Annotated in this window: 57 protein-coding genes and 2 tRNA genes (1 of these 59 running past the window's edge); 32 read left to right on the forward strand and 27 right to left on the reverse strand. The window is 69.4% G+C overall.

Annotation, left to right across the window (positions count from 1 at the left end):
- Window positions 1–22 precede the first annotated feature (22 nt).
- The 6 genes from coxB to LI336_RS12895 all read left to right on the forward strand — a co-directional run bounded on the left by coxB (window position 23) and on the right by LI336_RS12895 (window position 4,719).
- The gene (gene coxB, locus LI336_RS12870) at window positions 23–955 is read left to right on the forward strand and encodes a cytochrome c oxidase subunit II (RefSeq protein ID WP_227133538.1); all 933 of its coding nucleotides are present in this window, start codon (window positions 23–25) and stop codon (window positions 953–955) included.
- A gap of 1 nt (window position 956) precedes the next feature.
- Window positions 957–3,614 carry a cbb3-type cytochrome c oxidase subunit I gene (locus tag LI336_RS12875; protein WP_368408377.1) on the forward strand — a complete coding sequence of 886 codons (2,658 nt, stop codon included), beginning with the start codon at window positions 957–959 and terminating at the stop codon, window positions 3,612–3,614.
- 4 nt (window positions 3,615–3,618) lie between these two features.
- Entirely contained in the window at window positions 3,619–3,882 is a 264-nt protein-coding gene (locus LI336_RS12880) for a cytochrome C oxidase subunit IV family protein (protein WP_227133539.1), read from the forward strand.
- Complete coding sequence (locus tag LI336_RS12885; protein WP_227133540.1) at window positions 3,879–4,205, forward strand: hypothetical protein; 327 nt, start codon at window positions 3,879–3,881, stop codon at window positions 4,203–4,205. Before LI336_RS12880 ends, LI336_RS12885 begins: the two co-directional genes overlap by 4 nt.
- A complete protein-coding gene (locus tag LI336_RS12890) occupies window positions 4,202–4,417 on the forward strand; it encodes a hypothetical protein (RefSeq protein WP_227133541.1) in 216 nt (71 codons plus the stop codon). The genes LI336_RS12885 and LI336_RS12890 overlap by 4 nt, the downstream gene beginning before the upstream one ends.
- Before the next feature lie 107 nt (window positions 4,418–4,524).
- The gene (locus tag LI336_RS12895; protein WP_227133542.1) at window positions 4,525–4,719 is read left to right on the forward strand and encodes a hypothetical protein; all 195 of its coding nucleotides are present in this window, start codon (window positions 4,525–4,527) and stop codon (window positions 4,717–4,719) included.
- Between the two features lie 71 nt (window positions 4,720–4,790).
- Here the strand turns inward: LI336_RS12895 and LI336_RS12900 are convergent, their stop codons facing one another.
- Genes LI336_RS12900 through LI336_RS12915 form a run of 4 tightly spaced genes read right to left on the reverse strand, consistent with a single transcriptional unit; the run spans window position 4,791 to window position 7,850 of the window.
- Window positions 4,791–5,219, reverse strand: coding sequence for a DUF7410 domain-containing protein (locus LI336_RS12900; protein WP_227133543.1), 429 nt, complete (start codon window positions 5,217–5,219; stop codon window positions 4,791–4,793).
- Complete coding sequence (locus LI336_RS12905) at window positions 5,216–6,721, reverse strand: hypothetical protein (RefSeq protein WP_227133544.1); 1,506 nt, start codon at window positions 6,719–6,721, stop codon at window positions 5,216–5,218. Before LI336_RS12905 ends, LI336_RS12900 begins: the two co-directional genes overlap by 4 nt.
- Before the next feature lie 7 nt (window positions 6,722–6,728).
- A complete protein-coding gene (locus tag LI336_RS12910) occupies window positions 6,729–7,430 on the reverse strand; it encodes a DUF7546 family protein (protein WP_227133545.1) in 702 nt (233 codons plus the stop codon).
- Window positions 7,431–7,436: 6 nt separating this feature from the next.
- A complete protein-coding gene (locus tag LI336_RS12915) occupies window positions 7,437–7,850 on the reverse strand; it encodes a hypothetical protein (protein WP_227133546.1) in 414 nt (137 codons plus the stop codon).
- 155 nt (window positions 7,851–8,005) lie between these two features.
- Between LI336_RS12915 and LI336_RS12920 the strand changes: the two genes are divergently transcribed.
- Window positions 8,006–9,268, forward strand: coding sequence for a carboxylate--amine ligase (locus LI336_RS12920; RefSeq protein WP_227133547.1), 1,263 nt, complete (start codon window positions 8,006–8,008; stop codon window positions 9,266–9,268).
- Between the two features lie 211 nt (window positions 9,269–9,479).
- Here the strand turns inward: LI336_RS12920 and LI336_RS12925 are convergent.
- A tRNA-Val gene (locus tag LI336_RS12925) sits at window positions 9,480–9,553 on the reverse strand.
- Window positions 9,554–9,639: 86 nt separating this feature from the next.
- Window positions 9,640–10,359, reverse strand: a complete 720-nt coding sequence (locus tag LI336_RS12930; protein ID WP_227133548.1) for a PKD domain-containing protein — start codon at window positions 10,357–10,359, stop codon at window positions 9,640–9,642.
- Window positions 10,360–10,566: 207 nt separating this feature from the next.
- Here LI336_RS12930 and trpD point away from each other — a divergent pair, with 207 nt between their 5' ends.
- From trpD to trpG, 4 genes are read left to right on the forward strand one after another with little or no spacing between them, the layout of a single operon-like run.
- Complete coding sequence (gene trpD, locus LI336_RS12935; RefSeq protein WP_227133549.1) at window positions 10,567–11,598, forward strand: anthranilate phosphoribosyltransferase; 1,032 nt, start codon at window positions 10,567–10,569, stop codon at window positions 11,596–11,598.
- Between the two features lie 2 nt (window positions 11,599–11,600).
- Complete coding sequence (locus tag LI336_RS12940) at window positions 11,601–12,281, forward strand: phosphoribosylanthranilate isomerase (protein WP_227133550.1); 681 nt, start codon at window positions 11,601–11,603, stop codon at window positions 12,279–12,281.
- Window positions 12,278–13,978 (forward strand): anthranilate synthase component I, encoded by a 1,701-nt coding sequence (gene trpE / locus LI336_RS12945; protein WP_227133551.1) that lies wholly within the window; start codon window positions 12,278–12,280, stop codon window positions 13,976–13,978. The genes LI336_RS12940 and trpE overlap by 4 nt, the downstream gene beginning before the upstream one ends.
- Window positions 13,975–14,649, forward strand: coding sequence for an anthranilate synthase component II (trpG, locus tag LI336_RS12950; protein WP_227133552.1), 675 nt, complete (start codon window positions 13,975–13,977; stop codon window positions 14,647–14,649). The genes trpE and trpG overlap by 4 nt, the downstream gene beginning before the upstream one ends.
- A gap of 51 nt (window positions 14,650–14,700) precedes the next feature.
- On the opposite strand, the gene LI336_RS12955 is transcribed toward trpG, so the two are convergent.
- Window positions 14,701–14,937, reverse strand: coding sequence for a DUF8029 family protein (locus tag LI336_RS12955; protein ID WP_227133553.1), 237 nt, complete (start codon window positions 14,935–14,937; stop codon window positions 14,701–14,703).
- Window positions 14,938–15,299: 362 nt separating this feature from the next.
- Here LI336_RS12955 and LI336_RS12960 point away from each other — a divergent pair, with 362 nt between their 5' ends.
- Both LI336_RS12960 and LI336_RS12965 read left to right on the forward strand, forming a co-directional pair.
- Window positions 15,300–18,452, forward strand: a complete 3,153-nt coding sequence (locus LI336_RS12960) for an adenosylcobalamin-dependent ribonucleoside-diphosphate reductase (RefSeq protein ID WP_227133554.1) — start codon at window positions 15,300–15,302, stop codon at window positions 18,450–18,452.
- 51 nt (window positions 18,453–18,503) lie between these two features.
- Window positions 18,504–19,541 carry a zinc-dependent alcohol dehydrogenase family protein gene (locus LI336_RS12965; RefSeq protein ID WP_227133555.1) on the forward strand — a complete coding sequence of 346 codons (1,038 nt, stop codon included), beginning with the start codon at window positions 18,504–18,506 and terminating at the stop codon, window positions 19,539–19,541.
- A gap of 36 nt (window positions 19,542–19,577) precedes the next feature.
- On the opposite strand, the gene LI336_RS12970 is transcribed toward LI336_RS12965, so the two are convergent.
- On the reverse strand, window positions 19,578–20,609 hold the full coding sequence (locus tag LI336_RS12970) for a hypothetical protein (RefSeq protein WP_227133556.1): 1,032 nt from the start codon (window positions 20,607–20,609) through the stop codon (window positions 19,578–19,580).
- A 183-nt stretch (window positions 20,610–20,792) separates the two neighbouring features.
- Between LI336_RS12970 and LI336_RS12975 the strand changes: the two genes are divergently transcribed.
- Both LI336_RS12975 and LI336_RS12980 read left to right on the forward strand, forming a co-directional pair.
- Window positions 20,793–21,188: a hypothetical protein gene (locus tag LI336_RS12975; RefSeq protein WP_227133557.1), complete on the forward strand. Its 396-nt coding sequence runs from the start codon at window positions 20,793–20,795 to the stop codon at window positions 21,186–21,188.
- 26 nt (window positions 21,189–21,214) lie between these two features.
- Window positions 21,215–21,364: an HVO_2523 family zinc finger protein gene (locus LI336_RS12980; RefSeq protein WP_227133558.1), complete on the forward strand. Its 150-nt coding sequence runs from the start codon at window positions 21,215–21,217 to the stop codon at window positions 21,362–21,364.
- Between the two features lie 66 nt (window positions 21,365–21,430).
- On the opposite strand, the gene LI336_RS12985 is transcribed toward LI336_RS12980, so the two are convergent.
- Window positions 21,431–22,093, reverse strand: a complete 663-nt coding sequence (locus tag LI336_RS12985; RefSeq protein ID WP_227133559.1) for a TVP38/TMEM64 family protein — start codon at window positions 22,091–22,093, stop codon at window positions 21,431–21,433.
- Window positions 22,094–22,228: 135 nt separating this feature from the next.
- Between LI336_RS12985 and LI336_RS12990 the strand changes: the two genes are divergently transcribed.
- A complete protein-coding gene (locus tag LI336_RS12990; protein WP_227133560.1) occupies window positions 22,229–22,633 on the forward strand; it encodes a DUF5830 family protein in 405 nt (134 codons plus the stop codon).
- 42 nt (window positions 22,634–22,675) lie between these two features.
- Here LI336_RS12990 and LI336_RS12995 read toward each other — a convergent pair whose 3' ends face one another.
- The gene (locus tag LI336_RS12995; RefSeq protein ID WP_227133561.1) at window positions 22,676–24,049 is read right to left on the reverse strand and encodes a DUF7115 domain-containing protein; all 1,374 of its coding nucleotides are present in this window, start codon (window positions 24,047–24,049) and stop codon (window positions 22,676–22,678) included.
- Window positions 24,050–24,186: 137 nt separating this feature from the next.
- Here LI336_RS12995 and LI336_RS13000 point away from each other — a divergent pair.
- A tRNA-Met gene (locus tag LI336_RS13000) sits at window positions 24,187–24,343 on the forward strand.
- Between the two features lie 381 nt (window positions 24,344–24,724).
- On the opposite strand, the gene LI336_RS13005 is transcribed toward LI336_RS13000, so the two are convergent.
- Window positions 24,725–25,639, reverse strand: coding sequence for a DUF8528 domain-containing protein (locus tag LI336_RS13005; RefSeq protein ID WP_227133562.1), 915 nt, complete (start codon window positions 25,637–25,639; stop codon window positions 24,725–24,727).
- Window positions 25,640–25,752: 113 nt separating this feature from the next.
- Here LI336_RS13005 and LI336_RS13010 point away from each other — a divergent pair, with 113 nt between their 5' ends.
- A complete protein-coding gene (locus tag LI336_RS13010) occupies window positions 25,753–26,292 on the forward strand; it encodes a hypothetical protein (protein ID WP_227133563.1) in 540 nt (179 codons plus the stop codon).
- 103 nt (window positions 26,293–26,395) lie between these two features.
- Here LI336_RS13010 and phoU read toward each other — a convergent pair whose 3' ends face one another.
- A complete protein-coding gene (phoU, locus tag LI336_RS13015) occupies window positions 26,396–27,067 on the reverse strand; it encodes a phosphate signaling complex protein PhoU (RefSeq protein ID WP_227133564.1) in 672 nt (223 codons plus the stop codon).
- A 279-nt stretch (window positions 27,068–27,346) separates the two neighbouring features.
- On the opposite strand from phoU, the gene LI336_RS13020 reads away from it, so the two are divergent.
- From LI336_RS13020 to LI336_RS13035, 4 genes are all read left to right on the forward strand, one after another.
- The gene (locus tag LI336_RS13020; RefSeq protein ID WP_227133565.1) at window positions 27,347–28,342 is read left to right on the forward strand and encodes a phosphate signaling complex PhoU family protein; all 996 of its coding nucleotides are present in this window, start codon (window positions 27,347–27,349) and stop codon (window positions 28,340–28,342) included.
- A gap of 100 nt (window positions 28,343–28,442) precedes the next feature.
- Complete coding sequence (locus LI336_RS13025; RefSeq protein ID WP_227133566.1) at window positions 28,443–29,423, forward strand: ribose 1,5-bisphosphate isomerase; 981 nt, start codon at window positions 28,443–28,445, stop codon at window positions 29,421–29,423.
- Window positions 29,424–29,527: 104 nt separating this feature from the next.
- Window positions 29,528–30,391, forward strand: a complete 864-nt coding sequence (locus LI336_RS13030) for a DUF63 family protein (protein WP_227133567.1) — start codon at window positions 29,528–29,530, stop codon at window positions 30,389–30,391.
- Window positions 30,384–31,268, forward strand: coding sequence for an ATP-dependent ribose-1-phosphate kinase (locus LI336_RS13035; protein WP_368408378.1), 885 nt, complete (start codon window positions 30,384–30,386; stop codon window positions 31,266–31,268). Before LI336_RS13030 ends, LI336_RS13035 begins: the two co-directional genes overlap by 8 nt.
- A 57-nt stretch (window positions 31,269–31,325) precedes the next feature.
- Here the strand turns inward: LI336_RS13035 and LI336_RS13040 are convergent, their stop codons facing one another.
- A complete protein-coding gene (locus LI336_RS13040) occupies window positions 31,326–31,499 on the reverse strand; it encodes a hypothetical protein (protein WP_227133569.1) in 174 nt (57 codons plus the stop codon).
- An 85-nt stretch (window positions 31,500–31,584) separates the two neighbouring features.
- Window positions 31,585–32,406, reverse strand: a complete 822-nt coding sequence (gene pyrF, locus LI336_RS13045) for an orotidine-5'-phosphate decarboxylase (protein ID WP_227133570.1) — start codon at window positions 32,404–32,406, stop codon at window positions 31,585–31,587.
- Window positions 32,407–32,544: 138 nt separating this feature from the next.
- Between pyrF and LI336_RS13050 the strand changes: the two genes are divergently transcribed.
- Both LI336_RS13050 and LI336_RS13055 read left to right on the forward strand, forming a co-directional pair.
- Window positions 32,545–33,027 (forward strand): cation:proton antiporter regulatory subunit, encoded by a 483-nt coding sequence (locus LI336_RS13050; RefSeq protein ID WP_227133571.1) that lies wholly within the window; start codon window positions 32,545–32,547, stop codon window positions 33,025–33,027.
- Between the two features lie 2 nt (window positions 33,028–33,029).
- Complete coding sequence (locus LI336_RS13055; RefSeq protein WP_227133572.1) at window positions 33,030–34,205, forward strand: cation:proton antiporter; 1,176 nt, start codon at window positions 33,030–33,032, stop codon at window positions 34,203–34,205.
- A gap of 27 nt (window positions 34,206–34,232) precedes the next feature.
- Here LI336_RS13055 and radB read toward each other — a convergent pair whose 3' ends face one another.
- The 3 genes from radB to LI336_RS13070 all read right to left on the reverse strand — a co-directional run bounded on the left by radB (window position 34,233) and on the right by LI336_RS13070 (window position 36,215).
- Window positions 34,233–34,940, reverse strand: coding sequence for a DNA repair and recombination protein RadB (gene radB / locus LI336_RS13060; protein ID WP_227133573.1), 708 nt, complete (start codon window positions 34,938–34,940; stop codon window positions 34,233–34,235).
- 90 nt (window positions 34,941–35,030) lie between these two features.
- Window positions 35,031–35,315: a DUF3892 domain-containing protein gene (locus LI336_RS13065; protein WP_227133574.1), complete on the reverse strand. Its 285-nt coding sequence runs from the start codon at window positions 35,313–35,315 to the stop codon at window positions 35,031–35,033.
- A 93-nt stretch (window positions 35,316–35,408) separates the two neighbouring features.
- Complete coding sequence (locus LI336_RS13070; protein WP_227133575.1) at window positions 35,409–36,215, reverse strand: hypothetical protein; 807 nt, start codon at window positions 36,213–36,215, stop codon at window positions 35,409–35,411.
- A 169-nt stretch (window positions 36,216–36,384) separates the two neighbouring features.
- On the opposite strand from LI336_RS13070, the gene LI336_RS13075 reads away from it, so the two are divergent.
- Together LI336_RS13075 and LI336_RS13080 are read left to right on the forward strand one after the other, a co-directional pair.
- The gene (locus LI336_RS13075) at window positions 36,385–36,906 is read left to right on the forward strand and encodes a DUF7994 family protein (RefSeq protein WP_227133576.1); all 522 of its coding nucleotides are present in this window, start codon (window positions 36,385–36,387) and stop codon (window positions 36,904–36,906) included.
- A 69-nt stretch (window positions 36,907–36,975) separates the two neighbouring features.
- Window positions 36,976–37,776, forward strand: a complete 801-nt coding sequence (locus LI336_RS13080) for a hypothetical protein (protein WP_227133577.1) — start codon at window positions 36,976–36,978, stop codon at window positions 37,774–37,776.
- 192 nt (window positions 37,777–37,968) lie between these two features.
- Here the strand turns inward: LI336_RS13080 and LI336_RS13085 are convergent, their stop codons facing one another.
- The 3 genes from LI336_RS13085 to LI336_RS13095 form a co-directional block, all read right to left on the reverse strand.
- Window positions 37,969–38,190: a hypothetical protein gene (locus tag LI336_RS13085; protein WP_227133578.1), complete on the reverse strand. Its 222-nt coding sequence runs from the start codon at window positions 38,188–38,190 to the stop codon at window positions 37,969–37,971.
- A gap of 144 nt (window positions 38,191–38,334) precedes the next feature.
- Entirely contained in the window at window positions 38,335–39,648 is a 1,314-nt protein-coding gene (gene larC, locus LI336_RS13090; protein WP_227133579.1) for a nickel pincer cofactor biosynthesis protein LarC, read from the reverse strand.
- Between the two features lie 99 nt (window positions 39,649–39,747).
- On the reverse strand, window positions 39,748–40,947 hold the full coding sequence (locus LI336_RS13095; protein WP_227133580.1) for an outer membrane protein assembly factor BamB family protein: 1,200 nt from the start codon (window positions 40,945–40,947) through the stop codon (window positions 39,748–39,750).
- 105 nt (window positions 40,948–41,052) lie between these two features.
- On the opposite strand from LI336_RS13095, the gene LI336_RS13100 reads away from it, so the two are divergent.
- The 4 genes from LI336_RS13100 to LI336_RS13115 all read left to right on the forward strand — a co-directional run bounded on the left by LI336_RS13100 (window position 41,053) and on the right by LI336_RS13115 (window position 46,032).
- Complete coding sequence (locus LI336_RS13100) at window positions 41,053–41,355, forward strand: hypothetical protein (RefSeq protein WP_227133581.1); 303 nt, start codon at window positions 41,053–41,055, stop codon at window positions 41,353–41,355.
- Window positions 41,356–41,529: 174 nt separating this feature from the next.
- Window positions 41,530–43,752, forward strand: a complete 2,223-nt coding sequence (locus LI336_RS13105; protein ID WP_227133582.1) for a CDC48 family AAA ATPase — start codon at window positions 41,530–41,532, stop codon at window positions 43,750–43,752.
- Between the two features lie 174 nt (window positions 43,753–43,926).
- Entirely contained in the window at window positions 43,927–45,504 is a 1,578-nt protein-coding gene (locus LI336_RS13110) for a hypothetical protein (RefSeq protein ID WP_227133583.1), read from the forward strand.
- Between the two features lie 294 nt (window positions 45,505–45,798).
- Window positions 45,799–46,032, forward strand: coding sequence for a DUF8028 family protein (locus tag LI336_RS13115; RefSeq protein ID WP_227133584.1), 234 nt, complete (start codon window positions 45,799–45,801; stop codon window positions 46,030–46,032).
- A gap of 152 nt (window positions 46,033–46,184) precedes the next feature.
- On the opposite strand, the gene LI336_RS13120 is transcribed toward LI336_RS13115, so the two are convergent.
- Entirely contained in the window at window positions 46,185–47,114 is a 930-nt protein-coding gene (locus tag LI336_RS13120; RefSeq protein ID WP_227133585.1) for a DMT family transporter, read from the reverse strand.
- A gap of 140 nt (window positions 47,115–47,254) precedes the next feature.
- Between LI336_RS13120 and LI336_RS13125 the strand changes: the two genes are divergently transcribed.
- Window positions 47,255–47,878 (forward strand): reverse transcriptase-like protein, encoded by a 624-nt coding sequence (locus LI336_RS13125; protein WP_227133586.1) that lies wholly within the window; start codon window positions 47,255–47,257, stop codon window positions 47,876–47,878.
- 85 nt (window positions 47,879–47,963) lie between these two features.
- On the opposite strand, the gene LI336_RS13130 is transcribed toward LI336_RS13125, so the two are convergent.
- The 3 genes from LI336_RS13130 to LI336_RS13140 all read right to left on the reverse strand — a co-directional run bounded on the left by LI336_RS13130 (window position 47,964) and on the right by LI336_RS13140 (window position 52,067).
- Window positions 47,964–48,419, reverse strand: coding sequence for a hypothetical protein (locus LI336_RS13130; RefSeq protein ID WP_227133587.1), 456 nt, complete (start codon window positions 48,417–48,419; stop codon window positions 47,964–47,966).
- 142 nt (window positions 48,420–48,561) lie between these two features.
- On the reverse strand, window positions 48,562–50,826 hold the full coding sequence (locus LI336_RS13135; RefSeq protein WP_227133588.1) for an NADP-dependent malic enzyme: 2,265 nt from the start codon (window positions 50,824–50,826) through the stop codon (window positions 48,562–48,564).
- Window positions 50,827–50,990: 164 nt separating this feature from the next.
- Window positions 50,991–52,067 (reverse strand): M24 family metallopeptidase, encoded by a 1,077-nt coding sequence (locus LI336_RS13140; RefSeq protein WP_227133589.1) that lies wholly within the window; start codon window positions 52,065–52,067, stop codon window positions 50,991–50,993.
- Between the two features lie 168 nt (window positions 52,068–52,235).
- On the opposite strand from LI336_RS13140, the gene LI336_RS13145 reads away from it, so the two are divergent.
- The gene (locus tag LI336_RS13145) at window positions 52,236–52,859 is read left to right on the forward strand and encodes a DUF7978 family protein (RefSeq protein ID WP_227133590.1); all 624 of its coding nucleotides are present in this window, start codon (window positions 52,236–52,238) and stop codon (window positions 52,857–52,859) included.
- A gap of 37 nt (window positions 52,860–52,896) precedes the next feature.
- Here the strand turns inward: LI336_RS13145 and LI336_RS13150 are convergent, their stop codons facing one another.
- The 3 genes from LI336_RS13150 to LI336_RS13160 form a co-directional block, all read right to left on the reverse strand.
- Entirely contained in the window at window positions 52,897–53,406 is a 510-nt protein-coding gene (locus LI336_RS13150; RefSeq protein ID WP_227133591.1) for a GNAT family N-acetyltransferase, read from the reverse strand.
- Window positions 53,407–53,489: 83 nt separating this feature from the next.
- Complete coding sequence (locus LI336_RS13155) at window positions 53,490–54,140, reverse strand: metal-dependent hydrolase (protein ID WP_227133592.1); 651 nt, start codon at window positions 54,138–54,140, stop codon at window positions 53,490–53,492.
- Window positions 54,141–54,260: 120 nt separating this feature from the next.
- On the reverse strand, window positions 54,261–55,049 hold the 3' portion of the coding sequence (locus tag LI336_RS13160; protein ID WP_227133593.1) for a cation diffusion facilitator family transporter. 135 nt of this gene lie beyond the right edge of the window; only the last 789 of its 924 coding nucleotides appear in the window; the start codon falls outside the window, past its right edge; its stop codon occupies window positions 54,261–54,263.

The following is a 55,049-nucleotide window of genomic DNA, read 5'->3' on the forward strand; positions in this document are numbered from 1 at the left end:
AAAATCGGTGTGGGAACGTCCCATGGTAACACTCGACACTTTCGTCGGGGCGGTGGTCGGCCCCGCACAGCTCGTTCCGGAAGGGTCGCGCGCGGTCGTCTTCAGGCGCATCTACGAGGTGTTCCTCGTCCTCGGGACGGCCGTCGGCGTGATCGTCATCGCGTACATGCTCTGGAAGGCCTGGAAGTACCGCGCCAGCGCCGACCACGGCGACGACGCCGACCGCCCCCAACTCGGCGAACTTCCAAGCGGCGGCGGTGGCGGCCGGAAACTGTTCCTCTCGTTCTCGCTGTCGGCTATCGTCGTCGTCTCCCTCATCTCCTGGACGTACCTCACGCTCCTCTACGTCGAGAACCCCGAGCCCGTCCAGGACGAGGAGGAACCGCTGACCGTCCGCGTCGTCGGGCACTCGTTCTTCTGGGAGTTCGTGTACCCGAACGGCGAGTCCGTCAACGACCAGCTCGTCGTGCCCGAGGACCGCCACGTCCGGTTGGTGGTGACGTCCGAGGACGTCTTCCACAACTTCGGGATCCCCGAGTTACGCGCGAAGTCGGACGCCATCCCCGGCCAGGAGACGAACACGTGGTTGCTCGCCGAGGAGACCGGGACGTACCAGGCGAACTGCTACGAGCTCTGCGGGCCCGGGCACTCGCACATGACCGCGACCGTCCAGGTCGTCTCGCAGTCCGAGTTCCAATCGTGGTACCAGGGCATGGGGAACGAGAGCGCGAACGACACCGCAGCGGCGATGGACGAGAACGTGACCGCGAACGACACCGCGAGCGCACTCGCGACTCCGACGCCCACCGGACCGTCACCGGCCCTGACCACGCCGGCAGCGTCGTCGGCCACGACCGCAGCGTCGACGCAGGCACTCCCCGCCCCACCGACACCGACGGCCGCACCAGCGCGACACGCACCCACCGCCACCCGACACCACCCAGAGGTGATCTGACATGACCGACGACCCGACCGACGGACCCACCGCACCAACGGACGACGGGGCGGCATCGAGCGGTGAGACCGACCACGACGCGGAGCGCGCTCGCGCGGACGGCGGCGCGCTCGAAGTCGCCGACGGGCACGCCCAGGACGAGCACGCGATGCCGCCGACGAGCTCGCTGAAGCGCTGGTTCGTCACGACCAACCACAAGGACGTCGGGCTCCTGTACATCGCGACGAGCCTCTCGTTCCTCATGCTCGGCGGCGTGCTCGCGCTCCTCATGCGCGCCCAGCTCTGGGTGCCTCGCGCGCCCGGCACCGGCCCGCTGTCCGCGATGGCGTACAACCAGGCCGTCAGCGTGCACGGGCTCGTGATGGTGTTCTGGTTCCTGTCGCCGTTCGCGTTCGGGTTCGCGAACTACGTCGTCCCCCTCCAGATGGGTGCGAAGGACCTCGCGTTCCCGCGACTGAACGCGCTCAGCTACTGGCTGTACCTCTCCTCCGGCGTCCTCCTGTTCGTCTCCTTCTTCCAGGGCGGGACGTTCGCCGGCGGCTGGACGATGTACGCGCCACTGAACCTGCCCGCGTTCACGCCGAGCGTCGGCGGGAGCGCCGCCGTCCTCGCACTCATGCTGTTCGTCGCGAGCGTCACGGTGTCCTCCGTGAACTTCCTCACCACGATGCATCGGATGCGCGCCGAAGGCCTCACGCTCCGACGACTCCCGCTGTTCTCGTGGACGATCCTGCTGACCGTCTGGATGATGCTGTTCGCGTTCGCCGCACTGCTCGCCGCACTCCTCCTGCTCTCCGCCGACCGTCTGCTCGGCACCACGTACTTCGCGGTCAACGGCGCCAACGGCGCGCTGCTGTGGACGCACCTCTTCTGGTTCTTCGGGCACCCCGAGGTCTACATCGTCTTCTTCCCCGCGCTCGGCGTCATGGCGGAGGTCTTCCAGACGTTCACGGGCCGCCGTATCGTCGGCCGGAAGTGGTTCATCGCCGCGATGGTCCTCGTCGCACTCCAGAGCTTCATCGTCTGGATGCACCACATGTTCCTCACGAGCATCAACCTCGAGATCAAGACGCTGTTCATGGCGACCACCATCGGGATATCACTGCCCTTCGACCTGATGGTGTTCTCGCTCATCTACACGATGGTGAAGGGGAAGATACGGTTCAAGACGCCGTTCCTCTTCAGTTTCGGCGGCCTGCTGTTGTTCATCCTCGGCGGCATCACCGGCGTCTTCCTCGGCGCGGTCGTCCTCGACTACGAGTTCCGCGGGACGTACTGGGTGGTCGCGCACTTCCACTACGTCATGGTCGGCGGCGTCACCGCCCTCATCGGCGGCCTCTACTACTGGTACCCGAAGATGGTCGGGCGGATGTACGACGAGTTCCTCGGGAAGGTCCACTTCGCGCTGTACTTCGTCGGATTCAACCTGCTGTACTTCCCGATGTTCGTCGCGTGGGAGACGCCGCGGCGCGTCTTCGACTACGACCCCGGGATGACCGCCTGGCACCAGATGGCGACCGTCGGCGCCGTCGTCCTCGGCGCGTCGTTCCTCGTGATGATCTACAACCTCGTCACGAGCGCGTACCGCGGCGAGGTCGCCGACGAGGACCCCTGGAACTACGTGACGACCGCCGAATGGGCGGTATCCTCGCCGCCGCCACTCGAGAACTTCCCCGGGCTGCCGTCGTACGCGAGGGGGACGCTCGAGTTCCTCGGCGGCTCATCGAGCGCGCTGAAGACCGTCGACGACGACGCGCCCGCGGCCGCCGACCGCGGCACTGGGGCCGCGACCGACGGCGGCGCGCCCGCGACGCTCGACGGCTCGGAGGCGCTCGCCGCGAGCGCACACACCGCCGAGGAGGTGCAGGCCGGCGAGGACCACCACGCGAGTCACGCGAGCGTCTGGCCGTTCCTCGTCGGCGTCGGCGCGCTGCTCCTGCTCCTCGGGCTCTCCGGGTTCACGAACGCGACGTGGTCCGAGGGCGCGATGGGGACGGCCCACCAGGCGTCGACGGGCGTCGGCGCCGTCGTGACCTTCGGCGCGCTCGTCGGGATGGCCCGCGAGCAGTTCGTCGGCCCGAGCGGTCCCTACGGCGAGAGCTGGCCGTTCGAGAAGGTCTCGAACATGAAGACGGGGATGTGGATCTTCCTCGTGAGCGACGTCGTGCTCTTCGGCGCGTTCATCGGCGCGTACGTGTTCCTCCGGTTCTCCTCCGGGTGGATCGCGTGGGAGCCCATCCCGGACAACGTCGTCCCGGGGCTCATCAACACGTACCTGCTGTTGACGAGTAGCTTCACGGTCATCCTCGCGCTGGAAGCCGCGGAACGCGAGTCCCGCGGTGGCGTGGTCGCGAGCCTCGTCGCGACCGTCGTCCTCGGTCTCGGGTTCCTCGGGAACAAGGCCATCGAGTGGGAGCACCTGTTCACGGACAAGGGCATCTGGATCGACTCGGGCATCCGCGAGTCCACGTTCTTCGTGACGACGGGCCTGCACGCGGCGCACGTCGTCGTCGGGCTCCTCATCACGCTGTACCTGATACTGCGGGCGTGGAACGGCGCGTACCTCGACGACGCCGCGCCCGTGGAGCACTTCGGGCTGTACTGGCACTTCGTGGACATCGTGTGGCTGTTCCTGTTCCCGCTGTTCTACATCCTCTAAGCCAATGACCAGACTCAAGCTATACACGGCGATATACGTGGTACTGTTCGTCTCGGCGACCGTGCAGGTGCTCGTCGAGCAGGCGGGCATCGCGTACGAGACGGCGCTGGCGGTCATCCTCGCGCTGTCGTTCGTGAAGGCGGTCATCGTCGCCGGGTACTACCAGCACCTGCGCTGGGAGCCGCGGTCGTTGACGTACCTCATGGGTATCGGGCTGCTGGCGGTGCTCGCGTTGACCGTCGCGGCGACGTACTCCATCACGCCATGACCGCACCGAACCCGTTCGTCGTCGGTGCGGTGGCGGTCGTGGTGCTCGCGCAGGTGCCGCTGGTCGCGTACCTGTCCCGGCACGTCGCGGTCGACGGCGGCGCGGAGCGCCCGGACGCGTCGAAGGGGTACGTCACGTACGGGACCGTCGACGCGCGCCCGGCGTCGAACGCGGGCAGCGCTGGCGACGACGCGGACGCGGATGGCGGCGACGCGGTCGCGTGCCCGTCGTGCGGGTCCGTCGTGGACGCGTCCTACGACGTCTGCGGCGCGTGCGCGACCCGGATTCCGCCGGAGGGTCCGGGGGGAGGTGAGCGACGATGACGTCGCGACGCGAACGACTCGGGTGGGCGGCGCTGTTCTCGCTCGCGCCGGCCGCCGGCATCGCGTTCGCGACCGCGAAGGTTGGGCCGCGGACGCTCGCGGACCCCATCGTCGTCGCGGCGTTCGCGGTGACGGCCGTCGTGATGTTCGGGTTCATGTTCCTCGCCGCGAGCGTCGGGTCGACGGACGTCCCCCAGGAGCGCTTCGAGTAGCGCGTACTCGCCACGACCGGTCTGGGACGGCAACCACCGCGCGAGCCGTGGTGCATGTGAACGCTCCCCATAGACTTAGGCGGTGGGCGTGCGAACGACCCCCTGTCATGGGATTCGAAGGCTTCGCGTACCTCGGCGCGGTCCTCGGCGTCGCACTCGGGATGGTCGCGCTCCTCGCAGCCGAGTACTTCCACGGCGTCGACCTCCTCCTCCCCGTCGGCGGCGGCCTCGCACTCGTCTCCGTCGGCGCGATGACGTTCCTCATCAGCCGCAACGACCCGCCCGCACACGGCGACCACTGACCGCGCCCACGGCGTCGTGACCGACGAGCCCGCCACTGACCACGGTCGCGCGGCGGCGTGACCGACGGGCCCTACAGGAACCCGCTCCCGAGTGCGACCATGTACACGAGCACCAGCACCGTGTAGAGCGCCGCGAGCGCCGCGACCACGCGCAGGTGGAAGTAGAACAGCTCGTCCTCCTCCGCGGCGAGCGCGTCCGCGTACGCCTCGTGCTCGCTCGTCGAACACGCGTCCTCGTGGACCTCGCCGACGTGGAGGTCGTACGCCGCCTGCGTCCCGAACGCCCGGTCGCAGTACGGGCACGCCCCCGCGACCGACTCGTCGTCGCGCACCAGCGTCTCCAGGCCCGCACGGTCGATACCGCGACCAGCCACGACACCGGCCCGTTCCTCGTCGCCGCCGCTCGCGCCGTCGTTCCAGTCGTCGGCGTCGCTCGCTGGCGCCTTGGCGTCGCTCGCTGCGCGCTCTGACTCGGTCGTGACCGGTTCGTTCTCGTTCATAGGTAGACTGGATCGACGAACGGTTGGCCGATGACCCACGCGCTCGTCATCGTGTACGCGACCATCACGACGACGAACGGGTACTGGCTGCGGATGGGGCGAAGCAAACCCGGGAACAGCTCGAGTGCGAGTGCGTGGGCGACCCAGACCGCGAGCAGGTGCCCGACGACGACGAACCCGAGCTCGACCGTCCCGAACCAGCCCGGTAGCACCGCGACCTGCGGGACGCCCCCGCCGCCGAGCGGGTGGCGGAGGACGGCTTCGAGCGCGGGCGACAGCGAGAGGAAGTACCCGAGGAAGTGCGCGACGTGATAGCCGGCGGCGATGGGGACGAGCGCGGGCGCGAACCACGACTCGATGGCCGCCGGCGACAGCCGACTGTCGACGATGGCGCGCGACCGCTCGGCGGCGACCCGGTACAGCACCCGGAACGCCGCGAACCCCGCGACGAGCGCGACGAGGTAGACCCCGAGCGCCGGAACGCCCGCCTCGACGACGACGGTCGCGAGGTCGTTCCACGCCGGCGTCGTCACGAGCCCGTCGAACGTCGTCGCCCACAGGAGCGCGACCACGAACGTGGTCATCCCCGACTCCCGACCGAGAAGCGCGGTCGTCCCCGACTCCCGACCGAGAAGCGCGGTCGTCCCCGATTCCGCTCCCAGGACCGCGGTTTCCGTCGACTCTCCGCGGAGCCGTTCGCGTGCGCCGGCGACGAGCCCGCTCCCGGGGAGGCGGAGACGGACGCCGTTCGCGTCGCGCTGGAGGGGCGCGAGCCGGCCGTAGACGGCGAACACGCGCGAGACGGGGTCGACGCGCTCGAACCACGCGTCGGGGCCGTACCGGTACGCGCCGGCGAGCGTGAGCACCGAGTACGCGGCGACGACGACCCCGAGGAGTCGCGGGTCCGCGGCGAGCGGGCTGACGACCTCGACGTACACGAGCGCGAGCAAGCCGACGACAGCGGGCCAAGCGCCGTAGTCCGCCGGCAGTGCTCGACCACCCGCGCCGGGGAGTGCGTCGACGACGGTCCGCCAGGGGTTCAGGACGGGCCAGGCGTTCCCGGCGAGGTACGTCGTCATCGCGAACCCCGCCCACCACCCGATCCAGACGACGACGATCGCGAAGTTCGCGGTCGGGTCCGTCGACCCGACCGTCGCCGCGCGAAGCACGAGCGCGAGGCCGAGGACGCCGACCACGCGGGTCGCGAGGACGAGCGCGCGCCGGAGCGTCGCGGTCGTCGGGACGAGCGCCGACCACGCGTTCACCGCGCGGACGCCCTCGTGGTCGGTGAGCAGGCTCGTCCCGAGGAACGACCCGCCGACGAGCACGCCCCCGGTCGCGACCGTCAACCAAGACGGGACCGTCCCGACGTTCACGGCGTCGGAGAGCGCGCCGACGTGCAGCGGCGCGAGCACGCCCGTCGAGGTGGCGAGCGACGCGACCGTCGGATCCAGCGCGCTCGCGAGCGCCACGGCGACCGTCGCGAGGAGGAGGCGACGCATCGCGGCGTCACCTCGCCCCCGGTCGCCACGCGAGGAGGGCGACCGCCGCGACGAACGCGACCGTCGACAGGTCCATCGAGTACGCGTACAGTGCGTTCGCGACCGCCTCCCCGCCGAGTGCGGCGGCGAGCAGCGACGCGAACACCGGCCACGAGCAACTCGCACAGGACAGGAGGCCGATGGCGCCGCTCGCGGCCGAGGCGGCGGTGTCGACGACCGCAGCGTACGTGAGGTACGCGAGCGCGACGTACCCGACGATCTTGTACGGGACGAGCGTCAGCGTCGCCGACGGTGCGTCGAGGACGACCGTCGGTCCCCAGCCCGGCGGGAGCGCGGTGAACACCGCGAGGTCGACGCCCGTACCGTGCGCGTGGGCGTGCCCGCCGCCGAGGAGGGTGACGTCGACGAGGCCGCCGGCGAACGCGAGCGTCGCGAGGTACGCGCCCGCGACCGCCAGCGCCGCCCGGCGCGCGACCGCGCTCTCCGTCCGCGGCACGTCGACCGCGAACACCGCCCACAGGCCGAGGTTTATCCACACGAACGGGTAGAGGAGGTACCGGACGCTCGTCGCGCTCGCGCCCGTCAGGCCGAGGTAGCCAGCGAGCAACGCGAGCTCGGCGAGCACGACCACGGCGAGTGCGAGCACCGCGGGACGGGTCGCTCGTCGCCGGACCGCCGCTATCGAGCGCGAGACCTCGGTGTCCGTCATCCCGGGTCAGCCGACGAGGAGCTTCACGGCGATGACGAGCACCGCGACCATCGACATGAACCACGCACTCAACCCGACGGCGTGCGCGTTCCCGAGGCCGTGCGAGCGCCCGAGGTAGTACACGCCCCACGCGAGGTACGCGAGCACGAGGATGCCGACCGCGGCGACGAACAGCGTCGGGTCCGGTCCGACGACGGCCGCCGCCGCGACGAACCCGATTATCACGAGTGCTGCGAGCGTCATCTTCGGGTCCACGCGCACCCCGCGCTGCGAGCTCGCACCGACCGCGACACCGCGAGCCTTCACGCCGAGCGTGTGACTGTACGCCCGAACCGCCTGCGCTCGCGTCACGAGCACGAACACCGCCGCGAGCAACGCAACCATCACGAGCGTGCTCGCGACGAACGCACCATTAGCCATGATACCACATACCACATCGAGGCTCGAGCCCAAATGTGTTTCCCTCACCCATCACGCCGAACCACCAACGCACTCGCTCGACACCCCTCGACGCCGGCGAGTAGACACGGTAGGCAGTAGATACCAAAGCTCCCGTCTATCGTCACCGGACGTGCATGGACCAATCCACCGTCGTCGTCCCCACCGGGTCGCCGGCGAGCACGGTCGCCTTCCACCGGTCGCTCGGGAGACGCGGCGTCCGCACGATCGGCGTCGCCAGCGACGACACCACGCCCGCCTTCCGCTCGCGGTACTGCGACGAACGCGTCCTCGCCCCCGACCCGATGACGGACACGACCGCCTACAGGAACGCCCTCCTCGAGCTCGCAGCCCGACCCGACGTCCAGACCATCGTTCCACTGACCGAACCCGACATCTACGTCCTCGCGAAGTACCGCGACGAGTTCGCCGAACACGTCGCGACACCGTGCCCGTCGTTCGACACGCTCCGCACCATCCACGACCGCGACCGCCTGTTCGACGCAGCCGACGCCGCCGGCGTCGCCACCCCCGACACGCGACCGCTCGACGACGTCGACGCGTGGACCGAGGACTGCGTCGTCAAATCCCGGTTCGCGCTCCTCGCCGACGCCTACACGACCCAGGACCTCCCCAGTGAACTCGTCGACCAGACCGGTGCGGTGTTCATCCCCGCGAACGACCGCCCCGACGTCGACGAACTCCACGCAGCCTTCGGCCACACCCCGCACGTCCAGCGGTTCGTCGACGGCACCGAGTACTCCCTCGGCGTCCTCTACGATGACGGCGAACCCGTCGTCGAAACCCAGAAACGCATCATCCGTGGCGTCAAGTACTATCACGGCCCGAGCGTCTACCACGAAACCGTCCACATCCCCGAACTCGAAGCGCTCGGGCGCGCGATCCTCACGGAACTCGACTACGACGGCCCCGCGGACATCGACGTCATCCAGGACCCCGACACGGGCGAGTACAAGCTCCTCGAGATCAACCCGCGATTCTGGGCGACCGTCCAACTCGAGATCCACGCCGGTTTCGACTTCCCGTACCACTACCGGCAGCTCGCGGCCGGCGAACCCGTCGGGCCCGTCCCCGAACCGACGCCCGGCATCCGGTCGCACGTCCTCTCCGGCGAACTCTCCTACCTCCTGAGCGTCGCCGCCGACGACCACCCCGTCTGCGACCATCCGTCACTCCCCACCGCAACCTGGAACGTCGCCACCTCCATCCTCCGCGACCGCCGATTCGACGTCCTCGACGCCCACGACCCACGGCCGTTCCTCACCACCGTCGCCAACGACATCCGCGCACAGATCAACGGCCCACAACCCGCCAAGCCAGCAACGCCACCCGACGACGCCGAGGAACCGCAGCCAGAACCAACACCACGCACCCACTGACCACTCCCGGACGCAGGATTCGCAGACGCAAGCGACTCGCTACGCTCGCCGGTTTGTTCGCGCGAGAAGTGGGTGGGGCGGATTTGAACCGGAGGAAGACGTGCTCGCTCACGTTCGTTCGCTGCGCGCGACTTCCAGAGTTCAAATCCGCACAGAACCATTCTCGCAGCACAGACTCTTCGCTACGCTCGTCGTTTTGTGCTGCGAGAAGTGGGTTGGGGCGGATTTGAACCGCCGGCCTCCTCCATGTCAAGGAGGTGTCATAACCAACTAGACCACCAACCCAGGTGGCGTCGGTCTTTCCTGCACTCGTTCGTTGCCCGGGACGTTAAAAAAGGGTTTCGAATCGGTCGCCGTGTGGTGAATCGTCGCTACCGGGCCACGTGCACCGGGACCTCGACCGATTCCGTCGCGCCGTCGTCGTCGGTCACCGACAGCGTCACCCGGTAGTTCCCGCGCCGCCGGAACGCGTGCTCCACGACCGCACCCGGCTTCGCGCCGCCGCGGAACGCCCACTCGTACGCCACCACGTCCCCGTCCTCGTCCCGCGACTCCCGGGCGTCGAACGTCACCGGCTCGCCGACCCCGACGATGTACCCGTCGTCGTACGTCCGCGCCGGCGACACGTCGTGCACGGGCGTCGGCGGTTCGTTGTACCGGTCGCGCTCGAGGACGTGGAGGTCGACGCTCGCGGACGCGGCGCGGCCCGCCTCGTCCGTCACCGCGAGCGTGACGGTCTCGACGCCGCCGCCGCGCTCGAACGCGTGATGCACGCGCTCCCCGTCGATGGATTCCCCACCGATCGTCCACGTGTAGGCCGCGACCGGCGCCGTCGACTCGGTCCCCGAGGCGTCGAACGTGAGTGCGTCGCCCGCGTGCACGACGAGGTCACCGTCCTCGCGTCGTGCGCCGACGACCGCCAGGTCCGGGTCGACGTGGTCGCGACCGCAGTCCCCGCCCGGCGCGGTCGCGTCGGCGGCTCCTGGATCGTCGTCGGCCGTGCGGTCGAGGACGCCGAGACCGGTCGCGCCGGCGGCCGCGGTCCCGGCGTGTTCGAGGACGCTCCGTCGAGTCAGCGTGCGTTCGAGCATGACGCCGACGCTGGCCGCCCCATCCGCCTTCAACCCTCGGCAGCGTGCGGCCGGTCCCGCTCGGGGCCAGCTCCCGCTCGCGGACGGGTCCCTTCGCCCTAATCGCGTCGTATGCTAGCACTCGACGGCGCCTCTCACCGTCGATACGCTTAAGTGAATGTACGAATTTGTACATCATAAGACGAAGCCGTTCATTAGTGATTCACTATGCAGGACTACATCGAGCGCGTGACCGACGGCACCGACCTCACACAGGACCAGGCCCGCGACGCCGCCACCGCGGTGTTCGAGGACGCCACCGACGCACAGATCGGCGCGCTGCTCTCGGGGCTCCGCGCGAAGGGCGAGACCGAGGCCGAGATCGCCGGGTTCGCCGAAGGGATGCGCGACGCCGCCCGAACCATCCAGCCCGACCGCGCCCCGCTCGTCGACACGTGCGGGACCGGCGGCGACGACTACGACACCATCAACGTCTCCACGACGAGCGCGATGGTCGCCGCCGGCGCCGGCGTCCCCGTCGCCAAACACGGCAACTACTCCGTCTCCTCCTCCTCCGGCAGCGCCGACGTCCTCGAGGAGGCCGGCGTCGACGTCGACGCCGAACCCCCGGCGGTCGAATCCCAGATAGAGGCCGACGGCGTCGGCTTCATGCTCGCGACCGTCTTCCACCCCGCGATGAAGGCCGTCATCGGCCCGCGGAAGGAACTCGGGATGCGCACCATCTTCAACGTCCTCGGCCCGCTGACCAATCCCGCAGGTGCGAACGCGCAGGTCGTCGGCGTCTACGACCCCGACCTCGTCCCCGTCCTCGCGAGAGCGCTCGCGCGGATGGACGTCGAGCGCGCGCTCGTCGTCCACGGCAGCGGCATGGACGAGATAGCCATCCACGACGAGACCGTCGTCGCCGAGGTTCAGGGCGAGGAGATCGAGGAGTACACGCTCACGCCCGAGGACCTCGGCCTCGAACGCGCCCCCGTCGAGGCGGTCGCGGGCGGCACGCCCACCGAGAACGCCGCGGACATGACGGGCATCCTTGAAGGGGACGTGACGGGCGCGAAGCGCGACATCATCCTCGCGAACGCGGGCGCCGCCATCTACGTCGCCGGCGAGGCCGAGTCGCTCACCGACGGTGTCGCGGCGGCACGGGAGGCCATCGAGTCCGGCGCAGCGGCGTCGAAGCTCGCGGACCTCCAGGGCGAGGAATCGACGGCCGCGACGGCCGAAGCGGGCGCGGACTAGCGATGACGCGAACGAAGGTCTGTGGTCTGACGCGCGAAGCCGACGTCGACCAGGCGGTCGACGCCGGCGCGGACGCGCTCGGGTTCGTCGTCGACGTGCCCGTGGACACGCCGCGCGAACTCACCGTGGCGCGCGCCGCGGAACTCGTCGCCCGCGTCCCGCCGTTCGCGACGACGGTGCTCGTGACGATGCCGACGGCGCCCCAGCGAGCGGTCGACCTCGTCGCGCGCGTCGACCCGGACGTCGTCCAGTGTCACGGCGACCTGTCGCCCGGTGACGTCGCGTACCTCCGGTCGCGCGTCGACGCTCGCGTCCTGAAGGCCGTGGACGCGGACGACGTCGAGACGGCGAGGCGGTACGCGGACGTCGTGGATGCACTCCTCGTCGACTCCGCGGACGCCGACGGCGGCGGTGGCACCGGCGAGACCCACGACTGGGAGCGGACGCGCGACGCCGTCCGCGACCTCGACGCACCCGTGATACTCGCCGGTGGGTTGACGCCGGGGAACGTCGCGAGCGCCATCGACGTCGTGGACCCGTTCGCGGTGGACGTGGCGAGCGGCGTCGAAGCCGCGGGTGGCGTGAAGGACCACGACCGCGTCCGCGAGTTCGTCGACGCGGTCGCCGACGCGACGCGAGCGGCGCGCGACGAGGCGACGAACGAAGAGGCGGTGTCGGCATGAGCGACGAGCCGGCGCTCGCACCGGACCGCGAGTCCTTCGAGACGCTCGCCGAGCACGCGCTCCGCGACGGCGGCCCCGCGGTGGTGCGTGCGAGCGTCGAACTGGACGTGGACGTCACGCCGCTGGGCGCGTACGCGGCGCTCACGGGGCGGACCGCGGACCCGCCGGGGAGCGACGACGACTACGCGTTCCTCCTGGAGAGCGCGGAGAAGGTCGCGTCCAGCGACCCGGCGGGCGCGTTCCGGCCCGCGGCCGCGGACGACGACGACGGCGACGCGAGCCGGCACGCGCGGTACTCGTTCGTCGGGTACGACCCGGCGGCGGTCGTCACCGTCACCGGGAGCGACGTGGACGTGGACGTCCTCGGGAGCGACCGGTACGAGGCCCTCGTCGACCCAGAGGGCGCGCTCGCTGACGCAGCTGCGAGCGGCGACGGCCCCGGCGAGTCGTCCGCGGACGTCTTCGACCGGCTGCGGGCGGCGATGCCCGACGCCGAGACCGCGGGGTTCCCGACGGGGGACCGCCAGCACCTCCAGGGCGGGCTCGTCGGGTTCGTCGGGTACGACGCGGTGTACGACGCGTTCCTCGACGAGGTCGGCGTCGACCGTCCGGAATCGCGGTTCCCGGACGCGCAGTTCGTGCTGTCGACGAAGACGCTCGTGTTCGACGACGTCGCCGAGTCGCTCGAACTCGTGTTCACGCCCGTGCTCTCGGCGAGCGAGGACCCCGGCGCCGTCTACGACGTCCTCGAAGGCGAGGCCGAGCGCGTCCGCGAGTGCCTCGCGAGCGCCGACCCCCTGGAGACGGGTGGGTTCGTTCGCGAGCGCGAACGCGCCGGGAGCCGCGAGGCGTACGAGGACTCGGTCGCGAAGGCGAAGGAGCACGTGCTCGACGGCGACGTCTACCAGGCCGTGCTCTCGCGGACGCGCGAGCTCGAGGGCCAGGTGGACGCGCTCGGGCTCTACGAGAGCCTGCGCGAGGTGAACCCGTCGCCGTACATGTACCTGCTCGGGCACGACGACCTGGACGTCGTCGGCGCGAGCCCGGAGACGCTCGTCTCGGTGCGCGGCGACGAGGTCGTCGCGAACCCCATCGCGGGCACCATCGAGCGCGGCGACAGCCCCGTCGAGGACCGAGCGCTCGCGGGGGAACTGCTCGCGGACGCGAAGGAGCGCGCCGAGCACACGATGCTCGTCGACCTCGCCAGGAACGACGTCCGGCGCGTCAGCGAGTCCGGGAGCGTCCGCGTCGATGAGTTCATGAACGTCCTCAAGTACAGTCACGTCCAGCACATCGAGTCCACCGTCACGGGCGAACTCGCCGCCGACGCGGACGCGTTCGACGCGACGCGCGCGAGCTTCCCCGCCGGAACGCTCTCGGGCGCACCGAAGATCCGCGCGATGGAGGTCGTCGACGCGCTCGAGGACGACCCCCGGGGCGTCTACGGCGGCGGCGTCGGGTACTACTCGTGGACGGGCGACGCGGACGTCGCCATCGTCATCCGGACCGCGACCGTCGAGGACGAGGGCGAGTTCGACCGCGTCACCGTCCGTGCCGGGGCGGGCGTCGTCGCGGACAGCGACCCCGAAAGCGAGTACGACGAGACCGAACAGAAGATGCAGGGCGTCCTCGACGCGCTCGACCGCATCACGACCGAACCTGAGGACGACGTCCCGCCACCGGAGGTGTCGCGATGAGGGTCCTGTTCGTCGACAACTTCGACTCGTTCACGTACAACCTCGTCGAGTACGTCGAATCCTCGCTGCTCGCGACCCGGCCAGCCGACGAGGTCGCGGTCGAGGTCGTCAGGAACACCGCGAGCGTCGACGACGTCCGCGCGTTCGACCCGGACGCCGTCGTCGTCTCGCCGGGCCCGGGGCATCCGAAGAACGAGCGCGACGTCGGCGTGACGATGGACGTCTTCCGCGACGTCAGCCCGGACGTGCCGACGCTCGGCGTCTGCCTCGGACTGGAAGCCGCGGTCTACGAGTACGGCGGGACGGTCGGCCGCGCCCCCGAGCCCGTGCACGGGAAGGCGTGGCCGATCGCGCACGACGGCCGCGGCGTGTTCGCGGGCATCGAGCAGGGGTTCTCCGCGGGGCGATATCACTCCCTGGTCGCGAGCGAGGTCCCGGAGTGCTTCGAGGTGTCGGCGACGACCGACCACAGCGACGAGGGGCCGAGTGGCGTGGACGTCGCCACCGACGGCGGCGTCCGCGCTGGCGCGGCACGCGGCGACGGCGACGCGCTCGTCATGGGCGTCCGCCACCGCGAGCACCCCATCTCGTGCGTGCAGTTCCACCCGGAGTCCGTCCTCACGGGCCGGGGTCACGACGTCGTCGAGAACTTCCTCTCGCTCGTCGACTGAGAACGACTGCCGCGCGCGTCGAGGCCGGTTCGGTACGTTCGCCGCGGGTGCTTACGCCAGGAGCGACGCGGCGTCGACGAACGTGGTTCCGGGGAGGCCGAGCGGGTCGATGCCGAGCGTGACGTCGAGCGCGTAGAGGATACCGAGGACGATCGCGGCGACGATACCGACGCGGATGGCGATGGCGACCGCGACGCGCACGAGCAGCACGACGACGACGAGCGCGACGAGCGCGATGACCGCGAGCGCCAGCGCGTCGAACCCGAAGGCCACCTGGAGTGGGAACATACCCGATTCCAGACCCACGGCGGGCATAAGTTTGTGGGCAAGACAGGGAGGCGTTCGACCTCGGGCCGCGAACCGGGGCGCGTCGAGCGCTCGACGGCGGTCGTCGGGCGTCCACTTTCACTCCGGTTTGGGAGGGTTCAAGTCGCTCCCTCCCGAAGCGATTCATAGAGATGATCCCGAGTGTCCGGTAGCGACAGCGCCATAATTAAAACAGGGTTGTGTAACATCAATCGGAGTAGAAATCCGACCATTTATGGTACCCTCGCGTGTACCAAATCTTCGTCTCGAACGATGCATATGACACCATCTACAGCCGCCGAAAACGCCCGCAAGCTCGATGCTGCGGGCGGGGAGGGGAAGCGATGAGTCGGTCGAACGTCGGAGCGGACGAGGTCGACCTGCCGATCAAGCGAACCGAGGGCGACACGCTCGAGGACCGCCTCACGGGGAACGCGTACCACAACATCCTGCCGGCGCGCTACCTCCGCAAGGACGCCAACGGCGACCTCATCGAGGAGCAGGAGGACCTCTTCGTTCGCGTCGCGAAGAACATCGCGCTCGCCGAGGCCGTCTACGAGGCCGACAACCAGGACGTGACCGTCGAGGTCACGCCCGACCAGCTCAAGCCCGACCACCCGCGTCGCGACGAGCTCGCCGAGGAAGTGTTCGGGAAAGGCACCACCGTGGACGACGACACGTCCACGGAGCTCTCGGTGTACAACGTCAACAAGTTCGCGTACGACACCGTCGTCCCCGAACTCCCCGACGGCGTCCGCGAGCACGTCCAGGAGAAGGCCGACGAGTTCCAGGGCCTCATGGAGAACCTGTCGTTCATGCCGAACTCGCCGACGCTCATGAACGCGGGCGACGAACTCCAGCAGCTCTCGGCGTGCTTCGTCGACTCGCCCGAGGACGACATCGACGACATCCACCAGACCGCCAAGGAGGCCGCGCAGGTCTTCCAGAGCGGCGGTGGCATGGGGTACGCGTTCTGGCGGCTCCGCCCGTACGGCGACCCCGTCGGGTCCACGGGCGGCATCGCCTCCGGCCCCATCACGTTCATGCGGACGTACGACCAGATGTGCGAGACGATCGCGCAAGGCGGTGCGCGTCGCGGCGCACAGATGGGCGTCATGCGCATCTCGCATCCGGACGTCATCCAGTTCATCCACGCGAAGAACAAGGACGTCAGTCTCGCGCACTCCCTGCGACTCAACGACCCGGACGACTACACGCACAACTCGTTCGCGGACGCGCTGGAGGAGGCGCGGGAACTTATCGACGACGAGGGGAAGGTCCCCAAGCACCTCCGGAACGCCGTCGAGGGCCACCTCTCGAACTTCAACATCAGCGTCGGCGTCACCGACGACTTCATGGACGCGCTCGAGAACGGCGAGGAGTTCACGTTCACGAACCCCCGTACGGGCGAGGCGCACATCGCGACCGCGGAGACGAAGGAGCTCTACGAGATGTTCGGGCTCGGCGAGCACGTCGAGGTCGGCGAGGAGCTCTCCGTGCCCGCGGAAGCCCTCTGGGAGGACGTCATCGAGGGCGCTCACGAGAACGGCGAACCGGGCGTCATCTACCTCGAACGCGTCAACAAGAAGCACTCCTTCGACGTCGAAGAGCACCCCGAGCACCGCATCCTCGCGACGAACCCCTGCGGCGAGCAGCCCCTCGAGGAGTACGAGGCGTGTAACCTCGGGCACATCAACCTCTCGACGCTCGCGGACCTGGACGCGCCCGACTGGCGCGTCTGGTACGACGAGCACGGCGACGACTACGCGGACCTCGAGAGCGCAGTCGATGCGTTCCTCGACGACGCGGTCGACTTCGAGGAGTTCGACCGCCGCATCGACCTCGGGACGCGCTTCCTGGAGAACGTCGTCACGATGTCTGACTTCCCGGTGCCGAAGATCGAGGAGAAGGTCCGCGAGATGCGGAAGATCGGTCTGGGCGTCATGGGCCTCGCGCAACTCTACATCCAGCTCGGGATGCGCTACGGGAGCGAGGAGTCCAACGAGGTCGCGAGCCAGCTGATGACGCACATCAACCACGAGTCCAAGTGGACGAGTCACGAGCTCGCCGGCGAGCGCGGCGCGTTCGCGGACTACGCGGACTCGAAGTACGCGAACCCGACCGAGTACGCGGACTGGTTCGAGCACCACACCGGCCTCGACGCCGACGAGTGGGCCGACGGATTCGAGATCCGGAACCACAACACGACCACCATCGCGCCGACCGGCACCACGAGCATGGTCGGGAACACGACCGGTGGCTGCGAGCCCATCTACAACGTCGCGTACTACAAGAACGTCAGCGACGACGTGCAGGGCGACGAGATGCTCGTCGAGTTCGACGACTACTTCCTGCGCGTCCTGGAGGCGAACGACATCGACGTCGACGCCGTCAAGGAGGAAGCCCAGGAGCAGATGGCGTCGAACGCGTTCGACGGCGTCGAAGGCCTCGACACCGTCCCGGACGCCATCGGCGAGCTGTTCGTCGTCACGAGCGACCTCGAAGGGAAGGACCACGCCGCAGTCCAGTGTGCGTGCCAGGACGGCGTGGACTCCGCCATCTCGAAGACGTGTAACTTCCCGAACGACGCCTCGCCGTCCGACATGGACGAGGTGTACCGCTACATCTACGAGAACGGCGGGAAGGGCGTCACCGTCTACCGCGACGGCACTCGTAGCAAGCAGGTCCTCACGACGCGTGCGGACAACAAGGAGTTCGCGGACGAGGACGAGGCCGCGGAGGTCCTCGTCGAGCAGATCCAGGACGTCTTCGGCGGCATGGAGGCGTTCCTCGAGAACGACGACGTGCAGGCCGCACTGACCGAGGAGGTCTCGAGCCTGCTCGCGGCCGCGGACGGCGACCGCCGCCGGAAGCGCGACCGGCCCGCCGCGCTCCGCGGCGTCAGCCAGCGCGTGAAGACCGGGTACGGGAAGCTCTACGTCACGATCAACGAGGACCCCGACACCGGCGAGCCGTTCGAGGTGTTCGCGAACATCGGGCACTCCGGTGGCTTCACGAACTCCTTCACCGAGTCGCTCGGGAAGGTCATCTCGACGGCGCTCCAGGCGGGCGTCGATCCGGACGAGATCGTCGACGAGCTCTGCGGGACGCGGAGCCCGAAGGTGGCGTGGGACCGCGGCGAGCAGATCCAGTCCATCCCGGACGCCATCGGCACCGCGATGCGCCGGTACCTCGACGACGACATCGACAAGCCCTACCCCGAGCAGAAGACGCTCGAGGAGGCGGCCGACGACGGGGACGCCGACGCGGCGACCCAGCCCGACGGCGGGGCGACGACCGCCGACGCGTCCGCGGTCGACGCGTCGACCCCGAGCCCGCCCGCGGAGGGCGAGCCGGCGGCCGAGGAGACGAGTGACGCGGTCGACGACCTCATCGCGGCCGGGGAGAGCCCCGAGTGCCCCGAGTGCGGGTCGCTGTCGCTCGCGTACTCCGAGGGCTGCAAGACCTGCGAGTCCTGCGGCTGGTCCGAGTGCTGACGTAGGTTCCGCGATTCGCGGTTTTTTCTCCCCGAGCGTCCACGGGACGGTATGGACGCTGCTGTCTTCCACGGCGAGCGAGACGTCCGCATCGAGGAGGTCCCGGACCCGGAACTGGAAGCGCCCGGTGACGCGATCGTCCGAATCACGCACACCGCGGTCTGCGGGTCTGATCTCTGGTTCTACCGCGGGGAGCACGACTACCCGACGCCGGGTCGCGTCGGGCACGAACCGATGGGCGTGGTGGAGGCGGTCGGCGAGGACGTGACGAGCGTCCGGCCCGGGGACCGCGTGCTCGCGCCGTTCGCGATCAGTTGCGGGGAGTGCGAGTTCTGTCGGAAGGGCCTCTACACGTCCTGCGTCGAGGAGGCGGGCTGGGCGGGCGAGCACGACGGCGCACAGGGCGAGATGGTGCGCTGTCCGTTCGCGGACGGGACGCTCGTGCGCGTCCCCGACCGGTACGCGGACGACGACGACGTCCTCGAGTCGCTGCTCCCGCTCACGGACGTCATGTGCACTGGCCATCACGCGGCGGTGAGCGCGGGCGTGGATGCGGGGGCGACCGCGGTCGTGGTCGGTGACGGCGCGGTCGGTCTCTGTGGCGTCCTCGCAGCGCAGCGCCTCGGGGCGGAACGCATCGTCGCCGTCGGCCACCACGAGGACCGCCTCGCGGTCGCCGAGTCCTTCGGCGCGACGGAGACCGTGAGTGCACGCGGCGAGGAAGCGATCGACGCGGTGCTCGACATCACGAACGGCGGCGCGAACCACGTCCTCGAGTGCGTTGGCGCGGAGTCCTCGTGGGACACGGCACTGGACGTCGCCCGCCCCGGCGGTACCGTCGGGTACGTCGGCGTACCAGCCGGGGTCGAGGACGCCGAGTTCCTCGGAACGGCGTTCTCGAACAACGTCGGCCTCGAGGGCGGCGTCGCGCCGGTCCGCGCGTACGTCGAGGACCTCATGGCGGACGTCCTCCAGGGGACGCTCGACCCGTCGCCGGTGTTCACGAAGACCGTCGACCTCGACGGCGTCCCCGAGGGCTATCGCGCGATGGACGAACGCGACGCCATCAAGGTCCTCGTGGAGGTCTGACCGCAAGTACCGCGTCGCTGGCCGACCGCGGAACCGTCACGCGTGATCGGCGGTCCCGAGCCCGAGGTCCTCGCTGAGGTTCGCGTACAGCGTCTCGAAGCTGGTCTCGTCGGCGGCTGCGGCGGCGGCGATGGCGCGCGGTTCGAGCGTCGCCTGCCGGGTCGCGCCCTCGACGACGAGGGTCTCGGCGAGTTCCCCGCGGTACTCGGCGGTGTGGTGCGTGCGGACGACGGCCGCGAAGTAGCCCGCGATGGCGTCGGTGCGACCACGGACGGAGAGGTCGAGGTCGTCGACGTCGGGGTCGAAGGGCACGTCGTCGGGTTCGCGGTCGCTGCGCGCGACGTCGTCGAGCGCACCGAGCGAATCGGGCGTGAAGTCGAGCGCGTCGTGGTCGGCGGCGAACTCCGCGGCGAGCCGGTCGAACGCCGCGACGACGTCCGCTGGCGCGGGTTCCTCGCGCGGATCCGCTTCGTCCTCGAAGGGGTCCTCGTCGGCGAGCTCGGGCGTGTCGACGTCGAGTTCGCTCGCGAAGACGTCGTGGACGACCGCGAACGACGACTCGCCCTCGACGACGTCACCGAGGACGCTCGGGACGGTGAGGACGAGCGGCTGCCCGCGGTGCGTCGCGGGGAGGGTGACGACCCAGCCGGCGCTGTCGTCGAACGTCCACTCGCCGTCGTACGCGCGAACGAACGTCTCCCCGAGGTACGCGCCCATCCGGCGCACCGACTCGTTCAGCGCCTCGACGTCCCCGGCCTCGGTCGTTGCGCCCACGTCGTCGGTCGCGCCGACCGGTTCGGCCCCGCCCGCTGGTTCGGGGCCAGGTTCGGTCGCGGCGGCCGGTTCGGTCGCGGCGGCGAGCGCCGCGGCGACCTCGTCGGCGATGTCGTCGAGCGCGTGCAGCGACTCCGGCGTGTAGTCCAGGTCAACGTCGGGGTGGGCGTCGACGAACGCGGCAGCGAGGTCCCGCGGTCGACTCGCGTCCTCGGTCGCGTCCGAACTCGCGCCAGCACCGTCGGCGTCCGCGCCACGACCGAACAGTCGCTTCAGGGACGACAGTGGATTCATGCACGAGCGTTGGTCGTGAGCGCGGAAATGCGTGTCGTGGACGCCGACGCCACGGGACGACGCCGACGCGACGACGATGGCACGACGTGTCAATCGGACGACGCCGACGCAACGACGGCGCGAGCACGCCACCCGAGCGTGGTCGGGCAAAGGTTCACGACCGCGGCGCACCGACGCGTTCCCGTGATAGACTCCCGGACGGACCGCCTCCTCGTCGCCGCCCTCGCCGGCGTCGCCCTCGGCGCACTCCCGCCGTGGCTCCTCCGGAACCCGTTCTACGACGGCATCTCCCCGGCCGTCTACTACCCCGGGCAGGGAACCGGCCTGGAGACGTGGGGGCTCGCGACGCTCCCGCTCGCCGTCCTCGCGATCGGCGTCCTCGTCGCTCGCGACGGCCGCGTCGCCACGACCTCCGCCACACTCGTCGGCGCCGCCGCGACCGTCGTCGCGCTCGACACCGCCTCCGAGGGCGTCGTCGCCCCCTGGCTCCTCCCCGGCCCCGGCGTCGCCATCACCGCCGCCAGCGGCCTCGCCGCCCTCGCACTCGTCGCCCGCGACCGCGCGAACCACCGTGATTAAGCCGCCAGAACCGGAACGTTCACGCGATGACCGACGACGCCGACGCGACCGCCGGCGGCGGCCGCCCGTGCCCGATGTGCGACACCGTCCTCTACCGACGGCACTGCAAGTACGTCTGCCCGAACCACGGCGTCGTCATGGACTGCTCCGACACCTTCCACCTCCAACGCGAGTAACCACAAGACGAGCGCGACCGCCACGGAAACGCCGCCCTGGGGGTCGGCGTATGCCCGCCGAATCAGTCAGTCCCCTCCGATACCCACCCGTCGATAGAGCGGGCCGGCGAGGAGGATGGCGGCCGCGATACCGAGTCCGACGACCAGTCGCGGGTCGACCGCGCCGACGCCATCGGCCGAGAGCGTCGACAGCGAACTGCCGACGAGGATGGCCGCAATCGTCCACGGGAGTTCGCCGACGACGGTCGCCGCGCAGAACGCCGGCAGCGAGACGCCGGTCATCGCGGCGGTCGCGGTGACGGCGTCCGCCGGGAGTGGCGCGAGCCGAGCGGCGGTGACGCCGCGGAAGTCACCGGTCGCGTCGAAGTACTCGCCGGCGGCGGCGAGGAACCGCTCGCCGGGCGCGAGCCACGACAGCGGGTTGTCCTCGCCGTCGCCGAAGTACCGCCCCGCTGCGAACACCGGCATCGACGTCAGGACCGCGCCCGCCAGCGCGACCGGAATCCCCACGGCGACCCCGTACCCGTACCCGACGACGACCGCGACGAGCGTCGTCGGCCACGCGACCAGCGGCCGTAGCAGATAGCACGCGACGAGCGCGACCCCGAAGACGACCGGGTCGTCCGCGAGCGCGGCAAGCGTCGCGAACGTCGCGGTCGGCGACACCGCGAGCGACGCCACGACGACCGTGGCGACGAGCACGACCCCGACCGCGGCGCGACGATGCATCACCACCGACTATCCCCCGGGTGCATGAACGTCTTTCCCCTCGCTCGCGACCACCGGCCCCGGTGAGCGAGCGCGGTCGCGAGACGGCGACGGTCCGCGCAACGTTTTTGCGTCGCGGCCGAGGACTGGAACGCGATGACGACCGAGGATGGCGAGCGCGCGAGCGGGACCGGTGGGGTCGACGGCGACCCCGTCGAGGTCGGCGTCGAACTGCTCGCGAAGGCCGAGGACGCCGAACTGTCGCTCGCCGAGGCGATGGATCGCGTCGAAGCGGTCAGTACCGCGCCGACGGTCGTCCGCGAGATACTCGACACCGCCGAGATGCGCGGCGTCATCGAACGCGAGGACGGCGTCGTTGCGGTCGCGGGCGGCGGCGGGTACGTCTCGCAGACGACGGACGTCGTCCGCCGCGACGGTGACTACGACTGTCGGCGCTGCGGGACCGGCCTCGCCACTGGGCACTTCGTGCAACTCGACGCAGGGGAACTCGGGCCGTTCGGCTCCGAGTGCGTCAGGAAGGTCACGGGCCGCGACGACTGACCGCGGACGCCAACGGCGGCCGCCGAGAGTGGCCGGCTCGCGCTACGAGCGCTCGCGGAGCTCCTCGATGAGCTGCTGGATGAGCGCCTGCTGTTGCTCGAGGAGGTCGTTCTGCGCGTCGACGCGGGATTCGAGGTCGTCGATGCGGTCCGCGAGGTCCGCGGCCGTCACGCCCGATTCGGTCGCGGGCTCGAACCCGGCAGCCGCGAACCCGCCCTCGCCGTCCTCGCTCCCGTCGCCGCCGGCAGCGTCCTCTTCGGTCTCGTCGGTCGCGCCCTCCGGTGACAGGAGGCTCGACGACTCCTCGACGCCGCCCGCGGTCGCGTCTCCAGTCACGTCGGCGGAATCGGGTGCGGGTTCCGCACGCCGGCTGTCGGCGGGCTCGCTGTCGGCGGAATCGGTCGCGGGTTCCGAACGCCGGGTGTCGGCGGGCTCGCTGTCGGCGGAGTCGGTCGCGGGTTCCGCACGCCGGCTGTCGGCGGCGCCGTCGGCTGGTTCCGCGCGACGCCGCCCGGCGTCCGCGTCGGCGCTCGCGTCCGCCCCGCTGTCCTCGCCAGCCGAGACCGGCCGGCGCGGGTCCTCGGCCGCAACCGCGGGCTCGCTCGCACGCGCGTCGGCGTCCAACGACTCGGCCTTCTCGTCGTCGAGGAACGGGTCGCCGCTCGTGTCCGCCGGCCGCGACCCCGACCCCGACCCGAGCGGGTCGACGCCCTCGCCGAAGTCGACGCCACCACCAGCGGACGCCGACTCGCCAGCGGCATCCGGCGTCTCCTCCTCGGGGTCGACGAGCGCGTTCAGTTCCGCGAGCGACCCCACGTCGTAGTACGCGAACAACGCTTGCGTGAGGCGTTCGCGGACCACCGCGATGTGCTCGTTCGGCGTCTTGATGCGCTGGGGACGCCCGTCGACCGCGATGACGATCTGCGTCGCGACGCTCCCCTCCTCGAAGTCGAGCGCGGTGACGTCGTCGAAGTGGTACTGCTCGTGGTCGTCGTCCCAGACCGCGCTCCCGACGTGCTTCAGGAGGCGGTCGCTCGTCACGATGAGCGTCAGTTCGCTGAACCGGAACGTCTGCACGACCGTCTCCCCGGGGTCCGTGACGCCCGACCCGTTCAGCACGCCCGCGAGTACGGGATGGAGGACGTCGTCGGCGACACTCGAGGGAACGGTGAAGTCGCGTTCACCGTCGATACTGTACGTGAGCGTGATTCGCGTCTTCCGACGACCGTCCTTGACGGTGACGCGCTCTGCGTCGTGCGGGTACGACTCGACCGACTCGTCGCTCAGGAGGCTCTCCGAGCGGTAGACGAGCGTCCGCGACGCGGTGACGAAGAGGGCGTCCTCGCCGCCGAGCGACACGCTCGCAGCGACCTCCTCACCGTCGAGCTCTCCTTGCACGATACCCGGAACGTCCATGCGCCGTCCTTCACGAGAGGGCGGCTTAAATCCGTGGGGACGTCGTGTCGACCCGGCGACGCGATGGACTGGGACCCCCTCACGTACCGCGGTAACATGAGAAGGTTCAAGTCCCGGAGCGGACTACGAACTGGTGAGGCCGGGTGGCTTAGCTGGACATAGCGCCGCACTCATAGGGTTTCAGAGATTCGGTGCGGTACCACAGCCTTGGAAGGCAACTGCGTGACCTCGGGGCCCGCCGAGCCTCGAACCTGAGTCATGCGGAGATCGCGGGTTCGGAGCCCGCCCCGGCCACTTCTCACACGGATGAACGAACGATAGTGAGTGACGACACCGTGAGCAGTGGCCGGGCGATGCGAGGAACCTGCTCGCGGTTCCCACGAGCGACCATCGGGAGCGAGTGGGAAGTCGAAAGACGAGCGAAGCGAGTCTTTCGGTAGTTCCGAGGTCGCCCCGACCACTTCCTACCCACGGACTGTGAGCGTTAGCGACCAGTCCGGCGATACGAAACGTAGCTGAGAGCGGGCGGAGAACCGGTATCGGTCGTCGACGAGCGCGAGCGACCGTCGCGTCGGCGCTACCGGGAAGCACTCCACGGTCGCGCGTCGAGCGAGCGTCCGGTATCGCCGGGACCACCGGGGGGCGGGGATACCGAACGATTCGGGGACTGCAGGTTCAGATGCCGTCCGGGTGCGTCAGTTGGCCGTCGGCTTCCGCGACGAGGCTGCGCTGGATGGCGGCGTCGATTATGGCCTCGCACTCGTGGTCCGGGATGTCGTACGCGCTTCCCGCGATGGACTCGATCTCGGCGCGAGACACCGGGAGGTCGCGGTTCTTCAGGAGCCGCACGACCTTGTTGTACGTTCGCGGGTCGACGTCCGGCGTGTCGGGTTCGCTCGACGACGTCGAGGCGTCGTCGGTCGACGGACCGGGGGTGCTGGCGTTCGACGCGCTGGCGTTCGACGCGTTGGCTGCGTTCGAGGTCGACTCGCGGTTCGTCGCGGTCTCTTCGCGGGACTGGTCGTCGAACGCGATACCGTCGGTGTCGTCGTCCGATTCGGCGTCCTGGATGGGCGTCGTCGGCGTGTCGTTCGCGTCGGCGAACACGCTGCTCGACGCGGTGTCGTCGGCGTCGTCGAACACGGACGTGGTGTCGTCCACCTCGAACGGCGTCCCGTCGTCCGCGGCCGGTTCGCTGCCGGCGGTGTCGTCCGCGGTCGGTTCGGTGCCGGCGGTGTCGTCCGCGGTCGCGTCGTCGTCGCCCGTCGTCGACGTGCCGTCGTCGGCGACGTCCGAGAGGATGCTCGGCGGAACGGTGGCGTCGGCGTCCCCGGACGTGGTTCCGTGGACCTCGTCCGCGTCGTCGGTCGTGGCGGCGTCATCGGCCGCGGCCTGGCTATCCGTGGACGCGTTCGCTGCCGCGACGACCGGGTCGAGGACGCGCTCGAGTTTGCGCTCGCAGGTCCCGCAGAGGACGACTGTGGTCTGGTGTGCTGGCGTCGGCGCGAGCGCGTCGGGGACGACGGTCGACTCCCTGAGCGAGACGTCCATCGCCGCGCCACAGAAGTAACACGAGGAGAGGTCGGCCATGCCCAAGTTCGACGCTCGCACCCCACCTAAAACTTGCCACGCCACGCCACGAACATGATTACTGGCCAATACTCTACGAAAAAATAATGCTCCTGGCGGGCGAGGGTCGTGCCATGAGCGAACACGACGAGCACGGCACCGGCGGGGCCGTGGTCGACCCGCCGACCGCGGCAGCGCTCGCCGCGGTCCCGTCGAACGACCCGGTGAGTACGACCGAGGTCGCCGACGAACTGGACGTCCCGCGCGCGACCGCTCGGGACGCACTCCTCGAACTGACCGCAGCCGACGACCTCGCGCACCGCCAGGTCCGCGGTCGCGTCGGCGTCGTCGACGTCTGGTATCGGCTCCGCGAGACCGACGAGGCGACGCTCGACGACCGCGTCGACGACGCACTCGCCGAGCTCGCCGTCCCCGGTGCGAGCGAGCTCATGCAGGACTGGCGTCGCGACGCGGTCCGCGAAGCGTTCGAGCACCTCCGGGACGCCGAGCGAGCGGACGCCTCGGCGGTCGTGGACGCCGTGTACCCGACCCACGAGGCGGGATACGACAGCGAGGAGGCGTGGTGGGGGATGGTCGCACCACGACTGTCGCGACTCCCCGGCGTCGAAGCCGGCGGCGACGGCGACCCCTGGCGGTTCGTCGCAGACGTCTGAGAACGGACAGCGACAGGCTCCGGGAGCGAAGGCCCTACCGACCAGTCGAGCGAAGCGCACGGACCAGCCGAGCGAGCGCGTGCGGACCAGCCGAGCGAGCGCGTCAGTAGATGAGTTCGTCGTCGTTCTCGACCATGTAGAGCGTGCGCGCCGCGATGTTCACGGCGTGGTCGCCGACGCGCTCCAGGTCGCGGATCGTCAGGAGGAGGCGGGAGACGTCCGCCATGAGCGTCTCGACGTTCGCGCCGTCCTCGAGTTCCGTCTCGATGAGGTCCCGGACCACCATCTCGCTCGCGTCCTGGCAGAGCTCGTCGAGGTCGTCGTCGCTCGCGGCGATCTCGCGGCACGCCGCGGTGTCCTCGGTCTCGTACGCCGCCATGGCGTCCCGCACCATCTCCGCGGTGACGTCGCCGATGGCCTGCACGTCGACCTCCGGGAACACGTCGCGGTCCGCCTCGAGCGTGTACTCCGCGAGGTTCACCGCGAGGTCGCCGACGCGCTCCAGGTCGGTGATGATCTTGAACGACGCGGCGATGAACCGGAGGTCGCTCGCGACCGGTTGCTGGAGCGCGATGAGGTCGATGCACTCCTGTTCGAGTTCGAGGTACGTGTCGTTGACCTCGCCGTCGCCCTCGATGACGGCGCGAGCGCGCTCGTCGTCCTTCGATTCCAGGGCGACGAACGCGTCCTGGAGGCGGTCGAGGACGAGTTCGCTCATGTAGAGGATGTCCTCGCGCAGTTCCTCCAGTTGGTCCTGGTAGGTCTGTCGTGGCATACGCGAACCACAGACCGCCCCCGTTCAAAAATCTTCGTCACTCGACCCGGTTGTTTCTATAGTCTGCATATCGTTACGTTTGGCTATATACTACACGTAGTTCTCGGGTGCGGATGGGAGCGATATCGACGCACTTCGAGCCGGTTTGCTGTTGGGTTCTCGACGCCGTCGCCGGCACTTCTCGGCATTCTGGCGTCCGCGAGGGGAGCGCCATCGAGTCGACCAGGTCGATATATAGGAATAGTCGGATTTATGGTCGGTGCTTGGATATCGACTGGCATGGAGACGCGCAAGGTGCAGGTGACCGGTGGGTCGACGTTCACCGTCTCGCTCCCGAAGGACTGGGCGACCGAGAACGGCGTGTCGGCGGGGACGACGGTCGAGTTCTACCCGGAGGACGACTCGCTGCTGTTGACGCCGAAGAGCGAGACCGAGCGGACGCGCGGGACGCTCGACGTCACGAACCTCGAGGGCGAGCAGTTGACGCGCGCGGTGATGACGATGTACGTCTCCGGGTTCGACATCATCGAGCTCGAGGCGAACCGCATCACGACCGACCAGCGTCGCGCCATCCGGGAGGCCACGCAGGGCCTCGTCGGCGTCGAAGTCCTCGAGGAGACCGGCGACAGCGTCGTCATCCAGGACCTGCTCGACTCCTCGGAATTGAGCATCACGAACGCGGTGACGCGGATGCGCCTCATCGCGCAGTCGATGCTCGAGGACGCCGTGACGGCGCTCGTCGAGAACGACGCGGACGTGGCGCGTGACGTCGTCGAGCGCGACGAGGACGTCGACCGCCTCTGGTTCGTCGTCTCCCGCATCTTCCGGTCGACGCTCCGGTCGCCGCGGGCCGCCGAGGAACTCGGCGTGAGCCGCGAGGACTGCTTCGACTACCACTCGAGCGCGCGGCAACTCGAACGGATCGCGGACCACGCGGCGAAGATCGGGAACCTCGCGCTCGACCTGGAGGGGATGGACGACGAGCTCGCGGGCGCGTTCGACGACCTGCACGAGGACGCGTCGAACGTCGTCGACCTGGCGATGGACGCGCTGTTCGAGGACGACGCGGACGAGGCGACGCGGCTCGCGAACCAGGCGCGAAAGGACATCCTCGACATCGACGAGCACACGCGACGCATCGACGAGTTGCTCCGGGAGCGCGACCCGCAGGTCGCACAGAGCCTCGGGCTCGTCGTCGACTCGCTCTCGCGGAGCGCGGACTACGGCGGGAACATCGCCGAGACCGCGCTCCAGAAGGCCGCACCGAGCCCCTGAGCCGTCGAGCGCGTCGCTGGACCCATCAGGCGGGCGGAGACCTTTCGCTGGCGAGGCCGGACCGAGGGATTTTCGACGCTGTGGCGTGGAGTGTGGGGGTATGACTGACGAACCCGCGGAGCGAATCGTGCCGGCGGTCCACGAGACGGCCGAGGACATCGCGTCGATGGAGGTCCGGGGTGCGGCGACGATCGCGGACGCGGCCGCCGGTGCGCTCGCGACGCAGGCGGAGGCGTCGTCCGCGACGACGCCCGACGCGTTCGAGGCGGAGCTGAAGGCGGCGGCGCGACGGCTCTACGAGACGCGACCGACGGCGGTGTCGCTCCCGAACGCACTCCGGTTCGTGCTCTGGGACATGGAGGGCGGGAGCGTCGACGCGCTCCGCGAGAGCGTCGTCGAGAGCGCGGCGGGCTTCCAGACGGACCTGGCGGCGGCCCAGGACCGACTGGGTCGCATCGGCGCGAACCGACTCCGGGACGGCGACGTCGTGATGACGCACTGTCACTCGACGGACGCGTTGTCGTGCGTGAAGGCCGCGCTCGACCAGGGCAAGGACATCTCGGCGGTCGTGAAGGAGACGCGACCGCGCAAGCAAGGGCACATCACCGCCGAACAGCTCCGCGAGTGGGGCGTGCCCGTGACGCTCGTCGTCGACAACGCCGCGCGCCGGTACCTGGAGCGCGTCGACCACGTGCTCGTCGGCGCGGACTCCATCGCGGCCGACGGCAGCGTCATCAACAAGATCGGGACGTCGGGGCTCGCGGTGAACGCGCGCGACCGCGGCGTCCCCATCATGGTCGCCGCACAGACCATCAAACTCCACCCCGGAACGTTGACGGGCCACACCGTCGAGATCGAGAACCGCGACGAGAGCGAGGTGCTCGAGGACGCGGACCGAGACCGCATCACGGGCGGCGACCCGGACGATCCCGACCTCGTCGTCGAGAACCCGGCGTTCGACGTGACGCCACCGCGGTACGTCGACGCGATCGTCACCGAACGCGGCCAGTTCCCGCCGGAGAGCATCGTCACGCTCATGCGCGAACTGTTCGGGACCGACGTTGGCGAACCCTGGGAGTAGCGCTCGACGACCCGGCGAACCGCCGGATTCGGCGGATGCTCTCGTCGCGTCCGCGGGGGTCCCGACCGGAACCTTCTTTCCACTTCCCGTGCCGAGGATATGACATGGTTGGTGGCGTCTACACGATTCCGTCGCTGGTGTACGTGGTGCCGCTCCTCCTCGCGTTCTTCGGGGTAGCGGCACTCCTGTGGGCGATACAGCCCCCGACGACGGACTGGACGGTGGTGTCGTTCGCGCCGTGGATGGCCATCGGGTCGGTGCTGTTCCTGCTCGACGGCCTCGAGGCGTACCCCGCCATCGTCGCGCCACTGTTCGGGCCGGTGACGGTGTACGTGACGACCGCCATCTTCGCGGGGTTCGTCTGGATCCTCATGACGTTCGTCGCCGGCATCCGGAAGGGATTCGATATCTACTACGGCGTCGGCGTGTTCGGCGGTGGCGTCGCCCTGATGCTCGTCGTCTTCCTGTTCCTGACGGGCATCAACGCGCAGACGTTCAACCCCGTCTATCCCGTGTTCGGGACGATCGTCGCGGCGCTCGTGACGGCGCTCGCGTGGGTCGTCCTCTCGCTGACGTATACGGACGTCGCGCGGTACACGGGGCGGACGGGCGCGTTCGTCGTGTTCGCGCATTCGCTCGACGGCGTGTCGACCGCGCTCGGGTACGACCTCCTGGGGGCGGGCGAACGCACGCCGCTGTCGCGGGTCATCCTCGAGTTCTCGGCGACTCTGCCGACCGCGGAGTACGTCGGCGCGGGCTGGCTGTTCGTGCTCGTGAAGGTCGTGCTCGCGCTCGTCATCGTCGCGGCGTTCCGCGAGTACCTGGAGGAGTCACCCCAGCGGGCTCGTCTGGTGCTCGCGTTCGTCGCGGCGGTCGGGTTCGGGCCGGGCGTGTACAACCTCCTCCAGTTCACGTTGACCGATCAGGAGATCGCGTTCGCGATCGTTCGCGCGCTCGGAGGTGCCTGACGTGCGCGTCCTGGTCGCCGGGCACGTGAACTGGGACGTGACGCTGCGCGTCGACCAGCTTCCGGAACCGGACGGCGAGTCGCGAATCCACGATCAGCGCTCCTCGGGCGGTGGGTCCGCGGCGAACGTCGCGTACGACCTGACGCTGCTGGACGTCCCCGCCGGTATCGTGGGGAGCGTCGGCGACGACGAGTACGGGTTCCTCGCGACGCGGGAACTGGAGGAGTCGGGCGTCGACCTGTCCGGGATGGCGCGCGTCGAGGACGCGGAGACGACGGTGAAGTACGTGCTCGTCGAGGAGGGCGGCGAGGTGTCGATGCTCGCGAACGACGGCGCGAACGAGGCGGTCGCGCCCGAGGACGTCGACGACGCGTTCGTCGCGAGCGCCGAGCACGTGCACCTGACGAGTCAGCGTCCGGACACGGCGGCGCACATCGCTCGCGTCGCGAGCGAGTCCGGGGCGACGGTGAGCGTCGACCCGGGGCGTCGGCTCGCGCACCGCGACTACGGTGACGTCCTCGGGAACGCGGACGTGGTGTTCGTGAACGACAAGGAGGCAGAGGTCGTGCTCGACGCGCCGCCGAAGGAGGTGTTCGCGGGGCAGGTGCTCGTGGTCAAGCGCGGCGCGGCGGGTGCGGAGGTGCACGCGCCCGAGGGCCACTTCGAGCACCCGGGGTTCGGTATCGATCCCGTGGACACGACCGGGGCCGGGGACGCGTTCGCCGCGGCGTTCGTCGCGACGCGTCTCGACGGCGGCGACTACCACGCCGCGCTGGAGCGCGCGAACGCCGCCGGCGCGTACACCGCGAGCACGGACGGTGCGCGGCAGGCACCGACGAGCGACGCGCTCGACGCGTTCGTCGACGAACGGACGTAACGCACGCGGACGACGGTCGCCGCTGTCGGCGCGCCGTCGCTCGACGGCAGCGACCCGCTACGCCGCTTCTATCTCCTTGAGGTTCACGTCCTCGTAGCCGTCGGCCTGCGCGCGCTCGCTGGCCTTCTCGATCGCTTCTTGCGTGTCGAACACGCCGTCCTCGACGGCGACGGTGTACGTCACGACGTCGTCCTGGTCTCCCACCCAGAGGTGGACGTCCACGTCCTGCATGCCCGATGCGTCATCGCCCTGGCAGAAAAACGTTCGGCGCGGCCGACGTCGTGGGGTCCGCTGTCGCGACGTCCGCGGCCCGCGGTCAGCGGTGCTTCGCGAGCCGGCGCTTGAGGCGTTTGGCGGCGTCGCCGGCGGCGTCGAAGTACGCCTTCTCGCCGCTTGTGTTCTCGCCGGCGAAGATGATGCCCCGGGAGGAGTTCACGAGGCCGACGTCGCGGCCGTCGCGCTCGGCGAGGCCGTGTTCGACGGCGGCTTCGGCGTCCCCGCCCTGCGCGCCGACGCCCGGGACGAGGAAGGGGAGGTCGGGGACGAGGTCGCGGACCGCTTCGAGTTCGTCGGGCGTGGTCGCGCCGACGACGAGGCCGACGTTCCCGTGCTCGTTCCACGTGCTCGCGAGGCGCGCGACGTGCTCGTAGACGGTGCCGCCGTCCGCGAGCTCGTGGTCCTGAAGGTGCTTCCCGCCCGCGTTCGAGGTGCGACAGAGCACGAACACGCCCTTGTCCGCGCGGTCGAGGAACGGCTGGAGGCTGTCACGGCCCATGTAGGGGTTGACGGTGATGGCGTCGACGTCGTCGAGCACCTGCGCGTACTGGCGCGTGGTGTTCCCGATGTCCGCGCGCTTCGCGTCCAGGAGCACCGGGACGTCCTTCCCGTGAGCGTACGCGACGGTCTCCTGGAGCGCTCGCCAGCCGTCGGCGTCCTCGTAGAACGCCGCGTTCGGCTTGAAGCACGCCGCGTGCTCGTGGGTCGCGTCGATGACGCGGCGGTTGAACGCCCACCGCGGGAGGGCGTGGTCGGCGAGGAACTCGGGGATGCGCTCGGGGTCCGGGTCGAGGCCGACGGAGACGACGCTATCCGTCGACTCGATGCGGTCGGCGACGCGGTCGAAGAAACTGGCGGTCATACGAGCACGCGCTCGCCCGGCACAAATCGGTCTTTCCATTCCCCGCGTCACGGGCGGCGAGTCCGGCCGGCTCACGACGCCGTCGGTGGACGCGTCATCGTGGGAATCTTCAATACCGAGGCGGTCCCCGTTGTTGACGTGACTGTCTACGAGACGGACGTGCCCGGAGTCGGCCGGAAGTTCGAACTGGAACTCGGCGGTGGGTCGCGCCTCGTGGTTCTCCTGCATCACGACGGCCGCCGCGAGCTGTTCGTGCGACCCGACCCCGATGGCGACAGCGAGCGGTTCGCGGACCTCACCGGCGAGCAGGCGCGAAAGCTCGGCGCCATCCTCGGCGGCGCGTACTTCCAGCCCGTCGAGTTCTCCAGTGCGAGCGTCCCGCTCGGCGACGCCATCATCGAGTGGGTGACGGTCCCGGAAGGGTCGCCGGTCGCCGGCGGGACGCTCGCGGACTCGAACCTCCGGGACGCCACCGGTGCGAGCGTCATCGCCGTCCAGCGCGGCCCGGACACCATCGCGAACCCGGACGCCGACACGACGCTCGAAGCCGGTGACGTCCTCGTCGCGCTCGGCACGCGCGACGAACACGCGGAACTGGAGTCGTTCGTGACCGCCGCGTAACCGTGGCTGACCTCCTCCTCCAGGCAGGCATCGCCATCGCGGTGCTCGCCGTCGTCGGCCTGCTCGCCCACCGGTTCGGGCAGTCCGTCATCCCCGCGTACATCGTCGTCGGCATCCTCGTCGGCCCGAACGCCCCCGTCGTCCAGGGCGTGTCGTTCAACCTCCTGGAGCGCTACGAGTTCATCACGCTGTTCGCGGAACTCGGCATCGTCCTCCTGCTGTTCTTCATCGGCCTGGAGTTCAGCGTCGACCGCCTGCTCGCACGACGCGGCGAGTTCACGCGCGCCGGCACCGTCGACTTCGTCGCGAACGCCGGCGTCGGCCTCGCCATCGCGCTCGCGTTCGGGTTCACGCCGCTCGAAGCGGCGTTCGTCGCCGGCATCGTCTACATCTCCTCGAGCGCCATCGTCACGAAGACCCTCGTCGACCTCGGGTGGGTCGCCGACCCCGAAGCCGAACCCGTCCTCGGCGTGCTCGTGTTCGAGGACCTCGTCATCGCGGTGTACCTCGCGATCGTCTCCGCGGTCGCCACGGGCGCCGGCGACCCCTTCACGTCCGTCGGCATCGCGCTCGCGTTCCTCGTCGTCCTGTTCGCGGTCGCGCGCTTCGGCGGCCCGGTCGCCGAACGCGTGTACGCGCACGACTCCGACGAACAGTTCATGCTCGGCGTGCTCGGGACGCTCGTCCTCCTCGGCGCCGTCGGCCTCGCCGCGGGCGTGAGCGAGGCCGTCGCCGCGTTCTTCCTCGGGATGGCGTTCAGCGAGACGACGCACGTCGAACGCATCGAACGCATCCTGTCGCCCCCCAGGGACCTGTTCGCCGCGGTGTTCTTCCTCTCCATCGGCCTCCAGACCGACCTCGGGACCGTCCGGAGCGCGCTCGCACTCGTCGTCGTCGCCGTCGTCCTCACGACCGCGACCAAGCTCGCGTCCGCGTACTACGCCGGCCGGACGTACGGCCTCGACCAGCGACGCTCCGTCCGCGTCGCGGTCGCGCTCGTCGCCCGCGGCGAGTTCTCGCTCGTCCTCGCCGCCATCGCCACGAGCGTCGGCACCGGTGCACTCGGCGAAGAGATCCCCGCGTTCGCCGTCGGCTACGTGCTCGCGATGAGTATCCTCGGCACGACGCTCATGCGGTACAGCGACGTCATCACCGACCGGCTCGCGGCGACGAACTGAGCGACCGTCCAACCCGTCACGTCGCGGTCAGGGCCGCTGGTCGCCCGCCTCGATACCGCTATCGGTGATCTGTAACTGGACGCTCTCGCCCGCGGCCTTCGCCCGATGCTTCTCGAGGGTCGCCTTCCGGTTCCCGCCCCGGTAGCGGTCGATGCGGACGACCGTCCCCGTCCAGTGCTCCAAGGTGTGCCCGCCGAGCGCGCGCGTCCGGTCGCTGTCCGGGTCGCTGAACACCTGGTTCGTCACGACCACCGCGAGGTCGTGCCGGCGCGCGAGCCCGAGGAGGTGCGTGACCTGGTTCGCGACCTCGCGCAGCGAATCCCCGCCCTCGGCGTCGTTCCCGCGCTCCAGCCGGTAGAAGCCCGTGACGGAGTCGACGACGACGAGGTCCGCCTGCTCGGCGAACTCCGCGACGTCCTGCACCGCTTCGGCTTGCTCGTCGAAGTCGAGTGCGTCCTTCACCACGACGTTGCCCGTGACGTCCTTGAGGTCGACGCCCGCCGCGTCCGCGGCCGCTGACGCGACGGCCTCGAAGCGGTCCAGGGACAGCCCCTCGGTGTCGACGTACACGACGAGCCCACCCGCCGCGGCGACGCTGACGCTCGCCGAGAGCGCGACGTTCGTCTTCCCCGCCGCCGGCGGCCCGTACACCTGCGTGACCGTCCCGCGCTCCAGTCCACCGCCCAGGAGGTCGTCGAGCGGGTCACAGCCCGTCGAGATGACGCCGTCGTTCACGAGGGTACTGGGGACGGGACCGCACAAAAACGCACGGGAAGTGACGCGGCCGCCGCGACCCCCAGCGACGACGCGCGACGCGGTCCGGCCTCAGCAGCTCGGTTGCTTCAGGAGCGTGTCCTCGGCCGTGTCCGTGTCCGCGGTCCGCACGTACCGCTCGCCGTCGCGCTCGACGGCCGCGAGCTGGAAGCGCTCGCCCCTGTAGGAGACGACGATGACCTTCTCGTCCTCCGCGATCATCTCGTGGACCTCCGCGGGCGTCCGCGTCGCGATACTGCCCGAGCGCGTCGTGAACCCGATCTCTTCGATGCACCGACAGTCGTCCACGTCGGCGTCGTAGTCCATGCTCACGCACGCGACCTCGTAGCTCGCCATACCACCTGTTTGGACGGCCACACAAAAAGGGGGTCCGGTCGACTGACCCGGGACGGGACGCCTTCCGGACGAGCGCCGGGGCAGGCTGTGGGACTAGATGCAGTCCGCGCAGGTTCCGCAGTCCGCGAAGACGAGGCCGACGCTGTTCGCGGTCAGGCAGGCGATACACAGTGCAGCACCGGCTCCCGTCGTCACGAGCGCACAAGAGCCATAGCAGAGGCCACGGTTGACGGCCCAGAGCGCACAGCTCGCACACGCCGAGTCGCACTCGCCCTGCGCGGTCACGACCCGCTCGACGTTCGACGGGGAGATCGCGCGACCGTTCGACCCGACCTGGTATCGGCCCGCGTCCGTCATGACGACGAACCCGTCCGTTGCGCTGTCGTAGATTGCGACCGCGATATCGCCGGCCTCCTCGGGGAGCGCGCGGTCGAGCTTCCGGTGTTCGGCGTCGGTGACGCGGCGAGACATCGTCACCCCGGACTCGGTCCCGTAGAGCGTGAGCGATGGTCCGCGCGGAACGTCGCGGAACTCCTTCGGGAGCGCTCGTCGCTTCGATGGATTCGCAGCCAGGTCGACGAAGTCGAGTTTGGCGTGGGTCGTCCCGTCGGCGGTCTCGACGTGAACGAGGCGGCCGACGTTCGTGTCGAGGACGGTCTTGTCGACGTCGAGCGACGACGTCGAGATGTGCTCGAACTCGGCGACGCCGTCACTGCGGAAGCCATCAACTGCTCGACGGATCGACTCGACCTTCGGATCGTCGAGCACGTCGGCGGGCGCGGCCTCGTCTTCGCTCGCGGAGACGACGCTGATGGCGCTACTTCCTGCGACTGCGCCTGCACCTGCGGTCTTCATGAGCTGTCGCCGATTGATTCCGCTTGTTTCGTTCTCGTCAGACATCTACACATGGGCAGAAACACCAGAAACAAATAAACATATCTAATTTGGTATATCGGAGTTTGCACCGTCGGTGTCGACGCTTCCCAAACCCAACGGAAAGAACAGCTAACCAAAACAAATTCGTAGTGGTGATTCGGTTTAGAAATCGCGGTTATCGACAATTCGTACCATGAACCTGCCATACTACGAAATGTTCTCTCCGGAGAAACACAGCTATAAGTTACACTTTCCTCGTTCGCCATATGCTCTGAAAGCGACCTCTATCGGTTATGCACAGGTTTTATTACTTCTAAACGTCCAATCCTATCGTATGAAGAAGATGTACTTTGCCCTGCTCGGCGGGATTTGTGTCATACTTGCGGGCGCTTTCGGCGTCCGGTTCGGGTTCGACGAGCTACACGTCGCCGCGGCGGTGCTGGCGCTGTTCGTCGCCGGCGACCTGCTCGTCATCGGCGGGCTTCGAGACCGCTCGTCACTCGGGTCGTGGAACGTGCAGTGGTACCACTTCGTCGGCGCTGGTGCGACGCTGCTCGGGGTCGCCCTCGGTGTGTTCAGCGTTTCCGAGGGACTCCAGTCCGCGTCCCTCTCCGCGAGCCTCTTCCTCGGCGTGACCAGTTCCATCATCGCCATCCTCATCGGCGTCGACTTCGCACGCGGTGGTCGACTCCACGACCTCCACTCCGTCGAGTGACACGCGCGTCGCCTTCGGCGGCGCGACGACCAGCAGTACTTATTCCGATCGGTCACCAGGGTCAACGCTGTGATAGTGGTCGCGACGGCGGACTTCGAGGTGTACCACGACGTCGTGGGGGAGCTCCGGGACCGCGGGGTGGCGTTCACCACGGTCGAACCTGGCGACGACCTGCCGGACGAGACGGCGGTCGTCGTCACTGGCCGCGGCGAGAGCGAGGCGCTCGCGGACGAGGGCGTCGAAGGCGTGCACGTCGTGGAGGCGGAGCCGGACGCGCCGCGCCGAGCGGTCGAGGCGGCGCTCGCGTACCTCCGCGGTGGCGAGGGACGGACCGTGGTGGGCGTCGACCCCGGCCGGAAGCCCGGTATCGCGGTGCTCGCGGGCGACGTCGTGGTGGCGGCGTTCCAGGTGCCGGCGAGCGACGCCGCCGCGGTCGTCCGCGACGAGGTCGCTGGCGAGGCGGACGCGGTGGTGCGCGTCGGCGACGGTGCGCGCCGCGAGGGCGCGAAGATCATCGGTGGGCTCCAGGACGTCCGCGTGGAACTCGTCGACGAGACGGGGACGACGCCGTACCTCGGCACGGGCGCTCGCGGCATGGGCGACGTCCTCGCGGCCGTGAACATCGCGCGCAGCGAGGGCGAGGTCGTCGAGTCCCGCGAGTTCGAGCCGACGGCAGGCGAGATCCAGCGCGTCAAGGACCGGTCGCGCGAGCTCTCCCCGGACAACCGCGCGGTCGACACGGCCCTCGCGCGCCGCGTCGCCCGCGGCGAACTCGACGTCGAGACCGCACTCGCCGAACACCGAGCGAACGACGACGACGCGACGGCGGCCGACACGGATGGTCGCGCCGAGGAGACCGACGACGGGTAGCCCGGGAGACCGACGACGGCTAGCCGAGCGCGGTCGCGTGGGACGAACGGAACCCTCGATGACGTGGGACGTCGAGGCGGTCGACGCCGCGGGGACGCGGGCGTCGACGGCGAGAAGTGGCGTGGTGGCGTGGTGGTCGGCGCCCCGGCCGACGGCGAGGTCGGGCGGGGGTGCGGTCGGGCTGCGGGGCGGTCAGCGCGCGTTCCAGGTGCAGTGCGTGCAGGCGGGGACGCCCTGCACGTTCGCGAGGTCGCTCTCGCAGGACGGGCACGTGGTCGCGCCGGCGGGGCCGCCGTCGGTGACCGGCGTGCGTTCGTCCGCGTCGACCGTCGCGTCGGTGGGGTCGTCGAGCGTGACGTCGACGCCGCGGTAGCAGCCGAACGTGAAGTCGTGGGCTTCGGTGGGGTCGGCCATAGCTATCGTTTACATCTGTGGCATCGAGTATAAGGCTATGTTCGGATGGGTATATGTGCATCCAGCTTCCTAGAGGTGTATTAGGAGTACTTTCGAGTGGGTGGTCGTCGACGCTAGACCGGCGAGTCAGTCCTCGTTCCTGCGTCACACGCCATCGTAGTACGCGCTCTCGGCGCGGCGAACGACCTCGCGAACCGGGAGCCCGGTCTCGCGTGCGACCCGCGCCGCGTCGTCGTACTCGGCGCTCGCGTCGTAGCGCTCGCCGGCCTCGTCGCTCGCGACCTTCACCGTCATCTCGTAGGCGTCGCCGTCGACGTCGACGGTGACGGTCTCGAACGCTCGCTGGGCGACCCAGCGGTGACTCGTGCTCGTCGCACGCACGCCGAGCGTCCCCGTCTCCTCGGCGAGCCGCCGCGCGACCGCGTCCGCGTCCGCCGGTGCGCAGATCACCTTCACCAGGTGCCCGGGCCGCGACTTCTTCATCGTCGTCGGGAGGATCGTCGTGTCGTACGCCCCAGCGTCCGCGAGCGCGTCCTGGAGCCCACCGAGGACCTCCGGCGTCGCGTCGTCCAGGTTCGTCTCCAGCACCGCGACGTCCTCCCGACGGAGACCGCTCGTCGCGTCACCGACCGACGCCCGCAGCACGTTCGGACGCGCGTCGAACGACTTCGAGCCCGCGCCGTAGCCGGACGCGTCCACCGTCATCGACGGCAGCGACTCCACGCCCTCGGCGTAGTGCGCGAGGATCGCTGCGCCCGTCGGCGTCAAGAGCTCGGCGTCGATAGGCCCACCGTGCACCTGCCAGTCCGCGCGCTCGGCGAGCTCCATCACCGCCGGCGCCGGCACCGGGTACGTCCCGTGCGCCATCTCGACGCTCCCACCGCCGACCGATACGGGCGTCGTCACCACCCGCTCGACCCCGAGGTCGTGCACGAGCGCGCACGCCCCGAGGACGTCCGCGATGGCGTCGTCGGTCCCGACCTCGTGGAAGTGCGTCTCCACCAGCTCGACGCCGTGCACGCTCGCCTCCGCCTCCCCGAGCAACTCGAAGACGGCGAGCGCGTCCTCGCGAACGCCCGACGACAGCTCCAGCCCCTCGACGAACTCGACGACCTCCGCGTACGACCGACTCGCACCGTGCCCCTCGCTCGAATCACCGTGGTCGTGGCTGTGGCCGTGGTCGTGGCTGTGGTCGTGGTCGTGGTCGTGGCTGTGGTTGTCTGCGCTGTCGTCGCCGTCGTCGCCGTCCTCGGTCGTGCTGGCCGTAGCGTCGTCGTGGACGACGTCGACCTTCGTGGCGGTGATGCCGTTCCTGTCGACGTCGTGGACGTCGTACGTGACGGGGAGTTGCGCGGCGAGGTCGTCGAGGACGCACGGGTCGGCGCCGGCGGCGACGAGCGCTCCGAGGAGCATGTCGCCGCTGGCGCCCGTACGGCCGTCGAACGCGAGCGTTCGCATACTGCAAGGTGGTCGTGGGAGCGCGAAAAGCACCACGGTCCCCGGGCAAGGACGACAGCCGATCAGCGTCGCGTGCGAGTCGTCGTTCCGTGGTCGTCGCTACGCCCAGTTCACGGTCCAGCTCGACACCGATTGCATCGTGACGACCACGAGCTGCTCGCCCGCGCGAACGAGCTCCACGGAGGCGCCCTCCGGCACGTCCACCTCACCCGTGATCGTGCCGTCAAGCAACTGGAGTGCGACGAGTCGCCCGCCGCCCGTGACGACGAACGCGGCGTCGTTCCAGAGCACGGGGCCGGCGGTCACGCGCCCGAGTTCGTCGGTTTCCCAGTAGCGCTCGCCCGAGTACGCGTCCAGACAGTGCACGCCGTCCTGGCCGCCGGCGACGACCCGGCCGCTCGCGACGGCCGGTTCGAGCAGCTGGCGGTTCCCGAACGGATGCCGGAACATGAACGACTTCGTGGACAGGTCCATCGCGGTGAGATTCCGGCCGGCCGCGTACAGGACGTCGTCGTGGACCGCGACCGGTTCATCCATCCGGAACCCCCAGCGCTCGCGCGGGTCGAACACGCGCCGATCGTCCGCGTCGTACGCCGCGTTTGCGTTCGCGATACCCACGTAGAGCACGTCCTCGTGGAACGCGAAGTTACTGATCGTCGTCGTCGGATCCCACGAGTACGCGAACCGGAGCTCGCCGTTCCGGTCGTCGAAGGCGTGCAGGGCGGCGGCGTTCGTCGTCGTCACCTCGGAGGACCCGACGAACACCTCGCCGCTACGAACGAGGATGTCCTCGACCATCGTCACCCCACCTGGGACGTCTACCGACCATTCGATGGAGTTGCCGTCGGGCGTGACGCGGTGGACCTGGGGCTGGTCAGCTCTCGTTCCGACGTAGAGCGCGTCCTCGGTCGCCGTCGTTGCCCATGCGTCCGCGTCTAGGGAGACGCCGTTCGTCGTCCCACCCGTCGCTGGGTCGATCGCACTCACGGCACCGTCGAACGCGTACAGCGTCTCGCCCGACACGGCGACCCGCGGCGAGGTGTCGCCACCGTCCAGGTCCGTGTTCGTCCACGCGTTCTCGATCGACTCGACCGCGACCGCGTCTGGTGGCTCGACAGGTTCGCGCGTCGTCGTCTCGGTGGCCGTGTCCGTCGCCGTCCGCTCGGTCGACGCCGTGACGCGCCTCGTCCCTTCGCCGCTCGGTCGCTCCGTTCCGTCGGTCGGTGGGGAGTCTTCGAGCCGGAGGCAACCAGCGACCCCTGTCGTCGCGAGCGCCGCCAGGTACCGACGTCGATTCATATTGCGTCACGCTCGCCACGAAAGAATGTCAGTGCTTCGATGTTAGCACGATGACGGTTGCGATGTCGCGAGCAACTAAGTGCCGGCCGCTCGAAGAACCAGAGCGTGTTCGAGGGTCTGCGAGAACGATGGGCGGCGTGGCGCGGGGACGGCGAGCCGGCGCACTCGCGGCCGCTCGGCGTCGTCCAGAAGCGGGGGCGCGAGGTGTTCGGCGTGAAGCTCGGCGAAGCGAAGGGCTGGCAGCCCGACTGGCGGGACGTCGAGGACCTCCACGAGCAGGCGATGGAGCGCTACGACATCCGGCCGACGCCGGTCGGTCACGAGGTGGCGACGGTGCACTTCGACGCGGACGGCCACGTCGTCGACGTGGAGTGGTTCGACGAACCACGGGCGCCCGAAGCGCCGTAAGCGGCCACCGACGCCGACAGCGTTATGCGGTCCCCGAACGACCTTGCTAGTGAGTGGCATAGGTGGGTGGGTGACGTCCCGACGAGACGGCGACGGACCGCCGAAACCCAGTCTGAGCAAAAGACATATCGGGACCGGAGACCCACGTTCGACCATCCAGGCAGTCCCCAAATCATGAACGAAGTCCAACTGGAGGTGGCGAAGGCGTACCCGAACGACTCGGGGCGCGGTATCGCGCGACTTGACCCGGATACGCTCCTGCACCTGAAGCTGAGCCCCGGCGACATCATCGAGATAGAAGGTGCGGACACGACCGCTGCGAAGGTCTGGCGCGCGGACCGGCAGGACTGGAACACCGACACCGTCCGCATCGACGGGTTCACGCGGCAGAACGCCGACGTCGGTATCGGCGAGCGCGTGACCATCCGGAAGGCCGAAGCGACGAAAGCCGACAAGCTCACGCTCGCCCCGCCCGAGGAGGCCTCGGTGCAGTTCGGGAGCGACGCGGCGGGCATGGTCAAACGCCAGATCCTGAAGCGCCCGGTCGTCGAGCGCGACATCGTCCCCGTGATGTCCTCGACGAACCATCCCTTCATGCGCTCGCCCGGGCAAGCGATCCCGCTCATCGCGGTCGAGACCCAACCCGAGGGCGTCGTCCTCATCACCGAGGACACCGACGTCGAGTTACGCGAGGAACCGATAAGCGGGTTCGAGAAGACCGGGGGCGGCATCACGTACGAGGACATCGGTGGCCTCCAGGGCGAAATCCAGCGCGTCCGGGAGATGGTCGAACTCCCGATGAAGCACCCGCAGATCTTCAAGAAGCTCGGCATCGAGCCACCGCAGGGCGTGCTCCTGCACGGCCCGCCGGGCACCGGGAAGACGCTGCTGGCGAAGGCGGTCGCGAACGAGACGTCCGCGAGCTTCTTCTCCATCGCGGGCCCGGAGATCATCTCGAAGTACTACGGCGAGTCCGAACAGCAGTTACGCGAGATCTTCGAGGACGCGACCGAGGAGTCGCCCTCCATCATCTTCATCGACGAACTGGACTCCATCGCGCCCAAGCGCGAGGACGTCACCGGCGAGGTCGAGCGTCGCGTCGTCGCCCAGCTGTTGACGATGATGGACGGCCTCGAATCCCGCGGGCAGGTCATCGTCATCGCGGCGACGAACCGCGTCGACTCCGTCGACCCGGCGCTCCGCCGCCCCGGTCGGTTCGACCGCGAGATCGAGATCGGCGTGCCCGACGAGACCGGGCGCGAGGAGATCCTCCAGATCCACACGCGCGGGATGCCCCTGAGTGACGACGTGAACCTCCCGAGTCTCGCGAGCGAGACGCACGGGTTCGTCGGCGCGGACATCGAGAGCCTCACGAAGGAGGCGGCGATGAAGGCACTCCGCCGGTACCTCCCCGAGATCGACCTGGACGAGGAGGACATCCCGCCGAGCCTCATCGACCGCATGATCGTGAAGCGCGACGACTTCCGCGGGGCGCTCAACGAGGTGGAGCCGAGTGCGATGCGGGAGGTGCTCGTCGAACTCCCGAAGATCTCGTGGGACGACGTCGGTGGCCTCGACGACGCGAAGCAGAACATCGAGGAAGCCATCCAGTGGCCGCTGAACAACCCCGAGAAGTTCGAGCGGATGGGCATCGACCCGCCAGCGGGTGTCTTGCTCTACGGGCCGCCCGGCACCGGGAAGACGCTGATGGCGAAAGCGGTCGCGAACGAGACGAACGCGAACTTCATCTCGGTGCGTGGCCCGCAACTGCTCTCGAAGTGGGTCGGCGAGTCCGAGAAGGCGATCCGGCAGACGTTCCGGAAGGCACGCCAGGTCTCCCCGACCGTCATCTTCTTCGACGAGCTCGACTCGCTCGCACCGGCTCGCGGCGGCGAGGTCGGGTCGAACGTCTCAGAGCGCGTCGTCAACCAGCTCCTCACGGAACTCGACGGGCTCGAGGAGATGGGTGAAGTGATGGTCATCGGGGCGACGAACCGCCCGGACATGATCGACCCGGCGCTCATCCGGAGCGGTCGGTTCGACCGTCTCGTGATGGTCGGCCAGCCCGAGCTCGAAGGCCGCGAGCAGATCCTCCAGATCCACACGGAGGACACGCCGCTGAGTCCGGACGTGAGTCTCCGCGAGCTCGCGGAGATGACGGACGGGTACGTCGGGAGCGACCTCGAATCGATTGCGCGTGAAGCCGCCATCGAGGCGTTGCGCGCGGACGAGGAAGCGGAGTCCGTCGAGATGAAGCACTTCCGGACTGCGATGGATTCCGTTCGGCCGACGATCAACGACGACCTCCTCGAGTACTACGACCAGATCGAGGACGACTTCCGTGGCGGCGCTGCGGAGACCCGCGACCGCCGCGGCGGCCGCATCGGGTTCCAGTAGCTGGATTCTCGTCGTCCTCCCGCGGTCGTCGTTCGCTCGGGAACGGGCGCAATCCGGGTCGACCGTCTGCGGAAACGATTTTACGCGCGCTCCGCTTAGGACGCGCCAGTGTCTTCGGTTACCTCGACGCGTCGTACCGCAAACGGCCCGTATCGACCGACTCGTGACCCGCAGGTGCTCTTGCTCGTCGGCATCGTCGTCGCGGTCGTCGGCCTGTGGGTCGTCGGGGTGATGTCGCCGGCGACGCTCTCGGGTGGGGAGAGCGGGCCGGTGTTCCCGTTCCGCGATCAGAGCGAGGACGGGCAGGTGTCGGTGTCGGTGAACCGGTCGACGGTGGACTCCGGGGAACTGGTCGCGGTGACGGTGTCGGTCGACGGGAAGCCGGTGAGCGATGCGACGGTGCGGGTTGCGGGTGCGTCCTATGCGACGAGCGGTGATGGGACGGTCGTGGTGTCGGTCGACGACCCGGGGTCGTACGAGGTGACTGGCGTGCGTCCGGACGGGAATCGGTCGGCGACGACGGCCCTCCGGGTGCGGCGGTTCGAGAGTTCGCTGTCGGTGTCGGTCCCCGAGACCGTGGTGACTGGCGAGCCGGTGCCGGTTCGGGTGACTCGCGAGAACGGGAGCGTCGTCGACGCGGTCGTCGCCGCTGACGGGGAGCGCGTCCGGACTGGGTCGGACGGCGTCGCGAACGTGAGTTTCGGTGTCGCGGGCGAGTTCGAGGTGCGGGCGTCGAAGCAGCCGACCGCCGAGTACCGGTTCGTCGAGGCCGCTGACACGGTGACGGTGGAGCGGCGAGCGGTGGGGTTGGTCGTGACCGCGAACCGGAGCGAGCCGCGCGTCGACGAACCGGTCGCGGTGTCGGTGCGTCGTCGCGACACGGGCGAGGCGGTGAACGCGACGCTGTCGCTCGGCGGACGCACGCTGTCGACGGGCGCGGACGGCGTGGCGACCGTGCGCTTCGACGCCGCGGACGAGGTGGTCGTCGTGGCGGGCGCGAACCGGACGCCGGCGGTCCGGTTCGTCGACGACCGGACGCGCGTCGACGTGCGACGGATTCCCGTCGAGCTCTCGGTGTCGGTGTCACCGGACCCGGTGCCAGAGGGCGAGCGAGCGCGGTTCGTCGTCCGGCGGACCGACACCGGCGAGCGCGTCGGTGCGACCGTCGAACTCTACGGGAGCGCGTACCCGACGGGGCCGGACGGCCGCGTCTCGTTCCCGTTCTACGTGCCGGGGAACGCGACGGTGTCGGCGTCGAAGGCGCCGACGCCGCGCGAGCGGTTCGTGCCCGCGAACGCGTCGTTCGTCGTCGTCGGCCCGGAGGTCGTCGCCGACGCGGTGACGGTCCCGGAGACGGCGCCCGCGGACGGGACCATGCGCGTGAACGCGACGCTCTCGAACGTCGGGAACGAGCGCGCGAGCGAGGACGCGGTGATCTCGGTCGGGACCGCGACGACGCGCGTCCGGACGACCGTCCCGGCGGGCGAGACGACGAACGCGAGCTGGCAGGTGGCGACGCCGAACGCCACCGGGAACGTCACGGTCGTCGTCCACTACGAGGAGGTCCGCGTCGAGCGCACGGTCCGACTCGTCGCGTCGACGGACGCGGAATCGACGAACGCGACGGCCGACGGGTCGACGAACGCGACTACCCGCGAACGCGCCGAACCAGCGGCTGTGCACTCCGCTGAACCGGTGACGGTGGACTCCCCTGGGGCTTCGCGCGCGAGGAGTCAGCTGACTGCGTGGTAACTCGCGGTGAACGCCTCGCCGGTGGTGGTGTCATGGTGGCGCGTGGTCGCGTGTCGCGGTGCACTCGAACCGCGTCGTGACGCGGTGGAGATGCGTACTACCCTGGTAGTTACCGACTACCATCCGCAACGAGCCGGGATACTGTGACCAACTCTTAGGCGATTGTAAAACGTCTAGGCGCCTCTAAACCGTTCATGAAAAGTTAAAGTGTTGACTGGAGGGTGGTGAAAAGAGCTGAAACCGGTCGAATAATCTCGGCATTATATGCTCCTGTCGGTCAATGATGGAGATACGATGGCATCCCCGCTCTCCGACTCCCGCGTCCTCCCCCACTCGCGGCACGTCACTGAATCGGTCGTCAAGCCAGTACGCTTCCTCGGGTTCTGGAGCGCAGTCGCCCTCCCCTTCCTCCACATTCCCCTGCTCCTGACCGGGCTCGATGGCGCCCCCGAGACGACCGCGTTCCTCGCGCTGTTCGCACTGAACGTCCTCGCGCTCGTCGTCGGTCACGGTCACGGCGACCACTGACCCGACGCTCGAATCGACTGCCGCCCTCCACTCGGCGACGTTCGAATCGACTCCCATCCTCCACTCGGCGACGTTCGAATCGACTCCCATCCTCCACTCGGCGACGTTCGAATCGACTCCACCCCTGTTCCCGGTGTCGCCGTCTTTCGTTCTCAGGACGAGAGCAACCGCTGGAGCGACGCGACCTCCTCGCGGAGCGCGTCGCGTTTCACGAGCGCGAAACCCGCGAAGATGACGAGGAAGCCGACGACGGTGTAGACCGTGGGGACCTCGCCGCGGATCGCCCACCCGGAGAGCGCCGCGAATATCGGAGCGACGTAACTCACCATGTTGATCTCGATGGGGCCGAGGCGCTCGAGGAGGTAGAAGTACAGCAGGAAGCCGAGCGCGGACGCGGCGAGTGACAGGTACGCGAGCGACCAGAGTGCGGTCGTCGTCCATTCGACGCCGAACGTCTGCGTCTCGCCGAGGCCGAGGGAGATGACGTGCATGATGAGTGCGCCGCCCGCCATCGACCACGCCTGCATCGTCTCGATGGGGAGTTCGGCGTCGGGGACCTTCGTCAGGACGCTCCCGAGCGCGAACGATGCGGCCGCGAGGAAGACGAGGGTCTTCGCGACCGCGCCGCCGGCGAGCAGGTTCGCGGGGTCGGGGCGGACGAGGACGGCGACGCCGACGAGCGCGAGGAGCGTTCCGGCGACGGTCCCCGGCGTCACGAGGTTCTCGGGGACGAGGAGTCGCGAGAAACCGGTCGTGAGGACTGGCGAGAGCGCGACGAGGACGGCGGCGACCGCGGACGTGACGGCGGGGTCGGTCTCGCCGACGAACAGGAAGACGTGGTACGCGGCGATCATGAGGGTCGCGCCGGCCGCGATCAGCGCCCACTCGCCGCGGCCACTGGGAATCCAGTGGTCGACGCGCCAGGCGGCGTACGCGAGCATGATGACGCCCGCGACGTCGTATCGGAGTGCCGCGAACAGGACCGGTGGGACGACCTCGACGCCCTCCTTGATGGCGAGGAACGCGCTCCCCCAGACGGCGGCGAGCACGACGAACAGGACGACGTCTCGATAACGGCTCACGTCGAACGCGACGACTGGCCGTTTCGTCAATGCTTCGATTCGAAGGGGCTTCTGCCGCTATCGAAACTCCCGAGCGCTCTACTGTGATACGGTCTCTCACGGGGGATGGATTTAAGTCTGAGAATCGCATCCTGTCAGCTATGGCCGCTCACGGCCGTCCCGCACTGCGGGACCTGTTCGATGAGTCGCCGACCCCCCACATCGCGCACCCGCCCCGGACCCACCATCGAGATTTCTACGTGGCGACGGACGGGTCGTTCCGCGCGAACGACGACGGGGGTATCGGCGCCGTCATCGAGACTCGAGACGGCGAGCGCGTCGCTCGCATCGCCGCCAGCGACGACGCCCCGAACAACAACGTCGCCGAATACCGCGCGCTCCACCTCGGCCTGGACGTCGTCGCCGAGCGCGCCCCGGCGACAGCGACCGTCGGCGTCCTCGTCGACCACGACGAGCTCGCTGCGAACGTGAACAGCGCCGTCCTCGCCGGCCGCCACCCGGACTGGCAGCCGACGCGCGCCATCGAGGTGCCGACGGCGAGCGAGCACCACTGGCGCGGTATCCGCGCTCGCGTCTCCGGGTTCGACGAGGTGCGTGCAGCACGCATCCACTCCGAGGACAACCCCGCGCACTACCTCGCGAACGCACCGCGGGAGTACGCGCACGTCAACGAGGAACCCGACCGGTGCGTGCTCCCCGAGTCTCCAGGGTCCAGCCCGCAGTACCCGCCGCCGAGCCGCGCCGACCGCCACGCCTCCGACTAGGTGGGCTGGCAGTCCGGCCAAGCTTCGCGCCACGGGGCAGTCTCTCGCTCTCGTTCGCGCTCGCGACGCCGCTGCCGGCGAGTGGCTACGCGATCACCGACACCGTCGTCTCGTCGAGTAACTCGAACACGGCGCGCTCGCCGGGCTCCACGGTCTCGCGGACGAGCGTCGCGCCCTCGACGCTCAGCGTGAACACGTACGTCTCGCCGCGCTCGCAGAGCCCGGAGAGATACGCTCGCTCGCCGTAACTCATCTCGCGGACGTCGTCGTGCGCGACCGTCCCGTCCGCGCGAACGAGCCGGAACCGCACGGGTGTCTCGCTGGACGCCGTCGACACGACCTCCAGCGTCGACTGTTCGGCCAGTTCGCCCGCGGTGGCCGTAGCAGCGTCCTCGGTGGCGTCGCTCGCCGACGCTCCGGCGTCGTCCAAACGGTCCGGCCGCGACGACGGCGCCGACGCGAACTCGTCGGCCTGGGACGCACCGACGACGCCCGCCGACGCCACGCTCACCGCGGCCGCAACGAACTCCCGTCGCTTCACGCACTCACCGACGAACGACACCGAAAAAAGCCAGACGGAGAGACAAACGCCGATTTGACTCACCTCGCGTCGCGGCCACGCGCGTCCTGGCGGGCAGTGAGTCGCGGTTCGCAAGACGTGAGCGAAAAGCCGACCGCGAAGCCTACTCGTCTTCTTCCTGGGCGTCGACGACGGCGACGCCGGCGAGGTTCACGATGTCCTTGACCTCGTCGCCGCGCTGGAGGACGTGCACGGGCTTGTCCATGCCGACGAGCATCGGGCCGATGGCGTCCGCGCCACCGAGGCGCTGGAGGAGCTTGTACCCGATGTTCCCGGCTTCGAGGTTCGGGAACACGAGGACGTTCGCGGGGCCTTCGAGGTCGCTGAAGTCGTACGTGCCCTCGAGGATGTCCTCGACGACCGCGGTGTCGGCCTGCATCTCGCCGTCGACGGGCGCGTCGAAGTCGGGGTTCTCGCGGAGCATCCGCGCGGCGCGCCGGGGTTTGCGCGTGCCGGGGTTGTCGACGCTCCCGAAGTTCGAGTAGGAGAGCATCGCGACGCGCGGGTCGACGTTGAACTCGCGAGCGAGGTCCGCGGTGTGTTCGGCGACCTCCGCGAGGACCTTCGCGTCCGGGTCCTGGTTGACGGTCGCGTCCGCGCAGAAGATGACCCGGTTCTTGAACGTCAGCATGTAGACGCCCGCGGCGTAGTCCGCGTCCTCGGCGGTCCCGATGACCTGCAGCGGCGGACGGAGCGCGCTCGGGTAGTGATGCGTGAGCCCCGTCATCAGGGCGTCCGCGTCCCCGGACTCGACCATCACGCTCCCGAAGTAGTTCGAGTCACGGCGCACGAGGTCGCGGGCCTCGTTCTCCGTGAGCCCCTTGCGTTTCCGGATGTCGTGCAATCGCTCCGCGTACGCCTCGTACTCTCCGGCCTCGCGGGGGTTCGCGACCTCCGGCTCGAAGTCCAGCCCGAGGCGCTCGGTCGTCTTCGTGATGCGACTGGGGTTCCCGATGAGCACCGGCTCCGCGATGCCCTGCTCCTCGAGCTGGTACGCCGCCCGGATCATCTTCTCGTCCGTGCCCTCCGCGAGCGCGATGCGCTTCGGGTCGCTCTTGGCCTTGTTCAGGACGACGCGCATCATCTCGCGGGACTTCCCGAGCCGTGCTTCGAGGCGCTCCTCGTACGCGTCGAGTTCGACCTCGTGACGCGCACACCCCGAGTCCATCGCGGCCTCCGCGACCGCGGGCGCGACCTCGAACAGGACGCGCGGGTCCAGGGGCTTCGGGATGATGTAGTCCGCGCCGAACTGCAGCGGCTGGTCGCCGTACGCCTTCACGACCGCGTCCGGGACGTCCTTCTGTGCGAGTTCCGCGAGCGCTCGCGCCGCAGCGACCTTCATCTCCTCGTTGATCTCGGTCGCGCGCACGTCGAGTGCCCCACGGAAGATGAACGGGAACCCGAGGACGTTGTTCACCTGGTTCGGGTAGTCAGAGCGCCCGGTCGCCATGATGACGGTGTCGTCGCGGGCGTCCTTCGCCGCCTCGTACCCGATCTCGGGGTCGGGGTTCGCCATCGCGAACACGATGGGGTCGCTCGCCATCGACTGCACCATCTCCTGACTGACGAGCCCGCCGATGGAGAGGCCGACGAAGACGTCCGCGCCGTCCATCGCGTCCGCGAGGTCGCCGCCGGGGACGTCGCGCGCGAACTGCTGTTTGTACTCGTTGACGTCGCCAGCGTCCGCGCGCTCCTGGGTGATGATGCCCGAGGAGTCACACATCGTGATGTTCTCCTTCTTCGCGCCGAGGGAGACGTAGAAGCGCGCGGTCGCGATGGCGGACGCGCCGGCACCGGAGAACACGATCTCGAGTTCTTCGAGGTCCTTCCCTGCTATCTCGGCGGCGTTGACGAGCGCCGCACCGGAGATGATGGCGGTCCCGTGCTGGTCGTCGTGGAAGACGGGGACGTCCATCGACTCCTTGAGCGCTTCCTCGATCTGGAAGCACTCGGGCGCCTTGATGTCCTCGAGGTTGATGCCGCCGAACGTCGGCCCCATCGCGTCGACCGCTTCGATGATCTTCTCGGGGTCGTCCTGGTCGAGTTCGATATCGAACACGTCGATGTCGGCGAATCGCTTGAAGAGCACGCCCTTGCCTTCCATGACCGGCTTCGAGGCTTGCGCACCGATGTCACCGAGTCCGAGGACGGCGCTCCCGTTGGAGACGACGCCCACGAGGTTCCCTTTCGCGGTGTACTTGTACGCGTCGTCCTCGTTCGCCGCGATCGCCTCGCAGGGCGCCGCGACGCCGGGCGAGTACGCGAGCGAGAGGTCCCGCTGGGTGTTCGTCGGTTTCGTGGTCGAAATCTCGAGCTTCCCGGGGGGGTCCTCCGCGTGATAGTCCAGTGAGTCCTCGTCGAGTCCCATGGACGAACCCACCACCGGCGCGGACTAAAAGCTAATCGAAAGCGACATTCGACGACTGTCGATAACCGGGCGGCGTGACCGGGGGCGTCCATGGTCGATTCGCGGCGTCCGGCGTCGACGCGGGGGAACGACCGCGGTCGGGTGTCGTCGCCTGTCGGGACGGGTCAGGCGTCGTAGACCGCGGGGCGTTCCAGGGTCACGTCGAAGTCGACGGCTTCGACCTCGACGGTCGGCCAGTCGTCGCTCGTCGTCAGCGGCTCGAACCCGTCGTCGTCGACGAGCACGGTGCCTTCGCTCTTGGCGCCCTCGACGGTCGGGTTCCACGCGTACCCCTGCGGGAGGTGGACGGGCTCGGTGCTCGTCGGCGTCGCGATCCACTCGCGGCCCGCGTACCCGGCGGCGCCACCCTGATGATGCTCGCGCCACTCCTCGGGCCACCCGACCGCGTCGTAGGCGGTCTGGACGTGCTCGAAGACGTCCGCGGCAGTCCCGTCGTCGCGACCGGCGGCGCGCGTCGCCGCGAGCGCCGTCGTCTCCACGCGCGCAGCCGCCTCGTGGCGGTCGGCGAGCCACTCGGGCGCGTCGAACGCGACGGTGCGCGTGCACGACGCGTACAGGCCGTCGTCGTACGCCGTCACCGATATCACGGCGTACTCCCCGAGCTGGTTCTCCGTCGGCGTGCAGTGCCGGTACGGTGCGGCGCGGTCGGCGCCGCCGACGAGGACGACCGGCGCGGTGAGCTCGCGCACCGAGAGCGCGACCGAGAGCGCTGACGCGACCTCGCCCTCGGTGTCCGTCGACTGGAGCTCCGCGCAGACCGCCTCGACCGCGGCAGCGGTCCGTCGCCCGACGTCGGCGTACTGCTCGCGGTCGCGCTCGGAGAGCGGCTGGCGGAGCGCGCTCGCGTCCACGTCACCGAACCCGGGGACGTCCACGTCCGCGACCGCCGGCTGGCTCGCGACCGCCGCCACCGCCGCGGGCAGGTCGCGCTCGTGCCACGGGTACTCGACGACCGCGACGTCCTCCGCGAGTTCCTCGTCGCGCAACCGCTCCGTCTCGTTGTTCGGGGCGACGACGGTCACGTCCTCCCCGTCGTATCCAGCTGCCGCCACACCGATTCCCGCCTCGTGGTCGACGCGGTTGTCGCCGCCGGTCAGCCACGCGAACCCCTCGGGGCGCGCGAACCACACGGAGGCGAGGTCCTCGGCCGCGAGGTACTCGTCGAGTCGCCGTCGTTCCATACCAGCGCCGTCGAGTGGACGCGCCGTAATCCCGTCGGTTCGCACACTCCCCGACGGTCAGGGGTCGTGTCCTGCAGGCGGTTCGTCGCGGCCGGCCGCGCCGACACGTTGGGAGCCGAACACCTAGCCCTGCGTTTATTACGGCTTCGTTCGGTACGGGACGTTGATATGTGTGCCCGTTCGACCCCCGACAGCGACGGAGCGACCGCCGGTAGCACAGCCCGGAGCGGTATCGACGCCTCGACGGCGATCCGCGGTGCCGGTGCCGGCGCGGCGGCGTTCGTCGCGACGTACGTCGTGTCGTTCCTCCTCTGGACGTTCGTGGAACTCCCCGAGCCCGACAGCATCGGCGAGGCTCTGAACCAGGCGGTCATCGGCATCGTCCGCGACAGCGTCCCCGCGTGGAAGGCCGCCGGGTACGTGCTCTTCAACGCGCAGTTCGTCGAGGTGACCTACGAGGGTGCACTCTCCGAATCGACGTTCAGCCTCATCGCGCTCGCGGACAGCTCGCTGCTCGCGCTCGCGTACCTCGTCCCCGCGGTCGCGCTCGTCGCCGCCGGGTACGTCGTCGCGTCCTCGCCGAGCATCCGCGGCACCGGTCAGTCCGCCGCCGCGGGCGCGCTCGTCGTCGTCGGCCAGCTCGCGCTCGTCATCCTCGGCGCGGTCCTGTTCTCCGCGTCGGGCGACGGCGGCAGCCTCAGCGTCCCGCTCGCGAACGCCATCATCATCGCCGGCGTCGTCTACCCCGTCGTCTTCGGCGCCATCGGCGGCGCACTCGCCGAGGTCGCCTGATACCGATTCGAACGCTCGCGCCGACGCGCTCTCTCCCCTACAGTTGCTTCGCCACCATCTCGCCCCAGTGCCCGAACCCGTGACGGTCGTAGAACGCTCTCGCGCGGTCGTTCTCGCGGTCGACGTCCAGGACCAGGCGGTCGAGCGGGAGCGACTGGTCGCGAGCGAGTGCGACCGCGGCGTCCATGAGGTCGTCCGCGACGCCGGTTCCTCTGGCGTCGGGGACGACGTAGAGTTCGTTGAGGACGGCGGCGTCCCACACGAACGCGAGGCGCTCGGGGAGCACGAACACGTACCCGAGGAGCGTCTCGCCGCCGGCGTCGTCGGGCGCGCTCGCGACGGTCACGCAGCGCTCGTCGTCGGCGACGCATCGGTCGACCCACGCGAGCCAGTCCGCGCGGTACGCCTCGTCGAGCTTGTCCTCGTACAGCGCCTGCTTGTCGTCGCTGCCGGTGCCCTCGCCGAGCCCGGTCTCGAACCCTTGCTTGAGCTCCCATAGCGCGCCGCGGTTGCGCTCGGCGTCGTACGGGCGGATGGTGGCGTCCATGTTCGACCAAGCACGCGGCACCGAAAGGAACGTTCCGGTCCCGCGAGCCGGAGCCCGGTCGACGGTTGTGTCGCTCGGTCGGGTCAGCGGTCGCGGACGTCCTCGGCGACGCGGCTGGCGACGACGAGCGCGCCCGTCGCGACGAGCAGGAGCTGGGTGCCCGAGCCCGCGAGCGGGAAGATGCGCTCGTTCACTTCGGGTTCGCCCTTCCTATCGGGGTTGGTGTCGGCCCCCGTGTGGTACTGGCGTTCCTTCGTCGACCCGAGGCTCGCGTCCTTCACGGGTTCGGCGTTCCCGAGGTCGACGAACGTCTGCACGAACCCCTGCTGGTCGCTGAGGTACGTCCGGCCCGTCACCTCGTAGAACTGGTCGTGGACCGGCCAGAGCACGTTCACGCCGTTGGTCACCACGTCCGGGCCGATGCCGGCGAACGCGACCGCGACCACCGCGACGCCCGCCACCCGCGGGGCGGTCTCCCCGAAGCGCGCGCGCAGCCACGAGGTCTCGCGGATGCGGACGTCCCAGTACACGAGCGCACCGAGCGCGACCGGGAGGAGCAGGGTGTGCGTGGCGGAGCGATGTGCGCCCACCACCACCCACCCGAGGAACGTGTCGAGGTCGACCGCCGCGACCGCTGCCAGCACCACGAGGATGGCGCGTGGCGAGAACGCGCCGGCCAGCAACGCGCACCCAACCAACCCACCGAGTGCCACGTGCACGAGCGTCGAAGGCATACCACGAGCCAGGGCCGCAGCTACCAAAACCCTATCCCGGCCTCGCTCACCCGTTCGCCTACCGCTCTCGCCCACCGCCATCGCAACTACCGTACCCGTCTTCTCCAGGACCGGTAGGCGTCAGTCCTCGCGGTGTTTCCGCGCGAGCCGGTCGACGTCCGCGTCGGCCTTCCACTCGCCGAGTTCCTTCGGGTCGACGTGCACGAACACGTCGTCGACCTCCGGGAGCTCGCGGATGGCGTCCATCACCTCGGTCTCGATGTCGTGCGCCTCGAACAGCGTCCGGTCGCCCTCGACCTCGATGTGCAGCGAGACGTCGACCTCGGGGCCGACGTAGTGCGCGACGACGTCGTGCGCGCCCTCGACGTCCGGGTGTGCGAGCGCGCGGTCGATGATCTCGATGCGCAACTCCTCGGGTGGGGCGCTCCCGACGAGGTACCCGACGTTGTCGCGGACGATCTCGACGCCCGTGTAGCAGACCGCGATCGCGACGATGCCCGCGGCGAGCGGGTCGAGGAGCGGGTAGCCGGCGCGTGCGCCGACGACGCCGACGAGTGCCGCGCCCGCGGTGAGGACGTCGTTGCGGTTGTCGAGCGCGGCCGCTTTCAGCGCCGGGGAGTTCGTCGATTCCCCGCGTGCGTACACGAGCCGGTAGAGGCCGTACTTGGTGACGCCGGAGACCGCGAGGATGCCGACCGCCGCGTACCCCGTGGTGACGGTCGCGTCACCGGAGAGGAGCGTCGTCCCGGCCTGGTAGAGGATGGCGCCGCCGGCGGCGAACACGCCCGTGGCGACGAACAGCGCGACGAACGGCTCGATGCGCTCGTGGCCGTGTGGATGCTCGAAGTCCGGTGGCTGCGTGGTGTAGTAGAGTCCGACGAGGACGAAGACGCTGTAGGCGGCGTCCGC

Origin of the sequence: Halorubellus salinus (genome assembly GCF_020567525.1) — an archaeon.
Taxonomy (GTDB): Archaea; Halobacteriota; Halobacteria; order Halobacteriales; family Natrialbaceae; genus Halorubellus; species Halorubellus salinus.

What these genes read in the sequence shown, in the direction of transcription:
- trpD (WP_227133549.1), top strand. Translation starts at nt 10,567, where the DNA reads ATGCAGGACTACATCGAGCGCGTGACCGACGGCACCGACCTCACACAG.
- LI336_RS13135 (WP_227133588.1), bottom strand. Translation starts at nt 50,826, where the DNA reads ATGGGACTCGACGAGGACTCACTGGACTATCACGCGGAGGACCCCCCC.
- LI336_RS12915 (WP_227133546.1), bottom strand. Translation starts at nt 7,850, where the DNA reads ATGGCTAATGGTGCGTTCGTCGCGAGCACGCTCGTGATGGTTGCGTTG.
- LI336_RS12890 (WP_227133541.1), top strand. Translation starts at nt 4,202, where the DNA reads ATGACGTCGCGACGCGAACGACTCGGGTGGGCGGCGCTGTTCTCGCTC.
- coxB (WP_227133538.1), top strand. Translation starts at nt 23, where the DNA reads ATGGTAACACTCGACACTTTCGTCGGGGCGGTGGTCGGCCCCGCACAG.
- trpG (WP_227133552.1), top strand. Translation starts at nt 13,975, where the DNA reads ATGAGGGTCCTGTTCGTCGACAACTTCGACTCGTTCACGTACAACCTC.
- LI336_RS13085 (WP_227133578.1), bottom strand. Translation starts at nt 38,190, where the DNA reads ATGGCCGACCCCACCGAAGCCCACGACTTCACGTTCGGCTGCTACCGC.
- LI336_RS12895 (WP_227133542.1), top strand. Translation starts at nt 4,525, where the DNA reads ATGGGATTCGAAGGCTTCGCGTACCTCGGCGCGGTCCTCGGCGTCGCA.
- LI336_RS13155 (WP_227133592.1), bottom strand. Translation starts at nt 54,140, where the DNA reads ATGCCTTCGACGCTCGTGCACGTGGCACTCGGTGGGTTGGTTGGGTGC.
- trpE (WP_227133551.1), top strand. Translation starts at nt 12,278, where the DNA reads ATGAGCGACGAGCCGGCGCTCGCACCGGACCGCGAGTCCTTCGAGACG.
- LI336_RS12940 (WP_227133550.1), top strand. Translation starts at nt 11,601, where the DNA reads ATGACGCGAACGAAGGTCTGTGGTCTGACGCGCGAAGCCGACGTCGAC.
- larC (WP_227133579.1), bottom strand. Translation starts at nt 39,648, where the DNA reads ATGCGAACGCTCGCGTTCGACGGCCGTACGGGCGCCAGCGGCGACATG.
- LI336_RS12980 (WP_227133558.1), top strand. Translation starts at nt 21,215, where the DNA reads ATGACCGACGACGCCGACGCGACCGCCGGCGGCGGCCGCCCGTGCCCG.
- LI336_RS13145 (WP_227133590.1), top strand. Translation starts at nt 52,236, where the DNA reads ATGTGTGCCCGTTCGACCCCCGACAGCGACGGAGCGACCGCCGGTAGC.
- LI336_RS13070 (WP_227133575.1), bottom strand. Translation starts at nt 36,215, where the DNA reads ATGTCTGACGAGAACGAAACAAGCGGAATCAATCGGCGACAGCTCATG.
- LI336_RS13020 (WP_227133565.1), top strand. Translation starts at nt 27,347, where the DNA reads ATGGAGACGCGCAAGGTGCAGGTGACCGGTGGGTCGACGTTCACCGTC.
- LI336_RS13125 (WP_227133586.1), top strand. Translation starts at nt 47,255, where the DNA reads ATGGCCGCTCACGGCCGTCCCGCACTGCGGGACCTGTTCGATGAGTCG.
- LI336_RS13005 (WP_227133562.1), bottom strand. Translation starts at nt 25,639, where the DNA reads ATGGCCGACCTCTCCTCGTGTTACTTCTGTGGCGCGGCGATGGACGTC.
- LI336_RS13025 (WP_227133566.1), top strand. Translation starts at nt 28,443, where the DNA reads ATGACTGACGAACCCGCGGAGCGAATCGTGCCGGCGGTCCACGAGACG.
- LI336_RS12965 (WP_227133555.1), top strand. Translation starts at nt 18,504, where the DNA reads ATGGACGCTGCTGTCTTCCACGGCGAGCGAGACGTCCGCATCGAGGAG.
- LI336_RS13140 (WP_227133589.1), bottom strand. Translation starts at nt 52,067, where the DNA reads ATGGAACGACGGCGACTCGACGAGTACCTCGCGGCCGAGGACCTCGCC.
- LI336_RS12885 (WP_227133540.1), top strand. Translation starts at nt 3,879, where the DNA reads ATGACCGCACCGAACCCGTTCGTCGTCGGTGCGGTGGCGGTCGTGGTG.
- LI336_RS12985 (WP_227133559.1), bottom strand. Translation starts at nt 22,093, where the DNA reads ATGCATCGTCGCGCCGCGGTCGGGGTCGTGCTCGTCGCCACGGTCGTC.
- LI336_RS12905 (WP_227133544.1), bottom strand. Translation starts at nt 6,721, where the DNA reads ATGCGTCGCCTCCTCCTCGCGACGGTCGCCGTGGCGCTCGCGAGCGCG.
- LI336_RS12995 (WP_227133561.1), bottom strand. Translation starts at nt 24,049, where the DNA reads ATGGACGTTCCGGGTATCGTGCAAGGAGAGCTCGACGGTGAGGAGGTC.
- LI336_RS13095 (WP_227133580.1), bottom strand. Translation starts at nt 40,947, where the DNA reads ATGAATCGACGTCGGTACCTGGCGGCGCTCGCGACGACAGGGGTCGCT.
- LI336_RS12920 (WP_227133547.1), top strand. Translation starts at nt 8,006, where the DNA reads ATGGACCAATCCACCGTCGTCGTCCCCACCGGGTCGCCGGCGAGCACG.
- LI336_RS12910 (WP_227133545.1), bottom strand. Translation starts at nt 7,430, where the DNA reads ATGACGGACACCGAGGTCTCGCGCTCGATAGCGGCGGTCCGGCGACGA.
- LI336_RS13030 (WP_227133567.1), top strand. Translation starts at nt 29,528, where the DNA reads ATGGTTGGTGGCGTCTACACGATTCCGTCGCTGGTGTACGTGGTGCCG.
- LI336_RS13075 (WP_227133576.1), top strand. Translation starts at nt 36,385, where the DNA reads ATGAACCTGCCATACTACGAAATGTTCTCTCCGGAGAAACACAGCTAT.
- LI336_RS12990 (WP_227133560.1), top strand. Translation starts at nt 22,229, where the DNA reads ATGACGACCGAGGATGGCGAGCGCGCGAGCGGGACCGGTGGGGTCGAC.
- pyrF (WP_227133570.1), bottom strand. Translation starts at nt 32,406, where the DNA reads ATGACCGCCAGTTTCTTCGACCGCGTCGCCGACCGCATCGAGTCGACG.
- phoU (WP_227133564.1), bottom strand. Translation starts at nt 27,067, where the DNA reads ATGCCACGACAGACCTACCAGGACCAACTGGAGGAACTGCGCGAGGAC.
- LI336_RS12930 (WP_227133548.1), bottom strand. Translation starts at nt 10,359, where the DNA reads ATGCTCGAACGCACGCTGACTCGACGGAGCGTCCTCGAACACGCCGGG.
- LI336_RS12970 (WP_227133556.1), bottom strand. Translation starts at nt 20,609, where the DNA reads ATGAATCCACTGTCGTCCCTGAAGCGACTGTTCGGTCGTGGCGCGGAC.
- LI336_RS12880 (WP_227133539.1), top strand. Translation starts at nt 3,619, where the DNA reads ATGACCAGACTCAAGCTATACACGGCGATATACGTGGTACTGTTCGTC.
- LI336_RS13065 (WP_227133574.1), bottom strand. Translation starts at nt 35,315, where the DNA reads ATGGCGAGCTACGAGGTCGCGTGCGTGAGCATGGACTACGACGCCGAC.
- LI336_RS12900 (WP_227133543.1), bottom strand. Translation starts at nt 5,219, where the DNA reads ATGAACGAGAACGAACCGGTCACGACCGAGTCAGAGCGCGCAGCGAGC.
- LI336_RS13150 (WP_227133591.1), bottom strand. Translation starts at nt 53,406, where the DNA reads ATGGACGCCACCATCCGCCCGTACGACGCCGAGCGCAACCGCGGCGCG.
- LI336_RS13010 (WP_227133563.1), top strand. Translation starts at nt 25,753, where the DNA reads ATGAGCGAACACGACGAGCACGGCACCGGCGGGGCCGTGGTCGACCCG.
- LI336_RS12960 (WP_227133554.1), top strand. Translation starts at nt 15,300, where the DNA reads ATGAGTCGGTCGAACGTCGGAGCGGACGAGGTCGACCTGCCGATCAAG.
- LI336_RS13115 (WP_227133584.1), top strand. Translation starts at nt 45,799, where the DNA reads ATGGCATCCCCGCTCTCCGACTCCCGCGTCCTCCCCCACTCGCGGCAC.
- LI336_RS13040 (WP_227133569.1), bottom strand. Translation starts at nt 31,499, where the DNA reads ATGCAGGACGTGGACGTCCACCTCTGGGTGGGAGACCAGGACGACGTC.
- LI336_RS12875 (WP_368408377.1), top strand. Translation starts at nt 957, where the DNA reads ATGACCGACGACCCGACCGACGGACCCACCGCACCAACGGACGACGGG.
- LI336_RS12955 (WP_227133553.1), bottom strand. Translation starts at nt 14,937, where the DNA reads ATGTTCCCACTCCAGGTGGCCTTCGGGTTCGACGCGCTGGCGCTCGCG.
- LI336_RS13105 (WP_227133582.1), top strand. Translation starts at nt 41,530, where the DNA reads ATGAACGAAGTCCAACTGGAGGTGGCGAAGGCGTACCCGAACGACTCG.